At 69.4% G+C, this 42,614-nt stretch carries 46 protein-coding genes, 1 rRNA gene and 1 pseudogene (1 of these 48 cut by a window edge); 27 read left to right on the forward strand and 21 right to left on the reverse strand.

The genetic code is table 11. The features are described 5' to 3' along the window. The 4 genes in view from LHJ74_RS23805 to LHJ74_RS23820 are tightly spaced (at most 42 nt apart) and all read right to left on the reverse strand, a layout consistent with a single transcriptional unit that may run on beyond the window. Positions 1-24, reverse strand: partial view of a hypothetical protein gene (locus LHJ74_RS23805; RefSeq protein ID WP_260220216.1) — the 5' portion only. 135 nt of this gene lie to the left of the window's left edge; the window shows 24 of its 159 coding nt (coding positions 1-24); its start codon is at positions 22-24; the stop codon falls past the left edge of the window. 42 nt (positions 25-66) lie between these two features. Then, a complete protein-coding gene (locus LHJ74_RS23810) occupies positions 67-669 on the reverse strand; it encodes a response regulator transcription factor (protein WP_260220218.1) in 603 nt (200 codons plus the stop codon). Next, positions 669-1,829 (reverse strand): sensor histidine kinase, encoded by a 1,161-nt coding sequence (locus LHJ74_RS23815; RefSeq protein WP_260220219.1) that lies wholly within the window; start codon positions 1,827-1,829, stop codon positions 669-671. Before LHJ74_RS23815 ends, LHJ74_RS23810 begins: the two co-directional genes overlap by 1 nt. After that, complete coding sequence (locus LHJ74_RS23820) at positions 1,826-2,059, reverse strand: hypothetical protein (RefSeq protein ID WP_260220220.1); 234 nt, start codon at positions 2,057-2,059, stop codon at positions 1,826-1,828. Before LHJ74_RS23820 ends, LHJ74_RS23815 begins: the two co-directional genes overlap by 4 nt. Before the next feature lie 165 nt (positions 2,060-2,224). On the opposite strand from LHJ74_RS23820, the gene LHJ74_RS23825 reads away from it, so the two are divergent. Together LHJ74_RS23825 and LHJ74_RS23830 are read left to right on the forward strand one after the other, a co-directional pair. Continuing rightward, positions 2,225-3,121, forward strand: a complete 897-nt coding sequence (locus tag LHJ74_RS23825) for an ABC transporter ATP-binding protein (RefSeq protein ID WP_260220221.1) — start codon at positions 2,225-2,227, stop codon at positions 3,119-3,121. A gap of 105 nt (positions 3,122-3,226) precedes the next feature. Then, positions 3,227-3,946 carry an ABC transporter permease gene (locus LHJ74_RS23830; protein WP_260220222.1) on the forward strand — a complete coding sequence of 240 codons (720 nt, stop codon included), beginning with the start codon at positions 3,227-3,229 and terminating at the stop codon, positions 3,944-3,946. Positions 3,947-4,162: 216 nt separating this feature from the next. On the opposite strand, the pseudogene LHJ74_RS23835 reads toward LHJ74_RS23830, so the two are convergent. Then, positions 4,163-4,390 (reverse strand): annotated as a pseudogene (locus LHJ74_RS23835) (NAD(P)-dependent oxidoreductase); the annotation flags it as partial. Positions 4,391-4,471: 81 nt separating this feature from the next. Beyond that, entirely contained in the window at positions 4,472-5,380 is a 909-nt protein-coding gene (locus tag LHJ74_RS23840) for a TnsB C-terminal domain-containing protein (protein WP_311203341.1), read from the reverse strand. A gap of 289 nt (positions 5,381-5,669) precedes the next feature. Between LHJ74_RS23840 and LHJ74_RS23845 the strand changes: the two genes are divergently transcribed. The 3 genes from LHJ74_RS23845 to LHJ74_RS23855 all read left to right on the forward strand — a co-directional run bounded on the left by LHJ74_RS23845 (position 5,670) and on the right by LHJ74_RS23855 (position 7,311). Next, entirely contained in the window at positions 5,670-6,044 is a 375-nt protein-coding gene (locus LHJ74_RS23845; RefSeq protein ID WP_260220223.1) for a helix-turn-helix domain-containing protein, read from the forward strand. 144 nt (positions 6,045-6,188) lie between these two features. Continuing rightward, positions 6,189-6,869, forward strand: coding sequence for a hypothetical protein (locus LHJ74_RS23850; protein WP_260220224.1), 681 nt, complete (start codon positions 6,189-6,191; stop codon positions 6,867-6,869). 103 nt (positions 6,870-6,972) lie between these two features. Beyond that, a complete protein-coding gene (locus LHJ74_RS23855) occupies positions 6,973-7,311 on the forward strand; it encodes a DUF2516 family protein (RefSeq protein ID WP_260220282.1) in 339 nt (112 codons plus the stop codon). A 28-nt stretch (positions 7,312-7,339) separates the two neighbouring features. Here LHJ74_RS23855 and LHJ74_RS23860 read toward each other — a convergent pair whose 3' ends face one another. After that, entirely contained in the window at positions 7,340-8,626 is a 1,287-nt protein-coding gene (locus tag LHJ74_RS23860; protein WP_260220225.1) for a PP2C family protein-serine/threonine phosphatase, read from the reverse strand. A 143-nt stretch (positions 8,627-8,769) separates the two neighbouring features. After that, positions 8,770-9,921, reverse strand: a complete 1,152-nt coding sequence (locus LHJ74_RS23865; protein ID WP_260220226.1) for a C40 family peptidase — start codon at positions 9,919-9,921, stop codon at positions 8,770-8,772. A gap of 418 nt (positions 9,922-10,339) precedes the next feature. On the opposite strand from LHJ74_RS23865, the gene pstS reads away from it, so the two are divergent. The 4 genes from pstS to pstB all read left to right on the forward strand — a co-directional run bounded on the left by pstS (position 10,340) and on the right by pstB (position 14,630). Continuing rightward, positions 10,340-11,470: a phosphate ABC transporter substrate-binding protein PstS gene (gene pstS, locus LHJ74_RS23870; RefSeq protein WP_260220227.1), complete on the forward strand. Its 1,131-nt coding sequence runs from the start codon at positions 10,340-10,342 to the stop codon at positions 11,468-11,470. 229 nt (positions 11,471-11,699) lie between these two features. Further along, positions 11,700-12,713 (forward strand): phosphate ABC transporter permease subunit PstC, encoded by a 1,014-nt coding sequence (gene pstC / locus LHJ74_RS23875; protein ID WP_260220228.1) that lies wholly within the window; start codon positions 11,700-11,702, stop codon positions 12,711-12,713. After that, positions 12,710-13,792 (forward strand): phosphate ABC transporter permease PstA, encoded by a 1,083-nt coding sequence (gene pstA / locus LHJ74_RS23880; protein ID WP_260220229.1) that lies wholly within the window; start codon positions 12,710-12,712, stop codon positions 13,790-13,792. Before pstC ends, pstA begins: the two co-directional genes overlap by 4 nt. Positions 13,793-13,853: 61 nt before the next feature. Then, positions 13,854-14,630, forward strand: a complete 777-nt coding sequence (gene pstB / locus LHJ74_RS23885; protein WP_260220230.1) for a phosphate ABC transporter ATP-binding protein PstB — start codon at positions 13,854-13,856, stop codon at positions 14,628-14,630. A gap of 152 nt (positions 14,631-14,782) precedes the next feature. Here pstB and LHJ74_RS23890 read toward each other — a convergent pair whose 3' ends face one another. Together LHJ74_RS23890 and LHJ74_RS23895 are read right to left on the reverse strand one after the other, a co-directional pair. Beyond that, on the reverse strand, positions 14,783-15,778 hold the full coding sequence (locus LHJ74_RS23890) for an inorganic phosphate transporter (protein ID WP_260220231.1): 996 nt from the start codon (positions 15,776-15,778) through the stop codon (positions 14,783-14,785). Positions 15,779-15,784: 6 nt separating this feature from the next. Next, a complete protein-coding gene (locus LHJ74_RS23895) occupies positions 15,785-16,405 on the reverse strand; it encodes a DUF47 domain-containing protein (RefSeq protein ID WP_260220232.1) in 621 nt (206 codons plus the stop codon). A gap of 213 nt (positions 16,406-16,618) precedes the next feature. On the opposite strand from LHJ74_RS23895, the gene LHJ74_RS23900 reads away from it, so the two are divergent. Then, on the forward strand, positions 16,619-16,987 hold the full coding sequence (locus tag LHJ74_RS23900; RefSeq protein ID WP_260220233.1) for a metal-sensitive transcriptional regulator: 369 nt from the start codon (positions 16,619-16,621) through the stop codon (positions 16,985-16,987). A 193-nt stretch (positions 16,988-17,180) separates the two neighbouring features. Here the strand turns inward: LHJ74_RS23900 and LHJ74_RS23905 are convergent, their stop codons facing one another. The 4 genes from LHJ74_RS23905 to LHJ74_RS23920 form a co-directional block, all read right to left on the reverse strand. Further along, entirely contained in the window at positions 17,181-17,399 is a 219-nt protein-coding gene (locus LHJ74_RS23905) for a hypothetical protein (protein WP_260220283.1), read from the reverse strand. 197 nt (positions 17,400-17,596) lie between these two features. Beyond that, complete coding sequence (locus LHJ74_RS23910) at positions 17,597-18,442, reverse strand: SCO4651 family lipoprotein (protein WP_260220234.1); 846 nt, start codon at positions 18,440-18,442, stop codon at positions 17,597-17,599. A gap of 426 nt (positions 18,443-18,868) precedes the next feature. Continuing rightward, positions 18,869-19,639 carry a phosphatase PAP2 family protein gene (locus LHJ74_RS23915; RefSeq protein WP_260220235.1) on the reverse strand — a complete coding sequence of 257 codons (771 nt, stop codon included), beginning with the start codon at positions 19,637-19,639 and terminating at the stop codon, positions 18,869-18,871. Between the two features lie 246 nt (positions 19,640-19,885). Beyond that, positions 19,886-20,827, reverse strand: a complete 942-nt coding sequence (locus LHJ74_RS23920; RefSeq protein WP_311203342.1) for a C40 family peptidase — start codon at positions 20,825-20,827, stop codon at positions 19,886-19,888. A gap of 155 nt (positions 20,828-20,982) precedes the next feature. On the opposite strand from LHJ74_RS23920, the gene LHJ74_RS23925 reads away from it, so the two are divergent. From LHJ74_RS23925 to LHJ74_RS23935, 3 genes are all read left to right on the forward strand, one after another. Continuing rightward, a complete protein-coding gene (locus tag LHJ74_RS23925; protein WP_260220236.1) occupies positions 20,983-21,291 on the forward strand; it encodes a DUF8827 family protein in 309 nt (102 codons plus the stop codon). 196 nt (positions 21,292-21,487) lie between these two features. Then, positions 21,488-22,282 (forward strand): maleylpyruvate isomerase family mycothiol-dependent enzyme, encoded by a 795-nt coding sequence (locus tag LHJ74_RS23930; RefSeq protein ID WP_260220237.1) that lies wholly within the window; start codon positions 21,488-21,490, stop codon positions 22,280-22,282. Positions 22,283-22,376: 94 nt separating this feature from the next. Further along, a complete protein-coding gene (locus LHJ74_RS23935; protein WP_260220238.1) occupies positions 22,377-22,646 on the forward strand; it encodes a DUF397 domain-containing protein in 270 nt (89 codons plus the stop codon). A 176-nt stretch (positions 22,647-22,822) separates the two neighbouring features. Here the strand turns inward: LHJ74_RS23935 and LHJ74_RS23940 are convergent, their stop codons facing one another. After that, complete coding sequence (locus LHJ74_RS23940; protein ID WP_260220239.1) at positions 22,823-23,338, reverse strand: hypothetical protein; 516 nt, start codon at positions 23,336-23,338, stop codon at positions 22,823-22,825. A gap of 177 nt (positions 23,339-23,515) precedes the next feature. On the opposite strand from LHJ74_RS23940, the gene LHJ74_RS23945 reads away from it, so the two are divergent. Next, positions 23,516-24,190, forward strand: a complete 675-nt coding sequence (locus LHJ74_RS23945) for a hypothetical protein (RefSeq protein WP_260220240.1) — start codon at positions 23,516-23,518, stop codon at positions 24,188-24,190. A 64-nt stretch (positions 24,191-24,254) separates the two neighbouring features. On the opposite strand, the gene LHJ74_RS23950 is transcribed toward LHJ74_RS23945, so the two are convergent. The 3 genes from LHJ74_RS23950 to LHJ74_RS23960 form a co-directional block, all read right to left on the reverse strand. Next, positions 24,255-25,196 carry a GNAT family N-acetyltransferase gene (locus LHJ74_RS23950; RefSeq protein ID WP_260220241.1) on the reverse strand — a complete coding sequence of 314 codons (942 nt, stop codon included), beginning with the start codon at positions 25,194-25,196 and terminating at the stop codon, positions 24,255-24,257. A gap of 140 nt (positions 25,197-25,336) precedes the next feature. Further along, positions 25,337-25,924: a hypothetical protein gene (locus LHJ74_RS23955; RefSeq protein WP_260220242.1), complete on the reverse strand. Its 588-nt coding sequence runs from the start codon at positions 25,922-25,924 to the stop codon at positions 25,337-25,339. Between the two features lie 91 nt (positions 25,925-26,015). Further along, positions 26,016-26,954 (reverse strand): class I SAM-dependent methyltransferase, encoded by a 939-nt coding sequence (locus LHJ74_RS23960; protein WP_260220243.1) that lies wholly within the window; start codon positions 26,952-26,954, stop codon positions 26,016-26,018. Positions 26,955-27,108: 154 nt separating this feature from the next. Here LHJ74_RS23960 and LHJ74_RS23965 point away from each other — a divergent pair, with 154 nt between their 5' ends. The 3 genes from LHJ74_RS23965 to LHJ74_RS23975 all read left to right on the forward strand — a co-directional run bounded on the left by LHJ74_RS23965 (position 27,109) and on the right by LHJ74_RS23975 (position 28,641). After that, positions 27,109-27,714, forward strand: a complete 606-nt coding sequence (locus LHJ74_RS23965; protein WP_260220244.1) for a TetR/AcrR family transcriptional regulator — start codon at positions 27,109-27,111, stop codon at positions 27,712-27,714. 134 nt (positions 27,715-27,848) lie between these two features. Continuing rightward, on the forward strand, positions 27,849-28,355 hold the full coding sequence (locus LHJ74_RS23970) for a cupin domain-containing protein (RefSeq protein WP_260220245.1): 507 nt from the start codon (positions 27,849-27,851) through the stop codon (positions 28,353-28,355). Positions 28,356-28,434: 79 nt separating this feature from the next. Beyond that, the gene (locus LHJ74_RS23975) at positions 28,435-28,641 is read left to right on the forward strand and encodes a hypothetical protein (protein ID WP_260220246.1); all 207 of its coding nucleotides are present in this window, start codon (positions 28,435-28,437) and stop codon (positions 28,639-28,641) included. A 318-nt stretch (positions 28,642-28,959) separates the two neighbouring features. Here LHJ74_RS23975 and LHJ74_RS23980 read toward each other — a convergent pair whose 3' ends face one another. Next, entirely contained in the window at positions 28,960-29,532 is a 573-nt protein-coding gene (locus tag LHJ74_RS23980; protein WP_260220247.1) for a hypothetical protein, read from the reverse strand. Between the two features lie 378 nt (positions 29,533-29,910). Here LHJ74_RS23980 and LHJ74_RS23985 point away from each other — a divergent pair, with 378 nt between their 5' ends. From LHJ74_RS23985 to LHJ74_RS24010, 6 genes are all read left to right on the forward strand, one after another. Beyond that, entirely contained in the window at positions 29,911-30,804 is an 894-nt protein-coding gene (locus LHJ74_RS23985; RefSeq protein WP_260220248.1) for a DUF8175 domain-containg protein, read from the forward strand. Beyond that, positions 30,794-32,140 (forward strand): hypothetical protein, encoded by a 1,347-nt coding sequence (locus tag LHJ74_RS23990; protein WP_260220249.1) that lies wholly within the window; start codon positions 30,794-30,796, stop codon positions 32,138-32,140. The genes LHJ74_RS23985 and LHJ74_RS23990 overlap by 11 nt, the downstream gene beginning before the upstream one ends. Before the next feature lie 38 nt (positions 32,141-32,178). Continuing rightward, positions 32,179-33,711 (forward strand): SCO6880 family protein, encoded by a 1,533-nt coding sequence (locus tag LHJ74_RS23995; protein ID WP_375546826.1) that lies wholly within the window; start codon positions 32,179-32,181, stop codon positions 33,709-33,711. A 165-nt stretch (positions 33,712-33,876) separates the two neighbouring features. Beyond that, positions 33,877-35,340, forward strand: coding sequence for an ATP-binding protein (locus tag LHJ74_RS24000; protein ID WP_260220251.1), 1,464 nt, complete (start codon positions 33,877-33,879; stop codon positions 35,338-35,340). A gap of 2 nt (positions 35,341-35,342) precedes the next feature. Beyond that, the gene (locus LHJ74_RS24005) at positions 35,343-37,196 is read left to right on the forward strand and encodes a hypothetical protein (RefSeq protein WP_260220253.1); all 1,854 of its coding nucleotides are present in this window, start codon (positions 35,343-35,345) and stop codon (positions 37,194-37,196) included. A 66-nt stretch (positions 37,197-37,262) separates the two neighbouring features. Continuing rightward, on the forward strand, positions 37,263-37,820 hold the full coding sequence (locus LHJ74_RS24010) for a GNAT family N-acetyltransferase (RefSeq protein ID WP_260220254.1): 558 nt from the start codon (positions 37,263-37,265) through the stop codon (positions 37,818-37,820). Positions 37,821-37,835: 15 nt separating this feature from the next. Here LHJ74_RS24010 and LHJ74_RS24015 read toward each other — a convergent pair whose 3' ends face one another. Further along, positions 37,836-38,447, reverse strand: coding sequence for a GNAT family N-acetyltransferase (locus tag LHJ74_RS24015; RefSeq protein WP_260220255.1), 612 nt, complete (start codon positions 38,445-38,447; stop codon positions 37,836-37,838). A 127-nt stretch (positions 38,448-38,574) separates the two neighbouring features. Between LHJ74_RS24015 and LHJ74_RS24020 the strand changes: the two genes are divergently transcribed. Genes LHJ74_RS24020 through LHJ74_RS24035 form a run of 4 tightly spaced genes read left to right on the forward strand, consistent with a single transcriptional unit; the run spans position 38,575 to position 42,370 of the window. Beyond that, positions 38,575-39,531, forward strand: a complete 957-nt coding sequence (locus LHJ74_RS24020) for an ATP-binding cassette domain-containing protein (RefSeq protein WP_260220256.1) — start codon at positions 38,575-38,577, stop codon at positions 39,529-39,531. Continuing rightward, the gene (locus tag LHJ74_RS24025; RefSeq protein WP_260220257.1) at positions 39,528-40,334 is read left to right on the forward strand and encodes an ABC transporter permease; all 807 of its coding nucleotides are present in this window, start codon (positions 39,528-39,530) and stop codon (positions 40,332-40,334) included. Before LHJ74_RS24020 ends, LHJ74_RS24025 begins: the two co-directional genes overlap by 4 nt. Positions 40,335-40,359: 25 nt before the next feature. Further along, a complete protein-coding gene (locus tag LHJ74_RS24030) occupies positions 40,360-41,682 on the forward strand; it encodes a sensor histidine kinase (protein WP_260220258.1) in 1,323 nt (440 codons plus the stop codon). A 4-nt stretch (positions 41,683-41,686) separates the two neighbouring features. Next, the gene (locus LHJ74_RS24035; RefSeq protein ID WP_260220259.1) at positions 41,687-42,370 is read left to right on the forward strand and encodes a response regulator; all 684 of its coding nucleotides are present in this window, start codon (positions 41,687-41,689) and stop codon (positions 42,368-42,370) included. Between the two features lie 109 nt (positions 42,371-42,479). On the opposite strand, the gene rrf is transcribed toward LHJ74_RS24035, so the two are convergent. After that, positions 42,480-42,596: ribosomal RNA gene (gene rrf / locus LHJ74_RS24040) — 5S ribosomal RNA — on the reverse strand. Positions 42,597-42,614 lie beyond the last annotated feature (18 nt).

Consider the following 42,614-nt stretch of genomic DNA (forward strand, 5'->3'; position numbering starts at 1 on the left):
CCCGGCAACATCGTGAACAGTCATAGGGCACATCCAAGCGGACGCCACTGACAACCCGGTTCGTCGCTACAGCCAGTCGTGTGCACGCGCGTAGCGCGCTGCTTCGTGCCGGGTCCGTGTCTGGGTCTTCTGCATGGCGTTCGAGAGGTAGTTGCGTACGGTGCCTTCCGCCAGGCGGAGGCGGGTGGCGATCTCGGCGGCGGAGTACCCGTCGCCCGTCGCTCGCAAAACGTCGATCTCCCGGTCGGTGAGTGGGCAGTCGTCGACGACGGCGAGCGCGGAGACGTCCGGGTCGATCCATCGCTTGCCCTCGTGCAGGATGTTGATGACCGACGTGATGTGCGCGGGTTCTGCCGACTTGCTGACGAAGCCCTGGACTCCGAGTTTCAGGGCTTTGCGGAGCACCCCGGGCCTGGCGTGGCGGGTCAGCATGAGGATCACCTGGTCCGGCCGCACTCGGCGGATCTCTGCGACAGCGTCGAGTCCGTCCACACCGGGCATCTCCAAGTCGATGACGAGCACGTCGGGCCGGTGTCGCAGTGTGGCCTCGACGGCCGATTCGCCGTCCTGCGCTTCGGCGAGCACGGTGATCTCGCCTTCGAGAGTCAGCAACGACGCCAGCGCCTTACGGAGAAGAGCTTCGTCGTCGGCAAGCACCACAGTGGTCATCAGTCGTCCTCTCGTGCCGCGGCGGGCAGCTTCTCTGAGCGGAGGGAGGGAAACGCCGCAGCGGTGAGGAAACGCCCGTTCTCTTGCTCCACCGTCAGCTCGCCTCCGTTGTCGCCCACTCGTTCCTTGAGGGTGGCCAAGCCGCTGAGCCCTGGAAGGGGAGCCTCCCGCGCGCCGTCGTTGACGATGCTGATGCCCGACCTGGAAAGAGTGATCCGCACCCGGGTGGCTTGCGCGTGGCGCAGGATGTTGGTCGTCGTCTCGCGGAGGACCTGGCCGAGCAGCCCGTTGACGCTCTCCTCGACGTCGGCCTCACGGTTGACGCGCACGCGGATGCCCGCGGCTTCGAAGAGGTTCTTCGCGTTCTCCAGCTCCGCCGACAGGTTGAGCCGCCGCTGTGCGTAGGCGAGCTCCTTGGTCTGGGTGATGGTGTCGCTGACCAGGGCGTGCACCTCCCGTAGTTCCTCCTCCACGCGCCCGGTGTCACTGCGCAGCAGCTTCTCGGCCAGCGTGATCTTCAGCTTCACCACATGCAGTGTGTGGCCCTGGATATCGTGCAGATCACTGGCGAACCGTATGCGTTCCCCGATGACGGCCAGCTCCGCATCGCGTTCTCGTGTCTGCTCCATGAGCTTGTAGAACAGCTGATTGGCGAACATGAGGCCGGTCGCCACCACGGTGACGCCCGTGGGGATGAAGACGTACCGGATCAGAACGCCGGGAACGTCGTCCGGTGATTCCAGCAGCTTCGCCGTACCTACCGCTGCCACGAACGCGCTGAGCCCCAGGGTCGCCGCGCCTTGGTGGCGCGTCAGCTGAGGTATGAGGTAGGGGCCCACGATCGTGATGCCGTAGAACGCCGTGTGACTGTCGGCCACCAGCACTCCGAACGGCCACACGGCAGCGGTGATGATCAGGCAGGGGAGCGCGACGCGCGAGGTGTCGCCTGCTGTCCACCGCTCGACGACCACCAGGCCCGCTATCACGCCCAGGGTCAAGACGGCGGCGTCCCACCAGGTCCGGGCGTCGACCGCCACCAGCACCGCCCCTGCGGCAGCGAGCGGCGGGACGATCATGGTGAGGTTGAGTCTGCGTAGCCGTTCCTGCGTCGTCTCGGTGTGCTCGGGCCTCTTGTGCGCCGCTCGCAGGGTTGGTCTCACCGGTCGTCACCTGACTGCTGAGTGAACAGGCTGAGCACAGGGATCACCAAAGCGCTCACCACTGTGAGGGCCGCGGCTGTCCACACCAGCCACTGGTTGTGCTGGAACCAGAGCTCCATACCGTCAGGGTAGAGGCCGACGCCGAGGTAGTGGAGGAAGAAAGCCGCGCAGGCCAGGAGGCAGACGGCCATGTTGGCCATCATCAGAGTGCGCAAGGGCCTGGTGTCCATGTGCGGCTCTCCGGGGTCGAACAGCAGAGTCTGCCCCGCAGTATTCTTCCGGCCCATGTGTGGCACCAGTGACACTGCGTCATGCGTTCACCCCGAAGAACGTCATGGCCCATTGATGACACCACGCCACTGCCGGACGAGCGTGACGACGGCTGAGATCGACCCATGACCTCCACACCAGTGATCGACGTTGCACGTCTGAACCTCAGCTACGGCGACTTCCACGCCGTGAAAGACCTGTCCTTCCAGGTGGAGAAGGGGGAGCTCTACGCGCTGCTCGGCACGAACGGGGCCGGTAAGACCTCGACCCTGGAGGCCATCGAAGGCCACCGCAGGGCCACCTCGGGCACCGTGCGAGTCTTCGGGCAGAGCCCGCGCGACCGGCGCGCCGTACGGCCCAGGATGGGCATCATGCTGCAGGAGAGCGGATTCTCCCCGGATCTCACAGTGAGGGAATCGGTCCGGCTGATCGGAAAACTCTCCCAGCGTGAGGACAGGGTCGAACGCGTGCTCAGCATCGTCGACCTCACGCACAAGGCCGGCACCCAGGTGTCCCAGCTCTCCGGCGGTGAGAAGCGACGTCTGGACTTCGCCACCGCCGTGTACGGAAAGCCTGAGCTGATCTTCCTGGACGAACCCACCACCGGCTTGGACATCCAGTCCCGGGACGCGCTGTGGGACGCCGTGGACAAACTGCGCGAAGACGGATCCACCATCGTGCTCACCACGCACTACCTCGAAGAGGCTCAGCAGCGCGCCGATCGCATCGGACTCATGCACAAGGGCACCTTCCACCGGGAAGGGACCGTCGCCGAGCTGACGCAGACCCTGCCGGCCACTATCCGCTTCGCCCTTCCGGCCCCCGCACCAGCGCTACCGCTACCGCTACCGCTGCAGGCCACGCGCGCGAATGACGGGCAGTTCCTCATCGAGACCTTCGGCCTGCAGAAGGACCTGCACACGCTGCTCGGTTGGGCGCACGCCAACGCGGTAGAGCTGCGGGAACTCCAGGCCGGGCCGACTCGGCTCGACGACGTCTTCCGCTCCATCGACCGCGACTAGGGCTGTCGTTTCGATCTTGCCCCGGAGGGGCGCTTTTCAAGATCCTCAGCGCACTTTCCCGGCCCAGGGCCTGTTCCGGAACTTCCCAAGAAAGGGACCTTCACCATGCTCTCCATCGCCCTCAGCGAGCTGATCCAGATCTTCCGGAACCGGCTGGTTCTGGTCACCAGTCTCATCATGCCCGCAGCGGTCAGCGCGTACTTCATCTACCAGCACGAAGTATTTGCGGACCTGGGCAGCCTCGGATACATCGCGGGGCTGGTGATGTTCACCGTGGGCGCGTTCGGGCTCTACACCACCACGGTGACCACTCTGGCCTCGCGCCGTCAGAACCTCTTCCTCAAGCGGCTGCGCTCCACCCCGGCAAGCGACGCCAGTATTCTCCTCGGGCTGATGCTCCCGGTCACCGTCCTCGCGCTGCTCCAGGTGGCCGCGATCCTCACCGTGCTGGCCGTGGTCGCCGGCGGGCCGACCAACGTCGTCCTCCTGGTGGCGGCGGTCCTCGCAACGGTGATCATGATGCTCGGCCTGGGATTGGCCACGGCGGGACTGACGAACTCCCCCGAGCACGCCCAGGTGACCACACTGCCCATCAGCCTCGGCGCCATCGCCGTCGCCAGCTGGGTAGGGATCACCGGCGCCGAGGAGCTCACCCTGCTCAAGCGGCTGCTTCCTGGCGGCTCGGCCACCGAACTGGTCCTCAACGCCTGGAACGGCGGCGTTCCCGTGACGGACTCCCTGCTTCTGCTGGTGCCCACCCTGAGCTGGGTCATCGTCGCCGTCGCGCTGGCCTCCCGCCTCTTCCGCTGGGAACCCCGCCGGTGACCGCCCTCGGAGTCCGTCACCCACCGGCGCCGACCACCAGAACAGGTCAACTGAGGTTTGCTGAAGACCCGCCTCAGTGAAGGTGAACCAGCGTGATGCTGTGACCTGTGGTGCTTCAGACTGACTGAGACAGCGGCGACTCGGCTGTCTCAGTCAATCTGCGTAAACCCGCGGGGTTTTCCTCAGCGACGACCCAGCAGCTCGGCGATCCCCATGAATGTCGAGCAGCGCGATGTCGTATGCCGCCGCCCGGCCGATCTCCTCGCCGAGGTGGGTACGGGCGCCGCCCAACGCCTCCAGGACGGGCTGGTGCTCGTGGTAGAGACCCTCTGGGCCGCTGTGGATAAGCACTGCGGCCGGAGTACCGATCGGCGCGACCGGCGCCATGATCGCACCGTCCAGGTAGCGAACGCCGTGCTCAGCCGCCCACGCTGCGGCATCCCGGGTCCAGGACGGTGCCGGACGGGAGCGACGGCGGGGGATCCGGGTTTTCGTCGACGAACGCTCGCCAGCCTTCCTTCGTGGTCAGTGACATCTGCGGGTTGGCGATGTCCTGTGGCGGAGCCTCCAGGCGGCTCCCGTCGGTGAAGGCGTCGAAGACGGCCGAAGGGAATGACGTTCGACGTCTGCTCCGGGACGGTGGCCTCGTCCTCGGCGTCTTCCAAAGCTGGTGCCTGCCGCAGCGCAGGGACAGACCGGGCGGACTCCAGGGCTGCGCGGGTACGCGCCGCGATACGGCGGTCCGGCCCGGTTTTCCGCCCGCGTCAGCAACTGGGCGACTGCTGCGGCCACGGCGGCTTGGTTGGTGTCGTCCTGGCCCCGCATCGCAAGCAGGTCCCGGGCTCGGCGCCAGGTGAAGTCCGCGAACGGTGTCGAGACCAGGTGCCGGTGTGTCCACGGAACCGTGATCCACTCTCCGGTGCGCGCGTTGCGTACCCAGACCTGAGACAGGTCGTAGGGGTCGTAGTGGACCTCCCAGAGACCGCCTTTCGCGGCCACTCCCGAAGGTTGGCGCCGCAACGGAGCCAACTCCGGGCAGTTGTAGGCGCGATGGTTGTTGGAGCCGGTGTAGCCGGAAACGTGCTGGCAGAACAGGGTGTTGATGGAGGAAAACGTCCGCTCCACGATGGCCTTGTCCGTCGGAGTGGCGGGCCGCGAGGGCTGCACGGAGACGCCCAGCGACCGACAGGCGGCGATGAACACGTCGGCAACGAACACCTTGCCGTGATCGATGCCGATGGTTCTCGGGACGATCACCGGTTTCGCGGCGGCCTGCTCCAGCCGGGCGTCGATGTCCAGCAGCCGGGCGTGCGGAATCAGCGTCGCCGACACGGCCAGGGCCTCCGGCCAGCCCGGCCGCAGCGGCTCGGGGACCAGCATCTTCGCCAGCAGCAGCGACGCATCGACCGCCTTGGTGCCCGCCGGCCGCAGCACCGCCGCGCAGAGCCGCCGCGCACGCGGCCCTGACGGAAGCCGGCTGACCGGGGGCCCGGCATCGGGCGCCGCGCGGCGTGTGTGCACCGGTCGCACCCGCGAGGTGACGCGGGGCCCGAGGCTTCCGTGCTCGCGGCCTGATCGATCTGGCGTAGTTCCGTGCTCCCTACGACAGTTGTCGTGCAAATGCGACACCTATCGTGCTCAGGCCCAGCCGTCGGCCGGTGCAGGCGACACACTTGCAAGCAAGGTGCTTGCAAAAGTTAGCAAGGGTCGGCAGAGTGGGGGTATGGCTTCCCTGAACGTCGGCGAGCTCGGTGAATTTCTGCGGGAGCAGCGGCGCAATGCGCAGCTGTCCCTGCGGCAGCTCGCGGATGCCGCAGGGGTGTCCAACCCGTATCTGAGTCAGATCGAGCGAGGGCTGCGCAAGCCGAGCGCGGAGATTCTGCAGCAGCTGGCCAAGGCGTTGCGGATCTCAGCGGAGACGCTGTACGTGCAGGCCGGGATCCTCGACGAGCCCGACCTCGACCGGGGCGACCTCGGTGTCGCCGCCGCGGTGCTGGCCGACCCGTCGATCAACGCCCGGCAGAAGCAGGCGCTGCTCCAGATCTACGAGTCCTTCCGCAAGGAGAACGGCCACCAGGCGGCCGGTGGGACTTCGTAGGCCAGGCGGATCAGGACGAGCGGTCAGGACGGGCCGGGCACAGCCGAAGCCGCAGCAAACAGCACAGCAGCACACACAACCGCAGACAGTCGTCACCACAGTACGTCGCAGACAGTCACAGCAAGGCCCCGGAGGGGATTCGTCATGCCCATCGCCGATGACATCCGCAAGACACTCACCGATCCGACGCCGCTCTACTTCGCCGCCGGCGTGATCGACAAGATCCGTGAAGAGGCCCCCGGGCGCATCGCGGCCGCACGGGCGGCCGACCCCAAGGAGGTCCAGGCCAAGGTCACCGCGCAGGCCAGGGCGACGCAGGCGAAGGTGTCCGAGGCGCTCGGCGATATCGACACCGATGTGAAGAAGCTGCGCGAGCAGGCGCAGGGCCTGGCGCTGCAGAGCGTGGGCGTGGCCGTCGAGTACGTGGTCAAGGCGCGCGAGTCGTACGACGAACTGGCCGAACGTGGGCGCGGCGTCGTGCAGCACTGGCGGGGCGAGGAGGATGTCGAGGTTCCCCAGGTCACGGTTGAGCGCGAGCGGGTCAGGGTCGCCGAGCCCCCGGCCGACCGGCCCTCCGCGACGCGCACCACTCGGCCCGCGGCCGGTCGCGCGACGGCGAAGCCCGCCGAGGAGAAGAGCACGGAGAAGGCCGGGGCCAAGCCCGAGGCCGAGCCCGAAGCCAAGGCTGCGGGAAGGGCCGAAGCCAAGCCCCAGGGGAAAGCTGAGGCCGGGGCCGAGCCGAAGACCAAGCCCGCCGCGAAGAAGACGACGGCCCGGAAGTCCGCCCCCGCCCCCAGGAAGTCCGCCCCCGAGTCGGACAGCTGAACCTAACGGGCCGGGCACAGAACGCGTGTCCGGCCCGTTGTACGGGTAGCGTGGCCGCAAGGGGCCACAGACGGCGATCGCAGTGAGCGAGGGTGTGAGCACCATGTTGATGGAGGGCTTCGGGACACTGATGGGGCTCATCGGTCTCGTGCTGCTGGGGATGGCGGTGTTCGCCTTCATCGATGCGGCCATGCGCAGACCTGACGCGTACCCGGCGGCGAGCAAGCAGACCAAGCCGTTCTGGCTGATCATCCTGGGCATCACGGTGCTGGTGAACGCACTGCTGGGCATGCTGTTGCTCCAGATCATCGGGCTCATCGCGACGATCGTCTACATCGTGGACGTGCGCCCGGCTCTCAAGGAAGTGACGGGCGGCCCGCGCCGACAGGGCGGCGGCAGCAGCAGCGACGGACCGTACGGGCCGTACAACGGCGGTCGCTGACCGCAGCGGGCTTGCGGAGACGCCCGGCTCAGTCCCGGTCCAGCAGCACGACGGCCACGTCGTCCGTCAGCTCTCCGCCGTTGAGCCCGCGGACCTCCGCCATCGTCGCGTCCAGCAGACCTTCGCCACGCAGGCCCTCCCGCAACCGCCGGGCCACGATCTCGACCATGCCCTCCTGGCCCAGCCGCCGTCGGCCCTCGCCGATCCGGCCCTCGATCAGTCCGTCCGTGTACATCATCAGTGACCAGGCGCGCCCCAGCTCGACCTGCCGTCGCGGCCAGCGGGCCTTGGGCAGCAGTCCCAGCGCGGGCCCGCTCTCGTCGTACGGCAGCAGGCGCGGAGCCGCTCCGGTGCTGCCGGCGAACAACGGCGAGGGGTGTCCGGCCAGGCAGACGCCCGCGCGGCGTCCGTCGGAGGCGATGTCGACGGTGCACAGCGTCGCGAAGATCTCGTCGCTGGGGCGCTCGTGTTCCAGCACCTTCTGCAGCGTGCCCAGCAGTTCGTCCCCGCAGAGTCCGGCGAAGGTCAGCGCCCGCCAGGCGATGCGCAGGGAAACGCCCAGCGCGGCCTCGTCCGGGCCGTGGCCGCAGACGTCGCCGATCATCGCGTGCACGGTGCCGTCGTTCGTGCGGACGGTGTCGTAGAAGTCACCGCCCAGCAGCGCGCGGGACCGGCCGGGGCGGTAGCGGGCTGCGAACTTCAGCGCGCTCCCGTGCAGCAGCGGTGTCGGCAGCAGTCCGCGCTCCAGCCGGGCGTTCTCCTCGGCGCGCAGGCGTGACTCGGTGAGCTGGCGCTGCGCGAGGTCGGCGCGCTTGCGTTCCACGGCGTAGCGGATGGCCCGGCCCAGCAGGCGCCCGTCGAGTTCGTCGCGGAAGAGGTAGTCCTGCGCTCCGACCCGTACGGCAGCCGCGGCCCGCTCGGCGTCGGTGCCGTCGGTCAGGGCGAGCACCGCGTGCCGCGGGGCGAGCCGCAGTACCCGGCGCAGGGTGTCCAGTTCGTCCCCGTCCCCGTCCTCGTCCGCCGGGCCCGCGCCGCCCTCCGCGGCGGGCGGAAGCGCCAAGTCCAGAAGGATGCAGTGCACGTCGTCGGTGAGGAGCCGCGCCGCCTCGGTGAGGTTGCGCGCGGTGCGGGTGCGGATGGGCTCCGTGGGCACGCCGAGCAGGGCGGGCAGGCTGACGGCGCCCGTCGGATCGTCTTCGATCACCAACAGGGTCAGCCCGGCGCTTTCGGGGCCCTCCCCTCTCGGTCCCCCCTGGTGCGGGATCGCCGCGAGCGGCGGAACCGCCGTGTCGTCCCGTTGCACAGGTGCCGGCATGGCTACGTTTCCTCTTCCCTCCCCCCGAGGGCGCGGCCCACTGGTCCTGTGGCGCCGCAGGCCGACTTTAGCGCCCCGCCGTCCCTGGACGGAATGCTTCCTGTCAACGTGCCGGTGGCATGTGCCACAACCGCGGTCGGACCCTAGCCGCCGGGGCGGACCACGCCCAGGATCGGCATCGTGCCCGCGCCCTCCACGGAGACCGTCCGCCCGGTGCGCGGCGCGTGCACCATCGAGCCGTCGCCCAGATACATGGCGACATGGCTGGCGTCCTTGTTGTAGACGATCAGATCGCCTGGCCGCATCTCCTCCGCCGGCACCCGCGGCAGCTCCTTCCACTGCCCCTGCGAGGTCCGCGGCAGCGACTCGCCAGCCGCCTGCCACGCCCGCATCGTCAGACCCGAGCAGTCGAAGGTGTCGGGCCCGTCGGCGCCCCACGCGTACGGCTTGCCGACCTGCTCCCTGGCGAACTCGATGGCGCGCTTCCCTGCCCCGGTCGCCTTGCCGCTGTTCCTCTCCGGCGCGGCGGACCCGGCCCACTTCGCCTGCCGGGCACGGGCCGCCTGCTCCTCGAGCTCCTTCAGCCGCTCGCGCTCGTCCTTCCGCAGCTGGGAACGCAGCTTCTCCGCCTTGGTGATCCTGCTCTCTATAGTCTTCTTCGCCGCGGCCTTCGCCTTACGGGTGCTTTCAAGCCGCTTGTACTCACGGGAGGCATCCTTCGCGTCGCCGTCCAGCCGCTTCTTGGTGGCCTTGAGCGACCCCATGAAGGTCCTCGTGGCCTGCTGGCCCTCCCGGACGAGCCCGGCGTCGCGCAGGAACTGCTCGGGGTCCTCCGCCATCATCAGCCGGGCCGTGTCGGTCATACCGCCGCTCTGGTACTGGGCGCGGGCGAGAGCGCCGGCGCGGTCCCGCAGCGCGTCCAGCTTCGCCTGGGTGGTGCTCTTCCGGCGGTCCAGCGAGGTGACCCGCTTCCGCTGGGCGGCGGCCTTCTCCTCGGCGGCGTTGTACGCGTCGGTCGCCGACCCGGCCTGGCCGTGCAGCTCCTCGATCTCCCGCCGGATCTCCTCCAGGCTCTTCTTGCCCACCCCGTCCGACGCTCCGCCGGACGCACCGCCCGGCCCGGTCACGGGCTCCGGCGGGGCGGCGTACGCGCTGCCCGCGCCGGATGCGGTCAGCACACCCAGGACACAGGCCACCGCGAGCGTCACCCGCGTCGCCCGCGCGACCCGCGCGATTCGCGGGGCCAGCGCCCTCGGCGCGGGCCCCTGCTCAGGGCCCTTCCGCTTGCGTGCCACCGGCCGCACCCCTCTCAACTCCTGATCGGCTCGCGTCCACCAGCGTCAATCCGTGTCACTCGTCTCATCCTCGCGGATCGTGCCACGCGGCTACGCAAACCGACAGGGCGCCACACGCGTCGCCGCCGGAGCGCCACCCGGCCGCAGCAACAGGAGAGCTCGCGAAGTGCCCTACGCGGGGGTCAGGTCTCGGCCAGGTCACGGCGGCTACCGCACTGACCGCCGAGGTTCACTTTGCGTTCACTCTCGGCCATGAGCAGCTTCACCTGATCTGCCTAATTTCGGACTTACAACGAGCGCGCCGCGCCGAGAGGCAAGGTCCGCGCCAACTAGCTGTATCTGACATACCGAAAATCTCAGATCTCATCTCTTCGCGCGCCGACCCCACCGGCGGGCCCCAGGAAGGAACTGAACGAAAGTGATGCTTCAGCGCACGAACCGGCTTCGCAGCCTCGCCGCCGGCGCTCTCGCTGTCACCGGCGCCCTCGTCCTTACCGCCTGTGGCTCGGACGACAACTCGGACACCGGTGACTCCGGCGACTCCACCAAGGCAGCCGCCGGCAACATCAAGTGCGAGGGCAAGGGCAACCTGCTCGCGTCCGGCTCCAGCGCGCAGAAGAACGCCATGGACGTCTGGGTGAAGAACTACCAGGCCGCTTGCGGCGACACCCAGATCAACTACAAGCCCACCGGTTCCGGTGCCGGCATCCAGGAGTTCCTCCAGGGCAAGACCGCCTTCGCCGGTTCCGACTCCGCCCTGGAGCCGGAGGAGGTCACCGAGTCGAAGAAGGTCTGCAAGAGCGGGCAGGGCGTCGACCTGCCGCTGGTCGGCGGGCCGATCGCGGTCACGTACAACGTCGCGGGCGTGGACGACCTCGTCCTGGACGCCGAGACCCTCGCCAAGATCTTCGACTCGAAGATCACCAAGTGGGACGACGAGGCGATCAAGGCACTCAACCCCGACGCGAAGCTGCCGTCCACCAAGATCCAGGCGTTCCACCGCTCGGACGACTCCGGCACGACGGACAACTTCACCAAGTACCTCCACACCGCCGCACCCGACGCGTGGAAGTACGAGCCCGCCAAGAAGTGGGCGGCCAAGGGCGGCCAGTCCGCCGACGGCTCCTCCGGTATCGCCACCAACGTCAAGCAGAACGACGGTGCGATCGGCTACGCCGAGCTGTCCTACGCCACCGGCAGCGACATCCCGACCGTGAAGCTGGACACCGGCGGCGACGCCCCCGTCGAGGCCACGACCGAGAACGCCTCCAAGGCGATCGCCGAGGCCAAGGTCGTCGGCAAGGGCAAGGACCTCGCCCTCGAGCTCGACTACACCACCAAGGCCGCGGGTGCCTACCCGATGGTCCTGGTGACGTACGAGATCGCCTGCGACAAGGGCAACAACAAGGAGACCCTCGCGGCCACCAAGTCCTTCCTGAACTACGCGGCCAGCGAGGACGGTCAGAAGGCCCTCGCGGACATCGACTACGCGCCGATGCCCGACGAGATCATCACCAAGGTCCGGGAGACCATCAAGGGTCTCTCCTGACCCCGGTCACCGCACCGTCGCTGCCCACCGGCGACGGCCTGTCACAAATGCGGTGACGCCGTAAGACCGGGACCGGTCAGCTCCATGGTCCCGACAACCCAAGCGCCCCGTCCCGTGGTCCGCCCGCCTCCCCGTGCGGCGGACCGCGGGAGGGACGCCCGCCATCCGGTGCACCGCCGCCCGGGACCCCGCCCCTCACGGACGGGATCCCAACCAGACCGGAGAAATAATGAGTACAGACACCGCACCCGCCTCACCACCCCCTCCACCTCCGTCCCCGTCCAAGTCCGCGGGCAGCATAAGCAGCGGTCAGGACACCCGGCCCGGAGACCGCGTCTTCGCCGGGCTCGCCAGGGGCTCCGGCATCATCCTGCTCGTCGTCATGGCCGCCATCGCGGCCTTCCTCGCCTGGCAGGCGACCACCGCCCTCACCGAGAACGAGGGCAACTTCCTCACCACCTTCGAATGGGACGCCAACGCCGACCCGCCGGTCTTCGGCATCGCGGTCCTGGCCTTCGGCACCATCGTGAGCTCCGTCATCGCGATGGTCATCGCCGTGCCCATCGCGGTCGGCATCGCCCTCTTCATCTCGCACTACGCGCCGCGCAAGCTGGCCGCACCGCTCGCCTGGGCGGTCGACCTGCTCGCCGCGGTCCCCTCCATCGTGTACGGCCTGTGGGGTGCGCTCTTCCTCGTACCGCACGTGACCGGGCTCTACGAGTGGATGGACGACTACTTCGCCTGGACGGGCATCCTCGAATACAACGGCGGCGCCGCGCGCTCGCTGTTCACCGTCGGCATCCTGCTGGCGATCATGATCCTGCCGATCGTCAGCAACGTCTGCCGCGAGGTCTTCAAGCAGTCCCCGAAGATGCAGGAGGAGGCCGCGCTCGCCCTCGGCGCCACGCGCTGGGAGGTCATCAAGATGTCGGTGCTGCCCTTCGGCCGCTCCGGCATCATCAGCGCCTCCATGCTCGGCCTCGGCCGCGCGCTGGGCGAGACCATGGCGGTCGCCACCGTCCTCTCGCCGAGCTTCCTGATCGAGCCCAGCCTGCTCGACCCGGGTGGCGGCACCTTCGCCCAGAACATCGCGGCCTCCTTCAAGGAGGCCTCCGCGGCGGGCATCGGCCGTGAGGCGCTCATCGCCTCCGGCCTCGTCCTGTTCGTCATCACCCTGCTGGTGAACGGGCTCGCCCGGCTGATCATCGCTCGCCGCAAGGAGTACTCGGGGGCCAACGCATGACCGACGTCGTCCTGGACAAGGCGCCTGTCAACGACACGCCGCCTCCGCCTTCCTCCACCCTGCGGCAGCCTCGGCTCCCCCGCTGGGCCCCGCTCGGGATCGGGGCGCTCTCCGCCGCCCTGGGCAGCGGCGTCGGCCTGGTGGCCGGGCTGGAGAGCCGCATCCAGTGGGGCCTGATCGCGGCCCTGCTCTATGTCGTCATCAACTACACCCTGGCCACCCTGGTCGAGGGCAGCCGGCAGGCCAAGGACCGGCTGGCGACCAGCGTGGTCTGGGTCTGCTTCCTGGCCGCCGTCGTACCGCTGGTCTCCCTCATCTGGGAGACCGTCGTGCGCGGCTCCAAGGTGATGGGCGTCGACTTCCTCACCCACTCCATGAACGGCGTGATCACGCTCCAGGAGGGCGGCGGCGCCTACCACGCGCTGATCGGCACCGTGGAGCAGGTCGCCATCGCCAGCATCATCGCGGCACCGCTCGGACTGCTCACCGCGATCTACCTGGTCGAGTACGGCGGCGGCAAGCTGGCCAAGGCGGTCACCTTCTTCGTCGACGTCATGACGGGCATTCCGTCGATCGTCGCCGGTCTGTTCGTCCTGGCGTTCTGGATTCTCTACCTGGGCTTCGACTACTCCGGCTTCGCGGGGGCCATGGCCCTGGCGATCCTGATGCTGCCGATCGTCGTCCGCTCCACCGAGGAGATGCTCAAGCTCGTACCGAACGAGCTCCGCGAGGCGTCCCTCGCGCTCGGTGTGCCGAAGTGGCTGACGATCCTGCGGGTCGTGCTCCCCACCGCGATCGGCGGCATCACGACCGGCATCATGCTGGCCATCGCCCGCATCGCCGGCGAGACCGCGCCCATCCTGCTGCTGGTCTTCGGCTCCCCGTCGATCAACAACAACCCCATGGAGGGCGCCCAGTCCTCCCTGCCGTACTACGTGTACGAGCAGTGGAAGCTCGGCAACACGGCCTCCTTCGACCGCGCGTGGGCCGCCGCCCTGCTGCTGATCATCTTCGTCATGGTCCTCAACCTGGTGGCCCGTGCGATCGCCAGCTGGAAGGCACCGAAGTCCGGCCGCTGACGGCCACGAGAACCAGCCTGCTGGGGGACATCCCCCAGACCCCCGAGGAGTGATCCGAATCATGGCCAAGCGCATCGACATCAGCGGCCTCTCCGCCTACTACGGCAGCCATCGCGCCATCGACGACATCTCGATGAGCGTCGAACCCCGCTCCGTGACAGCCTTCATCGGCCCCTCCGGCTGCGGCAAGTCCACCTTCCTCCGCACCCTCAACCGCATGCACGAGGTCACTCCCGGCGGCCGGGTCGAGGGCAAGGTTCTGCTGGACAACGAGGACCTGTACGGCTCCGGCGTCGACCCGGTCTCCGTACGCCGCACCATCGGCATGGTCTTCCAGCGTCCGAACCCGTTCCCCACCATGTCGATCTACGACAACGTGGCGGCCGGTCTCCGGCTGAACGGGAAGTACAAGAAGTCCGACCTGGACGGCGTCGTCGAGAAGTCCCTCAAGGGCGCCAACCTCTGGAACGAGGTGAAGGACCGGCTGAACAAGCCCGGCTCCGGCCTCTCCGGCGGCCAGCAGCAGCGGCTGTGCATCGCGCGGGCGATCGCCGTCGAGCCTCAGGTGCTGCTGATGGACGAGCCCTGCTCGGCGCTGGACCCGATCTCCACGCTGGCGATCGAGGACCTCGTGGGCGAGCTCAAGTCGCAGTTCACCATCGTCATCGTTACCCACAACATGCAGCAGGCCGCACGCGTCTCCGACCGCACCGCGTTCTTCAACCTCTCGGCGGTCGGCCAGCCCGGCAAGCTCATCGAGATCGACGACACGGAGCGGATCTTCTCCAACCCGACGGTCCAGGCGACGGAGGACTACATCTCCGGCCGCTTCGGCTGACCCGTACGACCCCCGGACCGTACGGTCCCCGCTCTCCTCGCGGTGCTGCATGGCGGTGCCACCGCGAGGTCACGGCCCGCCCCCGGATGCCGGGGGCGGGCCCCGCCATGAGGCCGGGCCGGTGGTTCACGGGCAGCGAAACGGTTCAGCGGTCAGCCCATGAAGAGGCTGATCGCCCCGTAGCACAGCGCGGCGACCGCCGCCGCCGCGGGCATGGTGATGAACCAGCCCATCACGATGTTCTTCGCGACACCCCACCGCACCGCGGACATCCGCTTCGTCGCACCCACGCCCATGATCGCCGAGGTGATCACATGCGTCGTCGAGATCGGCGCGTGGAACATGAACGACGCGGTGTACATCACGGAGGCCGCCGTGGTCTCCGCGGCGAATCCCTGCGGCGGGTCCAGCTCGATGATCCGGCGGCCCAGCGTCCGCATGATCCGCCAGCCGCCCGCGTACGTACCGGCCGACAGCATCAGCGCGCAGGTGATCTTCACCCAGACCGGGATGTCGTTGCCGTCCTGTACATCCGCGATGGTCAGCGCCATCACCACGATGCCCATCGTCTTCTGCGCGTCCTGGAGACCGTGGCCGAGCGCCATACCGGCGGCGGACACCGTCTGCGCTATACGGAAACCGCGCTTCGCCTTGTGCGGGTTGGACCTGCGGAACATCCACATGATGACGACCATCACGAGATAGCCGAGCAGCATGCCGACGATCGGCGACAGGAACATCGGGATGACGATCTTCTCCATCACGCCCGACCAGTAGACCGCGATCCCGCCGGCCATCGCCGCGCCCACCATGCCGCCGAACAGCGCGTGGCTCGAAGAGGACGGCAGCCCGAAATACCAGGTGACCAGATTCCACACGATCGCGCCGACCAGCGCCGCGAAGAGAATGGCCATCCCGCCCGAACCGTGCGGGGTCTCGATCACCCCTTCGCTCACCGTCTTGGCGACACCACTGCCCAGGAACGCACCGGCGAGGTTCATCACGGCCGCCATCGCCAGCGCGGCACGCGGCGTCAGCGCACGAGTCGAGACGGAGGTGGCGATGGCGTTCGCCGAGTCGTGGAAACCATTTGTGTAGGTGAAGAAGAGCGCGACCCCGACGGTCACGACGAGCGCGAACGTGTCCACGGGCGGTCAGGACTCCTTGACCGCGATGGTCTCGACCGTGTTGGCCACATGCTCGAAGGCGTCCGCGGCTTCCTCCAGGGAATCCACGATCTGCTTCAGCTTCATGACCTCCATGGCGTCGTACTTGCCGTTGAAGAGGTGGGCCAGCAGTTTGCGGTGGATCTGGTCGGCCTGGTTCTCCAGGCGGTTGACCTCGATCCAGTATTCGGTCAGGTTGCTCATCGTCCGCAGATTCGGCATCGCCTCGGCGGTCAGTTCCGCCGCCCGCGACAGCACCTCGATCTGCTGCTCGACGCCCTTCGGCAGCTGCTCGATCTGGTAGAGGACGACGAGATCGACGGCCTCCTCCATGAAGTCCATGATGTCGTCGAGCGTGGAGGCCAGTTTGTAGATGTCCTCGCGGTCGAAGGGCGTGATGAAGGAGGAGTTCAGCTGGTGGAAGATCGCGTGGGTCGCGTCGTCCCCGGCGTGCTCCGCTGCCCGCATCCGCTCGGCGATCTCGGCCCGCGCGGAGGGATCCGCTCCGAGGAGTTCCATCAGGAGCTTGGAGCCGGTCACGATGTTGTCCGCGGACGCGGCGAACATGTCGTAGAAGCTCGTCTCCCTGGGGGTCAGACGAAAGCGCACTGGGGATCCTCGGTGTGCATCGATATCTGGGGTCGGTCTCGTTGATGCTAGGCGCATCATCCGGCCACTGCGAACCGGCGTTCCCCAGTGTCACCCATCAGCATCCGGGCTCGGCACAGGGTTCCGCAAAATCGGGTATAGTATACCCAGCGGGGGTATATGACCCGCTCTAACTCCCCGTTCTCCCTTCTCCACCCGTTCGGGAGGTCCTTCATGACAACTGCCGAGAACACCCCCGCCACCACCCCAGTCGCCGCCCCGGACGCGGCCGAATGTTGCTCTGCTCACGCCGCGACCGGCGAGCACGGCTACAGCAAGGACAAGGACGCGCACCTCAAGCGGCTTCGCCGCATCGAGGGCCAGGTGCGGGGCCTCCAGCGGATGGTGGACGAGGACGTCTACTGCATCGACATACTTACCCAGGTCTCGGCATCGACCAAGGCCCTTCAGTCTTTCGCGCTCCAGCTCCTGGAGGAACACCTGCGGCACTGCGTGGCGCACGCGGCTGTCGACGGCGGGGCCGAGATGGACGCCAAGGTCGCGGAGGCCACGGCCGCGATCGCCCGGCTGCTGCGCACGTAGGAGACTTGGCGACCGCTGGGGAGCAGGCCGCCGGACGCCACCGCCACCACTCACACGAGCTCTGCGGCGGCGGGTCGGGGTCTGCCGTGTGGATCACGCCGGGTTCGCGTGCCCCGGCACGCGCCCTCCTCCACACGGCGACGCCGCGCACCAGACCCCGTTCACTGATCCGGCATGCCCCGGACGACAGACCCTAGAGCAGGCGTACGCCAGCGCGTGGCGGGACGACGCGCAGGATCTCGTCCACCCGTGCCACGCTCAGCCGTTCCTCACCGGCCGCTTCGGCGGCGGACGCCGCGATCATCAGCTCACCGCACAGTTCGATCTCGGCGAGGGCCACCGAATCATGGACCGCACTGCCCCGCGATCCTCGGGCTGGTCCTCGGGCCGGGCCACGGGCGTTGCCCGGCAGGGACGCTGACACCGGTACAGGCACACTCACCACCTCCTGGTGTTCCGAAGCTCCGAAGCGTCGGAACCCCGGCCACGCCGGAACCCCGCGTCTCCAGAGTAGGGAGCGGTGCATCCTCCGCGCATGGCACGTCCGAACCATTTCGGAGTTGCCGAGGGACTGCTCACGACTGACTAGTGCCGCGTCGGCAACCACCGCTACGAGGCCTCGATCTCCCCGGTGTAGAGGTCCACGGGCGCAGGCGTCCCGACCTCCACCGGGATGCCGAAGTCGTACATCGTGGTGGTGGAGGCGACGGCGGAGGCAGCATCCCCGGCCTCCGCGTCCAGGGTGAACCAGTGCCGCACCTCGCGCAGCCGCCCCCGCCCGTCCAGGTACGCGTCGAACGGCACCGCGTCCCCGGCGAACCCCTCCGCCGCCGCGCGCAGTTGGCGGCGCACGCCCCCCGACGAGGCGTGCGCCGCCTTGCGGATGTCCGTGGTGCCGCTGTAATGCCGCACCACCGCGCCGTCCGCTACCCGCCGCCGCCCCACGTACGCCACCTCGCGGGTGCCGCGCAGCAGTTCGGCCGCGCTCAGCGGGTCCGTCGCTCCGTTGGCGAGGAGGTTCCCGTCCGGCAGGGTGCTGGTGTCCACCCGGACCCATTTACCGGCGGGCACCCCCGCCCCGCGGTTCTTCATGTAGAGCGCACCCGGAATTACCAGCTCGGTGATCGGTTCTGCCGCCGGGGCGCCCGACGGCTCGCGCGGCAGGGTCACCTGGATGCGGCCGATCCGTCTGCGGTAGTCGAAGACACCGGTGCCCTTGATGGTGACGCGGGTGCCACCGCTGACCGTGCGTACGACGGTCCGTGTCCGCGACGTACCGGCACGCTCCAGCACCTCCGCAGCCTGCCGTACGGTCAGCAGCGGATCACCGGCGGGCGACCCGGTGGTGCTGGTCCGGGTGGCCACACAGCCGCCGAGCGTGCAGACAAGCGTGGCGCCGAGCCCGGTGAGCGCGGCCAGCGCCGCGCCCCAGCGCCCACACCGCCGCCCGACCATCGTCCGCCGCCCCCAGCCGCCTGCCTCGTGTCCTGGGCATCCGAAACCCGTTTCGCCTCCGCTAACGAGTACGAGGCGGCAACCGTCACGCCCCTTGGCGGTACGGTGGCGGAGTGCGCCCTGAGAAGAGTGCCGGATTTACGACAGTCCAGGCTGCGGCAGCGGGGAGCCCGCCGCCCGCGACCACGGCACCCCCTATGACGGCATCTCCTGTGACAGTGCCGGATGCTCCGGCACCGCACGAGACCGTCACGACGGAGCGGGGTGCCTTCTCCCATGCCCGATGCAGCTGCGGCTGGCGCGGCCCGGCCCGCCGCTCGCGCGACCGGGCACGCAAGGACGCCGCCGCGCATCCGTCCTAAGGGCTGTCCCGTAGGATCGGTCGTTTGGACGACGCTGCACCCGGCATCATCCGAACGGCAGGCCCTACGCCGCCAGATCCCGGTCGTACGGCCGCTTCGGCTCCTGGGCCCCGTTGCCCCTGCTGCCACCGGCGCCGCCTTCGCCACCCGTACTGTCCGTACGGCCGCCCACCGCCGGCGCCGAGCCCTCCGGCTCGGCAGTCGCCACCTCGCCCGGCCGCCCCGCCCACACCAGCGTGCCCACCCGCTCGGAGCCCGCGATCGTGCGGACCAGCGGGGTGAGCAGCCAGAACGCGACCGGGGCGAGCAGCAGTGTGACCGCCGTGCCGAGCGCGAGTCCGCCGATGACGTCCGTCGGGTAGTGCACGCCCATATAGACCCGGCAGAAGCCGGCTATCGCCGCGAGGACCAAGCCCACCAGCCCGAGCCGGCGGTTGACCATGAAGAGGCCGACCGCGAGGGCCATCGCCATCGTCGCGTGGTCGCTGACGAAGGAGAAGTCCTCCTTCCCCGCCACCAGCACTTCCAGACCCTTGTGGTCCTCGAAGGGTCTGGGCCGCTCCACCAGGCCCCTGATCGGGATGTTCACCAGCACCGCGACACCGGCCGCCAGTGGCGTCCAGACCAGCGCCGTCATGGCGGCGACGGCGTCCTCCCGGCTGCCGCTGCGCCGCCGCAGCGCCCACCAGGCCCACAGGCCCAGAAGGACGAGCGCGGCCAGCGTGCCGTACTCGCCGACGTACTCCATCGTGTGGTCGGCCCAGCCGGGGGCGTCTTTGGCCAAACCGTTGATGTCGTAGAGCAGATCAACATCGGGGTTGTCCCATCCAGCCATCGGTACGGCCCCTTCATTTGTCTGCCGAACTGCTCTGACGACCCCCGTACCCCCGTGGTCGCGCCGAGTGGTGCGCTCCTGTAACGGAATGCCCATTCCGTTCCAGACAACGCCTCGGCACCCGCTCCGCGTTCCTGTCTCCACCGAAAGATCACTCTCACGTTATCGAAGAGTGATCCGTCCCCGCAGCTCAGGGCCTTCGCCTTACGGAGAGTTCACGTCCCCTTGCGGGCCCGCTCACCCTGTTCACCCGCCAGTGGGGCGCGTCGCTCCGAAGTAATCCGGCGAATCAATCGGATCAAAGCGGATTTCCGACCCCGTATAGGGTGCATCAATCATATATCCACCGCCGACGTAGATCCCCACATGGCGGATGGACGTCGGGTCCTCCAGGTCGTTCGCGAAGAAGACCAGATCGCCCGGCAGCAGTTCGTCCCGCCCGGGGTGCGGGCCGGTGTTCCACTGCTTGCTCGCCACCCGGGGCAGTTCGACGTCCACCGACGCGTAGGCCGCCTTCGTCAGCCCGGAGCAGTCGAACCGCCCGCCGTCAGCCGACGTGCCGTCACCGCCCCAGAGATACGGCGTGCCCAGCTTCTCCTGCGCGTACGAGATCGCCCCGGCCGCCTGCTTCGACGGGTCGACCCGCCCCTTCGAGGCTGCGAAACTCTTCTCCAGCTTCCGGATGACCGAGACGTAGTTCTGCGTCTCCTCGTAGGGCGGCACGCCACTGTACTGGATCACCCGGTAGGCACCCGCGTTGTACGCCGCCAGCATGTTGTTCGTCGGATCGCCCGGCACATCGTCGACATAGCCCGCCAGCGCACAGTCGTAACTGGCGGCGGACGGTATCGCGTCCTGCGGATCCCAGACGTCGCGGTCGCCGTCCTTGTCGCCGTCGATGCCGTGGGTGGCCCACGTGCCCGGGATGAACTGCGCGATGCCCTGCGCCTCGGCCGGACTCTCCGCACTGGGGCTCCAGCCGCTCTCCTGGTAGAGCTGAGCGGCCAGCAGGGACGGGCTGATCGCCGGGCAGAGAGTGCCCCACTTCTGCACCAGTGCCTTGTACTTGGCCGGAACTGCACCCTTGGCCAGCCCGGTGGGTTTGCCGCCCGCGACACCGCCCATCAGACCGGCCGCGGCCGAGTACGTACCGATGACCAGCAGCGCCATCAGGCCGGACAGCAGCATCCCGCCAACTCCCACACCCACCAAGGCTTTCCGCACCTCTACACCATCCCCCAGATACTCCGAGATGTCACAAGTCAGCGGTACAGTCAGACGAGCGCGGAAGAACCGCGCGGGGCAAGGTCATGCAACATTCCGAGCGGGGCGGTGAGTTACACATGATCCTGGCAGCCGAGAAGGGTGACATCACCACCATCATCGGTGGAATCGCTCCTGACTGGGGGCCGTTCGGGTCGCTGGGCAACGAAGCACGCGTAATGATCGAGGTGGTGATGGCGATCGCCATCCTCCTCTGTCTCGGCATCGCCATCTGGGGCGCGGCCAAGCAGCGCATCGGAGCCACGGCGCTGCGCGACACCTTCAGCGCGGAGCAGGGCAAGGGGCTGATCGTCGCCGGTCTGACGGGCGTCTTCATCATCGGGTCGCTGGGCACGCTGTTCACCATCGTCTACGGCATGGCCGTGTAGCAGCAGTGCAGCGGCGGCGCACAGGCGCGACCCGGGGGCGCGGCCCGGCGCGCCCCTCAGGGATGCCCACCACTGACACCAAAGCTGGTCCAGTGGGTGAGATGGCCGAAACTCCCCCTCACCCCGCCGTGCAGACGGACGGTTCGCGCCAAAAAACGGCATGCTGCGCGCGGCTGTCCCGCATACGCTGCCCCGCATGGCGATCACCATCGAACACGAGCGCTACCGCACCGAAATCGTCCATCAGACCGAGCTGCTGCGGCAGGCGATCCACGGCGCCGACCTCTCCTCCCAGGTGCCGACCTGCCCCGACTGGACGCTGCGCGAGCTGGCCGTCCACGTGGGCGGCGCACACCGCTGGGCGGCCGAGATGATCGCCGCCGGGACTCTGGAGGAGCTGGAGGAGGAGGCGGTCCCCGGCTTCCACGGCCCCGGGACGGACGAACCCGCCGCCCTGGACCAGTGGCTCGCCGAGGGCGCGGTGATGCTCGCGGACGCGCTGCGGGACGCCGGGCCCGAGGCCCCCGTGTGGACCTGGGCAGGGAAACCGCGTGCCGGGTTCTGGGCCCGCCGCATGACCCACGAGACCGTGATCCACCGTGCCGACGCCTGCCGCGCGGCGGGCACGGAATTCGCCGTCGCACCGGAGATCGCCGCCGACTGCCTGGACGAGTGGCTGGAAATCCTCAGCGGTCCGGAGCAGGAGGACGACGAAGAGCTGCGACAGCTGGGTGCGCGCGCCGGAGAGAGCCTCCATCTGCACGCCACCGACGGCGAACCGGCGGACGACGCCGAGTGGCTCGTGGAACTCCTCAGCGACGGCATCAGCTGGCGCCGCGCGCACGGCAAGGCGACGGTCGCACTGCGGGGGCCGCTCACCGACCTCCTGCTGGTCTTCTACCGGCGGCTGCCGCCGACCACCGCCCGCGTCGAGGTGCTGGGGGACGCCGAGCTGCTGGACTTCTGGCTGGAACAGGCGAACTGGAGCTGAGCGCCGCCTCTCCTCCTCCGCCTTGGACCCGAAGCCCCATGGCGCCGCTCCCTGATCCACCCCCTGTCGCGGAGAGGTCGTTAGGCTGGCCGTTATGACCAAGATGAGCGACCTGAACTGGATCCGGGCGACCGACGACCCCGATGCCGAGTGCATCGAAGTCGCCGCCGGAGAGGGCGATCTCGTCCACCTGCGGCAGAGCGACGACCCGGAGAACGTCGTCACCACCACCCAGGCCAAGTGGGATGCCTTCGTACTCGGCGTGCAGAACAACGAGTTCGACCACTTCGTCGAAGGTGTTGACCTCGACGGCGCCGAGAGCGCCGCGCCCGCCGCGAGCCACTCGGAATCCGACCAGCTTTAGGGCGTGTCCCCCGGAGCGAACCCGGGCGCCGCGAAGGACGCCGGGTCCCGGGACGTCGTGCCGTCGGTGATCCACCAGTGCGTGGGCTGCTCCCCGTACGTGCCGAACAGGCCGCTGGGTCCCCAGTGCAGAATCAGCTCCCCTTTCGTGGGCCCGCCGGGCCCGCCCGAGGTCACTTAGGGGGCTTCGCGCAGAGTGCTCGTCTGCCCGTCCGTCGCGCGCTCGCCCAAGATGACGGACGTGACGGAATCCGGAAAGCCGTCGCCGTCCAGATCGGCGGTCTCCACTTCCTTCGGCAGGACGTAGTCGCGTCCACGCCCCTCGCGCACCGGTTCGGGCAGGCCAAGGTCCCGGCGTCCGTGGACCGTCCGCTTCGAGGGGTCGAGCCCTTCGGCCGAGCCGTAGACGATGCCTGTCCGCTCGTCCCTGATGACGGCGTCCGGGTCGTCGCTGACGGGGACGGGCACGAGGAGGTCGTGGTGTCCGTCTCCGTTGAAGTCGTCGGGGTCCTTCGACCCCTTCCCCTGGTCCGGCTCCCGGCTCTCGGCGGGCGCGCTGGGCACCGGGGCGGCCGCCGAGGTCCCGCCCTTGGAGGGGGACGGCTCGCGGCCCGTTCCGTCACTGCCGCAGGCGGGGAGCGGCACGAGCACGGCGCAGACGGCGAAGGCCGCCAAGGCGGTACGAGACGTCATGCGCCTCACCTGGCAAGATCGTTGCCCCAACGCAGGGCGGTGTCGCAGGGCGGGGGGGGCGGTGTCGCAGGGCGGTTCTGCGCTCCCGCCGTACCGCCGCCGGTGAGTACGAGAGACCGGCGAACCTGAGTACGTACACGGAGGCAGGGTGCCACGCCCGCACCTACGTTGGCAGACATGAGCGAGCCCGACAGCCGTACGATCACCGCCGCCCCGGACACCCCCGCAGACCTGCCCGTACCGTCCGACCTGGCCGAGCCGTCCGGCACGCTCCGCAGCGCTCTGCGGAGCGTGCTCCTCGTCCTCGGCTCCGTGCTCCTGGTGCTCGCCGTCGTCGTGGCGGTCGCCCTGCACGAACTGCAGGAGGACATCGATGCGGCCGGCGGCCCGGAGCTGAACTCCCCGGGAGGCTTCGGTGAACCGCTCTCCGCGGGCAACACCGCCCGCTACAAGGACGGCGTGAAGCTGAAGCTGTCCGCCCTGCACCGCGCCGTGCCCGCCTTCGGTGACGGTGCGCGGGAGCCGGGCGACCGCACCTACCTCTTCTCCCTGACGTACGAGAACGGCGGAGACGAGCCGCTGGCCTTCGGCCCGGACCATGCAACCGGCTTCGACTTCTGGGCCGGCACCCACGCCGAGGAGGACGCTCTTCTTGAGGGCGCCCCCGACTGGGAGAACGGCGAGGAGACCGAAGCACTCCTGCCCGGCGCTCTCGAGCCGGGCAGGAGCCTCACCCTTCCGCTGCGGTACACCCTCGCCGAGGGCGTGCCGGTCGTCACCTTCAGCGTCGAACTCATGGACGGGCGGGAACCGGTGTACTGGGAGATCCCCGTCGACGACCTGACCCGCTGACGCGCGCGGGGCCTGCAGATCTGTGTCCCGGTCGCTGTGTAAGGGCGCTGTGTAAGGGCGCTGCTTACAGGTCGAGCTGGCATTCCCGCGTGCGATGCGTCGGACGGTAGCCGAGTGCGTCATTGATGCGGCGCATGTACGCGTTGCTGTCCGCCGTGTCCGTCAGCAGTCCGGCGAGCTCGGGGTGGCGTGCCGCCGCCTGCCGTACCGACTCGGCCTTCATCCAGGCGCCGAGGCCGTGCCCACGGTGGGCGGGCAGCACACCCGTCCCGTAGTGCTGCCCGTCGCCCTTGCCGTCACCGGGCACCACGATCTCGGTGAATCCGGCGATGGAGCCGTCGGACTCGTCGACGGCGGCGACCGTGTACAGCAGGTCGCCGCGCCGGGCGATTGCCGCCGCCGCGTCCCGGACGCGCTCGACGTCCCAGATCACGGTGCCGTAGTCGGTGTCGTCCATCGGCATGTCGTCCATGGCGTGACGGGAGTGGGCAAAGGTGACCGCCAGTTCGTCGGGCACCGTCCCGGCCCAGGACACCAGGCGGTAACCGGGACACGACCGGGTGGCCGTGGCGGTGAGTGCGCCGAGCGGACCGGAACCCGCGGCTGCCCCGGAATCCGCGGCCACCCCGGAATCCGCCGTCGCGCCGGAAAGGGAAAGCCGCGCGTGGGTCAGGGTGAGGACCGTACGGAAGCCGCGTACGGACAGGAACCGGGCGCCCGGCGATTCGGCCCGGGCCTCCGCCACCAGGCTGCGGCGGCCGTGCTCCCGCGCGGCGGCGACGGCCGCCGCCAGCAACCGCGAACCGACGCCACGGTGGCGCTCGGCGGGGTGGACGGTGAGCGTCAGTTCAGCGAGATGGTCCTGCCCGGATCGGGTGAAGAGGCGCAGCCCGGCCGTGCCGAGGGGAGCGCCCCCGGCGCGTCCCTCGTCGGTGGCGAGCCACACCAGGCGGTGGCCCGCGGAGGTGATGGCGGGGTCGGTCAGTGGGGTGAGGCGAAGTGACACGGTGTCTCCGTCGTCATGAGAAGGGGAAAGCTGCCGGTACGCGAGTCCAACCCCTCGGCATGTGTGCGCATGAGCCGTACACCTCCTCCTCGGACGACGCCGCCCGTCCGGACGACGCGGAGAACTTAGCCCGCCGGCGATCACGCCGCAACGCCTTTCCCGCTCCGGCCGCTCTCCCGGTGCCTTCGGTGGTAGGAGAGGGTGACGCAGGCCAGCAGCGGGCCCCAGGCGAGCACCGGGAGATAGCAGGCGCGCATCAGCCAGAGCCAGCCGCCATCCAGTTCGCCCGCACCCGGGTCCACCACGAAGGTCTGCACGAGGGGCACCACGGTGAACACCAGCGTCAGCAGTACCGCGCCGGCCGCCGCCACCCGTACGGCCGTCCTCGGAACCACCGGCCGCCCGCCCAGCACCGGCACCCAGCGCGGCACGGCCTCGCCCCACGGGCGTACCAGCCCCAGCGTCAGGAACGCCAGCACCTCGGCCAGCAGGCTCAGGCCGAGCATGTACACAGTTCCCGAGCCCGGCGCCTGGTAGTTCTCGCGCATGACCTCCGCGCTGTAGCCGAGCGGGACACCCACGGCGAGCAGAGAGCGCCACAGGCTGGACGGCAGTACGCACAGCACCGTCAGATGCGCGGCACGCACCGCCCACCGCTCCGGCGGCCGTACGGGAGCGGGTGCGGATTCGACTGCGGCCGGACTGGTCGTCGTCTCAACTGTGTTCACCCCGCGATGGTGCCGCCTCACAGCGGCTCATGGCATCGCTCCGGAGGCTGGGTACCGGTACGTCTCCAGGATGATCTCCGCGCCTCGACCGTCACCCCTGCCGGTCTTCGGCGGAGCGATTGGCGGACGTTTCGGCCGTCACCAGCCAGCAGGTGCTGCGCAACCGGACCGCTCCGTCGCGCTCGTGACCGCGCAGCGCATCCGTGAGCGCCCGCCGGGCACGCTGCCGGTCGTCCGGCCCGGCCTGGCTGATCAGATGGCGTCCGGGGCCGGAGTCCAGCAGGAAGGCCGCCGCATCGTCCGCATCCCGGCCCCAGACCCCGTACGCCTGGGTGCGTACGGTCGCGATCTGCCCGAATCCGGCGGCGGTCAGCACCTCGCGGACGTGGTCCGGGTCCGCCAGCGAGAACATCCCGGGACCGCCCGGCTCGCCGAAGCCCCCGACGGGCAGGTAGGGGCGCAGCGCGGCCATCGCGTGCAGCCACTCGTTGTCCTGCGGGTCCGCGGCGCAGACGAACGCCATCCGGCCGCCGGGGCGCAGAGCGGCCCCGATGTTCGTGAAGGCCGCCACGGGGTCGGCGAAATACATCACTCCGTACCGGCTGATCATCACATCGAAGGTGCCGGGTTCGAACTGCTTGGTCTGGGCGTCGCCCCGTTCGAAGGTCGCGTTGGCGACGCCCTCCTCCCGTGCGGACTCGCTGGCGCGCGTCAGCATGGGGGCGGACAGGTCCAGGCCGGTGGCCCATCCGTGAGCCGCCCGGGCCGCGGCGAGCCGGGTCGTACGGCCGGCGCCGCAGCCGACGTCCAGGACGCGGTCTCGCGCTCCGATCGCGGCGGCGGTGAGCAGGGGCTCGTTGAACCCTTCGTTGACGGCGTCCCAACGGTCCTGATGCCGGGCCCAGTGGGCGCCCTCGTAGCCGTTCCACGCCCTTTCCTGCTCGGGGTCGGCGGCGGCACCGGTCGACTCGGCGTGGTCGGCGTGGTCGGCGTTGCGGGTGTTGTGGGTGGGGTCGGTAGTCGTCTGCATGGGTGCCTCTCCGGAGGATACGGCCGGTGCGGCCCGATAGTATGGGCGTGCGCCCAAACAATATGGGCACACGCCCATACTTGCAAGACCCGCCAGCCGTACGACGGCGCCGGCAGCCCGTACGGTAGGCGCGTACCAAGAGAGGCGGTCCCCCATGTCACCGCGCGGAGTGGCGATTCCCGACGTGCGCGAGCGGCTGTTCAGCGCCGCCGAACGAGTGCTCGCCCGCGAAGGGCCAGGCGCCTTGACGGGCCGCGCGATCACCGGCGAGGCGGGCTGCGCGAAGGGGATGCTGAACGCCCATTTCGCGGGGTTGGACGAGTTCCTCGCCGAGTTGCTGCTGGACCGCTTCTCCCGCGCGGCACGCCAGGCCGGCGAACTGCCCGCGCGGGCGGGCCAGGCCGACGTCGCCGACAACCTCCGTACGGTCACGCTCGCGCTGCTCTCCTCGACGGGCCCGGCCCTCACCGGCCTGACCCTGGCCCGCCCCGGCGCGTCCCAGCGGGTCCGGGAGGCGCTGCGGGCGGGGGCGCCCGGCTTCGCGGCGATCCAGTCCTCGATCACCGACTACCTGGAAGCGGAACGGCGTCTCGGCCGGGTCACGGACGGCACGGACACCGCAGCGGTCGCACTCGCGCTCATCGGGACCATCCACCATCTCCTGATGACGGCCGACTGGTCGGGCACCCCGGACCCGGGCGGGCAGGCGGAGCAACTGGTGACCATGCTCGCCGGCGCGGCTACCGGCGGCGGCGCGTAGGGGCGGAGAGGCGGGAGGGCCGAAGGGGATGGCCCCGGACGCCTTCGGTCGCTCCATCGGCGCGGCGTGTCACGGAAGGTGATCTGCCGGGATCACGTAGCGTCGCGGTCGCCCGTCACGCCGAGGAGTCGCGCATGTCGTATCCCGAGCCACGCTATGCGGGGGAGACCGGCCAGGTCAGCGCGGTGCGACGACCGGCCGAAGCCCCGGCCGAAGTGGTCTCCCCTGAAGGCGGCACCATCCACTACCTCGCCACCCAGGCCACCACGGAGGGCGACTTCGGCCTCTACCGGCTGGACATGGCGCCGCAGACACCGGGGCCACGGGCGCACTTCCACCGGTCCATCGCGGAGTCGTTCTTCGTACTGGCGGGCACAGTCACTCTGTTCGACGGGCAGCGGTGGGCCAGCAGCCAGACCGGCGACTTCCTTTACGTGCCGGCGGGCGGGCTGCACGGATTCCGCAACGATTCCCCCGAACCAGCGTCCATGCTGCTGCTCTTCACACCGGGTGCGCCACGCGAGGAGTACTTCGAACGTCTGGGGGAGATGGTCCGTCACGGCGGGGAGGAACTGGCGGAGTTCCTCGTCCGCCACGACACCTTCTTCGTCGACGCCGAGGGCGATCCCCGCCCTGTCTGACCGGACCGTGCCCCGCCTGCTTCGCAAGAGTGAAAGCGAGAACCCGCCCCGACGGAATCCAGACGGAACAGGACCACCGATGCCGCTCGCCGGGAAGACGCTGATCACCGGTACCAGCACCGGCACCGGCACCGGCACCGGCGCCACCGCCGCCCGCGCCTTCTCCGACGCGGGCGGCCCGGGCAACTCCGACCGGCCGCAGGCCCCGCTGACCGAGACCTCCGCAGAACGGTTCGATTCGGCGTTCGGCCTGAACCTGCGGGGAGCGTCCGTGCCTCCGCCATGAGGCACCGGCGATGCTCGCACCCGGCCGGCGGCACCGTCGTCAACACTCCACCGGTTCCGGCCCGACAGGCGGGCGCACGGCCTCGGCCCGTACACCGCCGCCAAGCATGGCTTTTACAAGGGCCGACCAAGGCAGCCGCCCTCGAAAGACTGGCCACGCTCCGGACGAGTACCGGCGAGCCGCCCGCCGACGCCATGCCGATGTGCCGAGGCGGGCCGCCGGGCCGGGCGGGCGGAGGAGGTGGCCGTGGCGGCCGTATGGCTGTCCTCGGAGGAGGCGGGCGCTCGTGGCCGAGCGCGTTCAGCTCACCGTGCGCCCTCAGTGGGCCTTCGCCGGATACAGACAACCAGTCTCCGGATACGGACCGTTGACCCCGGCCGACACCTGGGACTCGTTCACCAGCCCCGTGACGCACGCGCTTCCACCCACCCGGACTCCGTACATCGCACCAGGCTGCTCGACCCAGTCCATCAGGTCGTTGTCCCACTCCGCGCGCGGGGGGTGGACCCTCGTGTCCTCCGCACGGAAGCCGAGGCCGAGCAGGGCCGGACGTACCTCCTCAGGATCGATACGCCCCTGCTTGCGCAGCTTTTCCAGCACCGGTCTTATGCGTTCGACGTCCGCACGCGCCGTCTTCTCGTCGGCTGCTGTCATCTGACCGGGGCGGCGTGCGACGTTGTTGTCCCCGTGATGCGGGGCGCCGTCGACCACACCCGGTTCGACGTACGGGCTCGGCGGCACGGCCGTGGAGGAGGCCCCCGGGCTGCCTTTCCCCTTTCCCTCCTCCGGCCGCTCACCCTCCCCCCGTTTGACGGCACACCCGGAGAGGGACGCGGCCAACACGACGACGGCCATGGCCGCTAGCACCCCGGAACCTCTGTGTACGAACATGCGCCCGAGCCAACCACGGCAGCCCACCTCACACCTGAGTACGCATACTCAGGGCACACTGCACCTCCGTGAGGGCGGGGCGCCCGAGGGCATACTCTCGCTGTTCGGGGCTGCGGTCCTGGCTCTGCTGGGGCAGGTCAAGGCGGATCGCGCATCCTGCTGCGGCCCGAACAGCCCGCTCGGCGCGCCTCTGTTGAGACCCATGTGGCATGAGGGGCAGAAGTGCGCACATGACGGGTATCTATTCCTAAGAGATGTCCAGCCGCTGTGGATGACGAGACCCACGCAACCGGTCCCCCCGCTAACGTCGTGTGAGGGGACAATGTACTGACGGCGGTTGACGGCTGTAGGCAGACGGTTGAGGGAGGCACGTCCGGCATGAGCATCGGCGGCGACGACTACGACGAGCGCGGTCGTCCGGGCGGGTCGGGCCCGTCCACGGGACGCGGCTCGGCCCGCCAGGGGACGCGCACCCGGCTGCCTGGTGAGGACGGTGACGTCTACGGTGTCGGCAGACGCTCCGCCGCCCGGCCAGGACGGAGCCTCCTTACCGTGCTGAGCGTGGTGGTATTGCTCATCGCGGCCATCGCCTTCGCGAACCGGGGCGGCGACTCCGGCTCCGAGGCGGATGGTGGCAGCGGCGGCTCCCAGGCGAAGAACCCCGAGGGCGGCGAGGCGCAACCGACGGCACCGACGGGCGAGAAGCCCGTCAGCGGCAAGGACGGCACGACGGGCATCCCGTCCGGCTTCCCGCAGACGGAGCAGGGCGCGCAGAGCGCGGCGACGAACTACGCGGTGGTCCTGTCGTCCGGTGAGATCACCAAGCCGGACAGCCGTGACGACGTCGTGCAGCAAGTTTTCACTCCGTCCAAGATCGCGGAGACGCAATCGAAGATGGACCAGGTGTACTCCGCCGAGACCCTGGACAAAATCGGGCTCGAAGAGGACGGCACCGCCAAGGACGGTCTGGCTTACGTCTCGCGAACTGCTCCCATAGGCACCACGGTGGTGGATTTCAGCAGCAACTCGGCCAAGGTCGACGTCTGGTGTACGGGCGTTTTCGGGACGGCCGGCGAAGAGTCGACGACCCCGGTGACGAGCGACTGGTTCACGATGCGCTTCAACTTGTCTTGGGTTGAGAGCGACTGGAAGGTTCAGGGCTTCACACAGAAGGACGGCCCGGCTCCAGTCACGGGTGACAATAGGGCTTCTGGCGCTGACGAGATTGCCAAGGCAGTTGAGCAGTTCGGAGGGTTCACCTATGCCCGATAATCCCCGCCGCCGACGTCGTGCGCTCTGTGTGGGCACAGCGTTGGCGGGGCTTCAGGCTGCCGCTCTGCTGACTGCGGCCCGGGCAACCGCAGAGCCCAAAGAAGACTGCGACATGGCCCTCGGTCCCGCCAAGGATCTCTGCGAGAGCGAAAAGGGTGGCAGTTCCGGTGGAGGCACCGGCGGTGGTGGGGGGCAGGCGCCTGAGCCCGAGTATCTGACTGACCCGCTCAGCTCGCTCGCCAAGGGCTTCGCGGAGGCGGCCGCATGGACTATCCAACGGCTGTCGAAGCTGGTCAACGAGACGTCCAACGTCGACTTCACCAACTCTTCCTTCCTCCGCCAGTACGCCGTCGTGTTCGCCGCGTCGACGATCCTCACGCTCGTGCTGTGGCTGCTCGCCGTGGCCAAGCGGGCGGTCCGCGGCGTCCCTTTCATGGAGGCGTTCACCGAGGCGATCGGCTTTCTCTGGCTGGTCGTCCTGGCGTCCGCGTTCACGCCGCTCATCCTCTACACCGTCGTTTCGGCGACCGACTCCGTGACCCAGGCGGTGGCCACGGGCACCCAGAGCGATACCGACGCGTTCTTCGGCACGTTCGCCGAGGCCCTGGAGAAGGGCGAGGGCATCGGCGGCGGTCCGGTCATGCTGATCCTGGTTTCGCTGGTTTCCGTCATCGCCGCCGGGGTTCTGTATCTGGAACTGGTGATCCGCGCGGCGCTGCTGTACGTGGGTGCGCTGCTGGGCACCGCCGTCTACGCGGGCCTGGTGGACAAGAACCTGTGGGGCCATGTCCGCCGCTGGGCGGGCATCATGATCGCCGTGATCCTCGTCAAGCCCGTCATCATGATCGTCCTCGGACTGGCCGGGGCGCTGTCGGCGGACGACGGGCCGAACGCCGCCTCCGCCATCGTCTCCGGGCTTGCCATCATCATCCTCGCGATCTTCGCCTCAGCGATGATCTACCGCTTCGTGCCGGGCTTCGGTGACGACATCGCCAGCCACCGCAGCGCGACGCAGAAGGCGGGCAGCAAGGCCGTGGCAGCCGTCTCGTCACCCGCGCACATGCTCCGGCAGGGCATCAACACCCACGGTGCACGCGGCGACGGTGGAGGGGGAGGCGGCGGCGCGAACGCCTCCGGCGGCGGTTCGCCCCGCCCCAGCAACGCCGTGTCCGGCGGAGTGGCCGCCCACAGCACCCGCAGCGGCGGGGGCGGCAACGGCTCAGGCGGAGGCAGCGCCCGCACCCCTTCCGCACCCCCCAAGCCCAGAAACGTCGCGGACAACACGGGTTCCCGTTCGCCGCACAGCAACCGCAGCACCGGAGGTGATCGCGGGTGACGACGCCTACCCACAGCGCCGCGCCGCGCCGCACGTACATGATCGGCCGGGCCCGGCCGAACGCAGTCGTCGGCAAGAACCGGGAGACCGGCGAGATCGCAGTGATCATCGCCGGGGCCTTCATCGGCATGATGAGCGGCCTGCTGGTCCCCGTGCTGGCCGTACGCATTCCCGCGCTGGTCGGCTTCCCCATGCTCGCGCTGGCGGTCGTGTACGTGCCCTACCGGGGGCGCACACTCTACAAGTGGTTCGAGATCAACCGCTCTTTCAAGCGGATGGTGCGTCGCGGCGCACCATACCGGTCGGGTGTCGCCGAGGCCGGGATCAGCCTGGACGGCCGTGAGGTGGAGGTCGGTCCACCCCCGGGGGTCGGACGGATCAACTGGCTGTCCGCGCCCTTCGGCCCCGACGAGATCGCGGTGCTGCTGCACGCGGACCGCCGCACCGTCACCGCCGCCATCGAGATCGAGGGCCCCGGCGTCGGGCTGCGCGACAGTGAGGATCAGGAGGCCCTGGTCGACCGTTTCGGCACGCTGCTGAAGCATGTGGCCAACGGCGACGGCTTCGTCTCGCGCCTGCAGATCCTCGCCCGTACTCTCCCCGCCGACCCCGACGCGCACGCGAAGGACATCGCCCAGCGCGGCGACGAACGGGCGGCGCCCTGGCTTCAGGCGTCGTACGAGCAGTTGCAGTCGATGGTGTCGACCTCCAGCGAGCAGCACCGCGCCTATCTGGTCGCCTGTATGCACTACGGGCGCGAACTGGCCGCCGAGGGTGCGACGATCGCCAAGGCGGCGCGCGCCTCCGGCCGGAAGAGCGGCGGCTCCGCACGCAGCCGGAGGATGACCAAGGACGAGGGTCTTGCCGTCGTGATGGCCCGGGAACTCACGGACATCTGCGCCCGGTTGGCCGAGGCCGACATCCGGGTGCGGCAGCCGCTGGGCCAGGCCCGGATGTCGTCGCTGATCCATTCCATGTACGACCCGGATCACCCCATCGACCACATCCAGGCGATGACCAAGCGGAACGCCTGGCCCGCCGAGCTGGATGCGATGGAGCCGACCTATCTCCGGGCGAAGACCCGCGAGTCGGTGACACGCGCGCCGTGGTGTCACTCCACGGCGTGGATCAAGGAGTGGCCGATGACCCCGGTCGGCGTCAACTTCCTGGCGCCGCTGCTGGTGCACACGCCCGATGTGATCCGTACGGTCGCGGTGGTGATGGATCTGGAGCCGACGGAGCTGGCCATCGAGCGGATGCTCACGGAGAAGACGAACGACGATGCGGAGGCGAGCCGGTCCGCGAAGATGAACCGGACGGTCGACCCTCGCGACGTCGCCTCGCACGGGCGCGTCGACCAGCGCGGTGAGGACCTGGCGAGCGGAGCGGCCGGGGTCAATCTGGTCGGCTACATCACGGTCTCCTCCCGTACCCCCGAGGCGCTCGCCCGTGACAAGCGGACGATCCGCGCGTCCGCCGGGAAGTCCTATCTCAAGCTGGAGTGGTGCGATCGGGAGCATCATCGCGCGTTCGTCAACACCATGCCGTTCGCGACCGGTATCCGCCGCTGAGCACCGCAACGCCCGCACCATCGGCACGGCCCGATGCCCTGCACCAGCCGCACTACCCAGAGCACTACCCCAGAGCACTGCCGAGAGCACTGCCCCGAGAGCACAGAGCATCCAGAGCCCGGCAGCCGACACGTCCCTCGTTCCTGAGAATCCGGAGGTCATGGCATGGCCGCACGAGACCCCCTGACCATGGTCACCGATGCCTTCACCGGCTTCCTGTTCGGCAAGACAGAGACGACGCGCCTTCCCGTGCGCACCTCGACGGGGCAGGCGCAGGCGGTCTACCTGCCCACCGCAGCTCCCGGGCTCGGCGACTCGGGCGTGATCATCGGCCGCGAGGTCTACAGCGGGAAGGGCTACATCTACGACCCGTTCCAGCTCTACGGCCAGCAACTGCCCGCCCCGCACTGGCTGGTGCTCGGCGAGTCGGGCAACGGGAAGTCGGCGCTGGAGAAGACGTACGTACTGCGCCAACTGCGCTTCCGTGACCGCCAGGTGGTGGTGCTGGACGCACAGGGTGAGGATGGGGTGGGTGAATGGAACCTGATCGCCGAGGAGATGGGCATCACCCCCATCCGGCTGGATCCGACGGCCGCGCTGCATCAGGGGATCCGGCTGAACCCACTGGATCCGGCGATCACCACGACGGGTCAGCTGGCTCTGCTGCGCACCATCATCGAGGTGGCGATGGGGCACGGTCTGGACGAGCGTTCGGGCTTCGCGCTCAAGGTCGCACACGCCTTCGTGAACGAGACGATCGGCACCGGGGGGGAGCGGCAGCCCGTGCTGACGGACATCGTCGAGCAGTTGCGCCATCCGAAGCCGGAATCCGCGACGGCGATGAACGTGGCGCTGGAGGACGTACGGGCCTGGGGTCTGGACGTCGCGCTGGTGCTGGACCGACTGGTCGACGGTGACCTGCGGGGCATGTTCGACGGGCCGACGACGGTCGGCATCGACCTGGATTCGCCGCTGATCGTCTTCGACCTGTCGCACATCGACCGGAACTCCATCGCGATGCCGATCCTGATGGCCATCGTGGGCGTGTGGCTGGAGCACACCTGGATCCGGCCGGACCGCAAGAAGCGGATCTTCTTGGTGGAAGAGGCCTGGCACATCATCAACAGTCCTTTCGTGGCGCAGCTGTTCCAGCGGTTGCTGAAGTTCGGGCGGCGGCTGGGACTGTCGTTCGTGGCGGTCGTGCACCATCTTTCGGATGTTGTCGACGGCGCGGCTGCGCGGGAGGCCTCCGCCATTCTCAAGATGGCCTCCACCCGGACGATATACGCGCAGAAGGCCGACGAAGCGCGGGCTACAGGCAAGGTGCTGGGGCTGCCGCGCTGGGCCGTGGAGATCATTCCGACTCTCTCACCCGGCATCGCGGTCTGGGATGTGAACGGCAACGTGCAGGTGGTCAAGCATCTGATCACGGAGGCGGAGCGCCCGTTGGTCTTCACCGACCGTGCCATGACCGAATCCTCGGTCGTGCCGCCGCCTTCGCCCGTGGCCCCGCCCTCGCTGGAGGCCGCGCTGGAGGCGGAGACCGAGGCCCGCGCCTTGGCCATGGAGCGCAGCGCCGGGCGGAGTACGGGGAGGCCGGGCGGACCGTCCGCGTCCACGGTGGCCTGACCGTGCCCTACGAACGCGGTGGGCCCGGGGGCGGTTACGGCGGTGGGCGGGAGCAACGGGGCGTCCCAGACGGCCTGCTGGTCGGCGGGCTCGCCTTCCTGCTCGGTGTGGCCGTGCTGATCTGGTCGGCGACCGGCCTGGCCGGATTCTTCGCACACGGCGCCTGGCCGGACGGCGTGTCCTTCGCCCAGACACCGGAGGCCGTCCGCGCACTCCTCGCCGAGCCGCATGACGTGGCGGCTGCCTGGCCGAAGACACCGGACGGGCAGCTTTCCGGGTACGGATTGTTCTGGGGCATCTTCATCGGCCAGTTGATGGTGCTGATCGTCCTGGCGGTCTTCGTCCTGGGCACGGTGACCCGGTGGCGTGCGGTACGCCGCGCGGCGCGGGCGGACGCGCGATCGCACGCTGGCGAGGCGGGTGTGCGCGAGGGCCCCACGCCGAAGCGGCCGCCCCGAAGGGGCACCGGCCCCGGTGAGGACCGTCCGCAGAGCTCCGGCGAAGCCGCAGGTCCGCCACCACAGGAGTACGGGCCCGCGCCCGGCCACCAACAGGACGGCGCACCGCATCACCGTCATCCCGACGGCTACGGCCACCCCAGGGACATCCCGGGCCCTCCTGGCATGGGTGCCGAAAACGAGCCCGCCGGTGCAGCACCCGACGGCTCAGTTTCCGACGGCTCGATTTCCGACGGCTCGATTTCCGACGGCTCGATTTCCGACGGCTCAGTGCTCAGCGCCGACGTATCCGGCAGTGGCGTGCCCGGCCCCCGTTACGGCCCCGGCGAAGCCGAGGAACGGCAGGAGGCACCAGGCACGCCCGGCGAGCGGACGTACGAGGGCGGCTCGGCCGCCACCCCGCCGCCCCTCGGCCCCGGTCACTCACCCGGCTTCGCCACGGGTCTCGGCCGGGAGATCACGCATGGACTGTTCATCGCCCCGCACCCCCGCACCGCCCTCCAGGCCGTGCAGGACGCGGAGGGCGCCGCCCTCGTCGTCACGGCCGACCCCGCGCTCTACACCGCCACGGTCGGCGCCCGCAGCAAGTTCGGCCCGGCACACGTGTACGACCCGGCCCAGCTGACCGACGCCCCGACCCGGCTGCGCTGGGCCCCGCACCGGGCGTGCGAGCACATGCCGACCGCCCGCCTTCGCGCCGCAGCACTCCTCGCACCCGTGCGCAGCCCCGCCCGCGGTGAATCGGCCGTGCACGACGCCGCCGAGATCCTGCTGCGCTGCTGGCTGCACGCAGCGGCCGTGGCCGGAGAGCCGTTCCGTCAGGTGCACCGGTGGGCGCTGACCGGATCGTCCAAGGAGGCCGTGCGCATCCTCCGTACGCACGGCGGGGCCACCGGCGGCTCCGCGGGAGAGCTGGAGGGCACCCTCACCGGGCATCCGGAGCGCCGGGAAGCCGCCACCGCCCTTGTCCGGCGCGCTCTCGGGTCCCTCTCCCAACTGCACATCCGCAACGCCTGCACGCCGGCGCGGGCCGACCGGGTCGCGTGGGAGTCGTTCATCCCCGAAGGGGGGACGCTCTATGTCGTTGGCGAAGCGATCGAAGCGCCGCACCGCAGTGATCCCGCCTCGATGCCGCTGCTCACGGCGCTCGCGTCAGCCGTGGTTGAGCACGGCCGCCGGATTGCCGAGGGTGCCTCCGCCGGTCGGCTCGACCCACCACTCACCGTCGTCCTGGATCACCCGGCGACGGTCGCCCCGCTGCCGGAGCTGCCCGGGCTCCTCGCGGACGGCGAGGCATCGGGCCTCTGCACGGTGGTGCTGCTCCGCTCCGAGGAGCAGGGCCGCACGTGGTGGCCGGAAGCGATGCGCGGCGCCCACCAGGGCGGTAGCCCGGGCTGACTACCGGAAAGCACCACCGGCCGTGCAAGGATCCAGGCACATGCACGGCGACTGTGGAGGGTTGAGATGTTCGCGATTTCCCTGGGTGACGGAGCTGAGCTGCGGCCGCTGGAGCCTTGGCAGGCCGAGGAGTTCTTCGCCCACATGGAGCGCGGCCGCGCATACATAGGCCAGCACGTCGGCCTCCCCGACATCGCGGCCGATCTCGACTCCGCGCGGAACTGGCTCCAGAGGTACGCCGACAAGACCGCCGCCGACGCCGGACGGCTGTACGGCACCTGGCTCGACGGGCGCCTTGTCGGCGGCGTCCTGCTCGGGGTCTTCGATGCGAAGGCGAAGACCTGCGAGGCCGGATGCTGGCTGGAACCGGCCGCCGCCGGGCGCGGTCTGGCCACCCGAGCGGTGCGCGTGCTCATCGACTGGGCGATCCAGGAGCGCGGTATGCACCGGGTGGAGTGGCGGGTGTCCTCCGAGAACACCCCGAGCATCAACATCGCCAAGCGGCTCGGCATGAGCCGCGACGGAATCCTGCGCGAGAACTATCCCTACCGGGGCGTACGGCAGGACACCGAGATCTGGTCCGTACTCGCGCCCGAGTGGCATGCCGCGCACGACGCCCGTTGACGACCTGCCCTCTCCCTACCGTGCGCCGGCCGGGTCGGCTCGGTCTGCCGGGTCTGCCGGGTCCGAGCCGGTACGGGTGAGCGGCCGCCGCTTCAGTTCGTAGACGTGCGCGTGGCCGTACGGCGGCTTGGGGTGGGCGTCGGACTCGCCGGTGGCGACAAAGCCGAGCTGCTGGTAGAAATCGCGCGCCCGGTCGTTCGTCTCGTGGACGTGCAGCAGGAGCCGTTCCACTTCACCGTACGACCAGGCCCACTTCTGGGCCGCGCGGAACAGCCGGGTGCCGAGGCCCGCGCCACGGTGCTCCGGGCGCGTGTAGACCGCGACGATCCAGGCGTCAGAGCCCTCCACGTAGACGACCAGCATCGCGGCCCAGCGGTCGGCCGGCCCGTCCGCCTCGGCGGAGACGACCTCGGCGACGAGGGTGGTGATCGGCCTGCCGTCGGATCCCCCCTCTTCGCCCTGCGCCGCCCGCTGTTGCCACAGACTGTCCGGTTGTGCGAGACCGGCCTCATGGGTCTCGTAGAACGCCACATCTGAGACGGGGTCGGCCAGTGCCGCCAGACGCAGTTCCTTCAGCCGCCGCCAGTCTTCGCCACGCGTTTCTCTGATCTCGTACGTGTCGCTCATCCGACCATCCTGGCTCGTACCGGGGTACTACGCGCTCCGATTTTTGGGTGCCGGGGTACGACGTATCGCCGCTCCTCGCTCCCTAACGTCGGAAGCCGAACCGACTGGCGAAGGAGCCCCCGGAGACATGATCGAAGCACGCGGCCTGACGAAACGCTATGGGGACAAGGCGGCGGTCAGCGATCTCACGTTCACCGTGCGCCCCGGCACCGTGACCGGCTTCCTCGGCCCCAACGGATCGGGCAAGTCCACCACCATGCGCATGATCCTCGGTCTGGACGCACCCACTCGCGGCGACATCAGAGTCGGTGGCCGTTCGTACGCCGCGCACCCCGCGCCGCTGTACGAGGTCGGCGCGCTGCTGGAGGCCCGCTCCGTGCACCCGGGGCGATCCGCGCTCGGGCATCTGCTCGCGCTGGCCCATACCCACGGCATACCGCGCTCCCGTGTCAACACCGTGGTCGACATGGTCGGCTTGGGCAAGGTGGCCGGCAAGCGGGTCAAGGGCTTCTCCCTCGGCATGGGCCAGCGGCTGGGAATCGCCGCCGCCCTCCTCGCCGACCCGGCCACCATCCTGCTCGACGAGCCGGTGAACGGGCTGGACCCAGAGGGCGTCCTCTGGGTGCGCAACCTGCTGAAATCCCTCGCCGCAGAGGGGCGTACGGTCTTCGTCTCCTCCCACCTGATGAGCGAGATGGCGCTCACCGCCGAGCACCTGATCATCATCGGGCGCGGCCGGATGCTTGCGGACACCACAGTGGATGCCTTCATCCGTGACGCCGGACTGGGCACGATCAAGGTGGTCTCTCCGGAGGCGGCGCAGCTGCGGGAGCTACTGCTCCGCGTTCCCGGCGTGGAGGCCGTCATCAGCCCGCCCGGCACGCTCCGCGTCAGCGGTACGGACCTGGAGCACATCGGGCGTACGGCTTCCGCGCATCGCATCCCCCTCTTCGAACTCACCCCGCACTCCGTCTCCCTGGAGGAGGCGTTCATGGAGCTGACCCGCGACTCCATCGATTACCAGGCCACCGTGGGCAGCTCCGCCGTGGCCCAGCAAGTGGCCCAGCAAGGAGCCCGAGCATGACCACCGTCCTCACGCCCGCCGTCGCCCCTCGCGCGGCCTCCCCGTACCGCGTCACGCCGCTGCGTGTCCTGCGTGCCGAGTGGTCCAAGCTGTGGTCCCTGCGTTCGACGTGGATCACGCTGGCGGTGGCGAGCACGCTGGTGTTGGCCTTCGGCCTGCTCGTCGCCGCCAACTACACCCCGCAAAGCGACGCCGACATCGATCCGGTGCAGCTGACGCTGCTCGGGGCTCCGCTCGCCCAGGTCGTGCTCGCGGTCCTCGGAGTCCTGGTGACCGCGGGCGAGTACTCGACGGGGATGATCCGCGCGACGATGTCCGCGGTGCCCCGCAGACTGCCGGTGCTGTGGGCCAAGGCCGCCGTCTTCGGTGCCATCGCCCTCGGCGTGCTCCTGGTGACGGTGTTTCTCACCTTCCCGCTCGGACAGCTCTTCCTCTCCGGGACCGATATGGAAGCGAGCTTGGGCGACCCGGGAGTCCTGCGCGCCCTGCTCGGCAGCGCGGTCGCCCCCGCCCTCATCGGAGTGTTCTCGCTGACCCTGGGGTCACTACTGCGCAGCGTGCCGGGCGGCATCGTGACGTATGTCGGGGGTGTGACCATCCTGCCGGAGGTGGTGAGGATGCTCCCCTTCGCCGTGATGGACGACATCGTGCAATTCTTGCCGGTCCAGGCCGGTGAGGCGCTGTCGGCCGTCTCTCCGGACGCGCAACTGCTCTCGCCGGGGGCGGCGCTCATCACCCTGTGCGCGTGGGTAGTGGCCGGGCTCGGGGCTGCGGGTCTGACACTGATACGGCGGGACGTGTGACCGCAGTCGAACGGGATGGTGAGATATGACAGCGGACGCGCAGGCGCGGTCCGGGGCCGAGCCGGTGCAGCGCTGGCCGTACGGCGACTCCGCCGTCGCCCGCCGCATCCGCCTTTCGCTCTGGCGCTTCCGTGACCTCCACGCGCGACGCCCCTGGGTCTGGGACGTACTGCTCCCCGCTCTGCTGCTCCCGGCCGCACTCGCCGAGCCCCTGGGCCCCTGGCAGAACACCGCCCCCAATCCCGAAGCACCGGGGGTCATGACGTGGTTGGTCAGCGCCGGATTTCTGGTGCCGTTGCTGTGGCGACGGAAAGCGCCGATCTTCACGCTGTGGGCCATCGCCCTGACGGGCGTCGTGGACGGCTGGGTCGGGTCGGGGATGGAGATCGGGCTGACCCGCCTGTACATCACCTACCTCATCGCCGTCCGGCAGACCTCGCACCTCGGCTGGGCCGCTGGTCTGGGGGCCCTGCAATCGGTGGTCCTGGCGGTCCGCTGGCCGGACGGCAACTTCGACCAGACACTCATGTCCCCACTGATGGCCTTCGCGGTCGTGATCCTGCTCGGCGTCGCAGTCCGCACCAGACGCGACTACACGGCCTCCCTCGTCGAGCGAGCCCGACAGCTGGAGATAGAGCGCGACCAGCAGGCCCAGATCGCCGCGGCAGCCGAACGCGCCCGGATCGCCCGTGAAATGCACGACATCATCGGCCACAATCTGTCTGTGATCACAGGCCTGGCGGACGGCGGAAGCTACGTGGTGGCCAAGAGCCCGGCGCGGGGCGCCCAAGCCCTGGAGGCCATCGGGACGACGAGCCGCCAGGCCCTGGGCGAACTGCGGCGACTGCTGGGTGTCCTGCACGAGGACGCCCAGCCACAACCACTCCGCCTCGACCCGCAGCCCGCACTCACCGACCTGGATCGCCTGCTGGACGGCGTACGAGAAGCCGGTCTGCCGGTCCGCTGCACAGTGCGAGGGCAGGTACCAGACCTGTCCGCCGGACGCCAACTGACCGTCTACCGCGTGGTGCAGGAGGCCCTGACCAACATCCTCAAGCACAGCGGCCTCGACAAGCACAGCGGCAGTAACGTCCTTGCGGACGTCACCGCGGACGTCATCGTGGTGTACGGAGAGGACGGCGCGGTGGAGGCCACGATCCTGGACTCCGGCAGACCGGCGCGCGGACACTCGCCGCTGAGCCGAACAGTCAGTCCCGAGAGACGCGGCCTCAACGGCATGCGGGAGCGCGCCGCCCTCTACGACGGCACGCTCGAAGCGGGTCCGCAGGCCACGGGCGGCTGGCGCGTCCGGCTGCGGCTCCCCGCCCCTGCGGGCATCGGCGGGTGACGAGGTGACGACGGTACTGATCGCAGACGACCAGCCCTTGCAGCGCCTGGGCTTTCGCATGCTGCTGGAGAGCCAGGACGACGTCACGGTGGTCGGGGAGGCGGAGAACGGCACGGAGGCGGTGCGCCTGTGTGCACGGCTCCATCCGGACCTGGTCCTGATGGACATCCGCATGCCGGGCCTCGACGGCATCGAGGCCACCCGCCGCATCATCACCACCGGGGGCCGCACCCGGGTTCTCATCCTCACGACCTTCGACCTTGACGCCTATGCGTACGCGGGGCTCCGGGCAGGCGCCAGCGGCTTTCTCATCAAGGACGCGCTGCCCGAGGAACTGCTCTCGGGGATACGGGCAGTGGCGTCCGGCGATGCGGTTGTCGCTCCGGCCCTGACGCGCCGGCTGCTCGACACCTACGCCCAGCACCTCCCGGACGCCGACGATAGCAAGGCGGGCGAAAAGCCCGCTCCGGAGAGGGACCCGCGGCTTTCCTCGCTCACGAGCAGGGAACTGGAGGTTCTCACCGCGATCGGCCGGGGATGGACGAACACAGAAATCGCCGAGCGGCTTGTCCTCGCCGAATCAACGGTGAAATCACATGTCGGCCGTGTGCTCGCCAAAATCGGAGCACGCGATCGCATTCAGGCTGTGATCATCGCCTACGACGCCCGATTGGTCAGCCCTACCTGACGGCCTGGACGGCACTCCATGCAGGACGGGAGTTCTTATGGGTGCAGAAAAGGTGCACAGAAATGGGTGTGGCCCCACCGGAAACCCGGCAGGGCCACACACACAAATTGTTCGGCAGCGTCCTACTCTCCCACACACTCCCGCATGCAGTACCATCGGCGCAACAAGGCTTAGCTTCCGGGTTCGGAATGTAACCGGGCGTTTCCCTCACACTATGACCACCGAAACACAACGAAACACACAC

The organism is Streptomyces gossypii, assembly GCF_025165795.1.
GTDB lineage: Bacteria > Actinomycetota > Actinomycetes > Streptomycetales > Streptomycetaceae > Streptomyces > Streptomyces gossypii.

What these genes read in the sequence shown, in the direction of transcription:
- LHJ74_RS23810 (WP_260220218.1), bottom strand. Translation starts at nt 669, where the DNA reads ATGACCACTGTGGTGCTTGCCGACGACGAAGCTCTTCTCCGTAAGGCG.
- LHJ74_RS23820 (WP_260220220.1), bottom strand. Translation starts at nt 2,059, where the DNA reads ATGGACACCAGGCCCTTGCGCACTCTGATGATGGCCAACATGGCCGTC.
- LHJ74_RS23825 (WP_260220221.1), top strand. Translation starts at nt 2,225, where the DNA reads ATGACCTCCACACCAGTGATCGACGTTGCACGTCTGAACCTCAGCTAC.
- LHJ74_RS23830 (WP_260220222.1), top strand. Translation starts at nt 3,227, where the DNA reads ATGCTCTCCATCGCCCTCAGCGAGCTGATCCAGATCTTCCGGAACCGG.
- LHJ74_RS23845 (WP_260220223.1), top strand. Translation starts at nt 5,670, where the DNA reads ATGGCTTCCCTGAACGTCGGCGAGCTCGGTGAATTTCTGCGGGAGCAG.
- LHJ74_RS23850 (WP_260220224.1), top strand. Translation starts at nt 6,189, where the DNA reads ATGCCCATCGCCGATGACATCCGCAAGACACTCACCGATCCGACGCCG.
- LHJ74_RS23855 (WP_260220282.1), top strand. Translation starts at nt 6,973, where the DNA reads ATGTTGATGGAGGGCTTCGGGACACTGATGGGGCTCATCGGTCTCGTG.
- LHJ74_RS23860 (WP_260220225.1), bottom strand. Translation starts at nt 8,626, where the DNA reads ATGCCGGCACCTGTGCAACGGGACGACACGGCGGTTCCGCCGCTCGCG.
- pstC (WP_260220228.1), top strand. Translation starts at nt 11,700, where the DNA reads ATGAGTACAGACACCGCACCCGCCTCACCACCCCCTCCACCTCCGTCC.
- pstA (WP_260220229.1), top strand. Translation starts at nt 12,710, where the DNA reads ATGACCGACGTCGTCCTGGACAAGGCGCCTGTCAACGACACGCCGCCT.
- pstB (WP_260220230.1), top strand. Translation starts at nt 13,854, where the DNA reads ATGGCCAAGCGCATCGACATCAGCGGCCTCTCCGCCTACTACGGCAGC.
- LHJ74_RS23900 (WP_260220233.1), top strand. Translation starts at nt 16,619, where the DNA reads ATGACAACTGCCGAGAACACCCCCGCCACCACCCCAGTCGCCGCCCCG.
- LHJ74_RS23910 (WP_260220234.1), bottom strand. Translation starts at nt 18,442, where the DNA reads ATGGTCGGGCGGCGGTGTGGGCGCTGGGGCGCGGCGCTGGCCGCGCTC.
- LHJ74_RS23915 (WP_260220235.1), bottom strand. Translation starts at nt 19,639, where the DNA reads ATGGCTGGATGGGACAACCCCGATGTTGATCTGCTCTACGACATCAAC.
- LHJ74_RS23920 (WP_311203342.1), bottom strand. Translation starts at nt 20,827, where the DNA reads ATGCTGCTGTCCGGCCTGATGGCGCTGCTGGTCATCGGTACGTACTCG.
- LHJ74_RS23925 (WP_260220236.1), top strand. Translation starts at nt 20,983, where the DNA reads ATGATCCTGGCAGCCGAGAAGGGTGACATCACCACCATCATCGGTGGA.
- LHJ74_RS23930 (WP_260220237.1), top strand. Translation starts at nt 21,488, where the DNA reads ATGGCGATCACCATCGAACACGAGCGCTACCGCACCGAAATCGTCCAT.
- LHJ74_RS23935 (WP_260220238.1), top strand. Translation starts at nt 22,377, where the DNA reads ATGACCAAGATGAGCGACCTGAACTGGATCCGGGCGACCGACGACCCC.
- LHJ74_RS23940 (WP_260220239.1), bottom strand. Translation starts at nt 23,338, where the DNA reads ATGACGTCTCGTACCGCCTTGGCGGCCTTCGCCGTCTGCGCCGTGCTC.
- LHJ74_RS23945 (WP_260220240.1), top strand. Translation starts at nt 23,516, where the DNA reads ATGAGCGAGCCCGACAGCCGTACGATCACCGCCGCCCCGGACACCCCC.
- LHJ74_RS23960 (WP_260220243.1), bottom strand. Translation starts at nt 26,954, where the DNA reads ATGCAGACGACTACCGACCCCACCCACAACACCCGCAACGCCGACCAC.
- LHJ74_RS23965 (WP_260220244.1), top strand. Translation starts at nt 27,109, where the DNA reads ATGTCACCGCGCGGAGTGGCGATTCCCGACGTGCGCGAGCGGCTGTTC.
- LHJ74_RS23970 (WP_260220245.1), top strand. Translation starts at nt 27,849, where the DNA reads ATGTCGTATCCCGAGCCACGCTATGCGGGGGAGACCGGCCAGGTCAGC.
- LHJ74_RS23975 (WP_260220246.1), top strand. Translation starts at nt 28,435, where the DNA reads ATGCCGCTCGCCGGGAAGACGCTGATCACCGGTACCAGCACCGGCACC.
- LHJ74_RS23980 (WP_260220247.1), bottom strand. Translation starts at nt 29,532, where the DNA reads ATGTTCGTACACAGAGGTTCCGGGGTGCTAGCGGCCATGGCCGTCGTC.
- LHJ74_RS23985 (WP_260220248.1), top strand. Translation starts at nt 29,911, where the DNA reads ATGAGCATCGGCGGCGACGACTACGACGAGCGCGGTCGTCCGGGCGGG.
- LHJ74_RS23990 (WP_260220249.1), top strand. Translation starts at nt 30,794, where the DNA reads ATGCCCGATAATCCCCGCCGCCGACGTCGTGCGCTCTGTGTGGGCACA.
- LHJ74_RS23995 (WP_375546826.1), top strand. Translation starts at nt 32,179, where the DNA reads ATGATCGGCCGGGCCCGGCCGAACGCAGTCGTCGGCAAGAACCGGGAG.
- LHJ74_RS24000 (WP_260220251.1), top strand. Translation starts at nt 33,877, where the DNA reads ATGGCCGCACGAGACCCCCTGACCATGGTCACCGATGCCTTCACCGGC.
- LHJ74_RS24010 (WP_260220254.1), top strand. Translation starts at nt 37,263, where the DNA reads ATGTTCGCGATTTCCCTGGGTGACGGAGCTGAGCTGCGGCCGCTGGAG.
- LHJ74_RS24015 (WP_260220255.1), bottom strand. Translation starts at nt 38,447, where the DNA reads ATGAGCGACACGTACGAGATCAGAGAAACGCGTGGCGAAGACTGGCGG.
- LHJ74_RS24020 (WP_260220256.1), top strand. Translation starts at nt 38,575, where the DNA reads ATGATCGAAGCACGCGGCCTGACGAAACGCTATGGGGACAAGGCGGCG.
- LHJ74_RS24025 (WP_260220257.1), top strand. Translation starts at nt 39,528, where the DNA reads ATGACCACCGTCCTCACGCCCGCCGTCGCCCCTCGCGCGGCCTCCCCG.
- LHJ74_RS24030 (WP_260220258.1), top strand. Translation starts at nt 40,360, where the DNA reads ATGACAGCGGACGCGCAGGCGCGGTCCGGGGCCGAGCCGGTGCAGCGC.